This window comes from Microbacterium hydrocarbonoxydans, assembly GCF_023715885.1.
In the GTDB taxonomy this organism is placed as follows: domain Bacteria; phylum Actinomycetota; class Actinomycetes; order Actinomycetales; family Microbacteriaceae; genus Microbacterium; species Microbacterium hydrocarbonoxydans_C.
Map to the genome: position 1 here is coordinate 448304 of NZ_JAMBOY010000003.1, position 56519 is coordinate 504822.

The following is a 56519-nucleotide window of genomic DNA, read 5'->3' on the forward strand; positions in this document are numbered from 1 at the left end:
CGGCATCCCATCCCTCGCTCAACGAGACGTCGTCTTGGGCGAGCCGCGACAGCGGAAGCGCCAGCGCGGGTGCCGCCCAGCGCGCGAGCGCGACGGCATCCGCAGCACTGACGAGGCCGCTGCCGAGCGTCGTCGGGATCGAGAGCGGATGCCTCACCGGATGCGCCAGCTCGGCGATGCCGTCTTCCGTGCGCACCCGCACGCCCACGGGGAATCGGCCCATCGACAGTGCTCCGAGGTCCACGCTGCGGCGCAGCGCCGGGTACGCCGGATTGAGCACGTGGAATCCGCGGTCGAGCCGAAAGCCGTCGACGATGTCGGTGCGCTCGCGTCCGCCGACGGCGTCGCCCGCCTCGATCACGACCACGTCGAGTCCTCGTTCTGCGAGCAGCCCCGCGCAGCGCAGCCCCGCGAGTCCTGCCCCGATCACGACCACGTCATGCATGGCACCAGCGTACGACGGGATGCCGCGGCGCGGGCCCGTGCGCGTACTCTGGGCAGCATGCGCGTACAGGACCAGACGAAGATCTGCGCGTCCTGCGGTCGCGAGATGCGGTGGCGTGCGTCCTGGGCCGAGGTCTGGGACGAGGTCAGGTACTGCTCTGCCGCGTGCCGATCGCGCAAGATCACTCCGCGGGACCGCGAGCTCGAACGCAGCATCCTCAGCCTGCTCGCACAGCGAGCCCCGAAGGCGGCGATCGATCCGTCCGACGCCGCGAACGCCGAGCACACGCTTCGAGAGCCCGCGCGTCGCGCGGCGCGTCGACTCGCCGCCGCCGGACTCGTCGACGTCGTCCAGAACGGCCGCGTCGTCGACGCGGCGTCGGTCCGGGGGTCGTTCCTCGTGCGCCGGCGCCCCTGACGGGGCCCCGTCCTAGCCGCGGTGCGACCGGTAGTACTCCAGGAGCGCCTTCGTCGACGGGTCTTGGGCGGCCACGGCCTCCTCGTCTCCGCCGATCGCGGGGGCGATCTGCATGGCGAGCTGCTTGCCCAGCTCGACGCCCCACTGGTCGAAGGAGTTGATGCCCCAGATCGTGCCCTGCGTGAACGTGATGTGCTCGTACAGCGCGATGAGCTGCCCCAGCACCTGCGGCGTGAGCGCCGGCGCGAAGATCGACGTCGTCGGACGGTTGCCCGCGAAGGTCCGCGCGGCGACGAGTGCGCCCGTGGTGCCCTCCGCTTCGACTTCGTCGGCTGTCTTGCCGAACGCGAGCGCCTTGGTCTGCGCGAGGAAGTTCGCGAGGAACAGCTCGTGCACATCTTGCGCGCCGTCGCTGAGCGGATAGGCGGGGTTCACGAAAGCGATGAAGTCGGCGGGGATGAGCCGAGTGCCCTGGTGGATGAGCTGGTAGAAGGCGTGCTGCCCGTTCGTGCCCGGCTCTCCCCAGAAGACCTCGCCGGTATCGGTGGTGACGGGGGAGCCGTCCCAGCGCACGGACTTGCCGTTCGACTCCATCGTGAGCTGCTGCAGGTAGGCGGGGAAGCGGTTGAGCTGCTGCGCGTAGGGGAGCACGGCGTGCGACTGCGCGCCGTGGAAGTTGTTGTACCAGACGTTCAGAAGCCCCATCAGCACGGGCACGTTGCGCTCGAGCGGCGTCGTGCGGACGTGCTCGTCGACCGCGTGGAAGCCGGCGAGCAGATCCCGGAACACGTCGGGGCCCAGCACGACGGCCAGGGAGAGGCCGATCGCGGAGTCGACGGAGTAGCGGCCGCCCACCCAGTCCCAGAAGCCGAACGCGTTGACCGGATCGATGCCGAAGTCGGCGACCTTGTCGAGAGCCGTCGACACGGCCACGAAGTGGTGCGCCACGGCGTCGGTGCGCGCGTCGTCCGAATCAGCGATGGCACCGGATGCCGCGAGCCCGCTCCACAGCCACTGTCGCGCCAGGCGTGCGTTGGTGAGTGTCTCGAGCGTCGTGAACGTCTTCGACGCCACGATGAACAGCGTCGTCTCCGGGTCGAGGTCGGCGGTCTTCTGCGCCAGGTCCGTCGGGTCGATGTTCGAGACGAACCGCGCCTCGATGCCGGCGTCGGCGTACGGCTTCAGGGCCTCGTAGACCATGACCGGGCCGAGATCCGACCCGCCGATGCCGATGTTGACGACGTGGGTGACCTTCTTGCCCGTGACGCCGAGCCACTCGCCCGCGCGCACGCGCGTGGCGAAGGCGGAGAGCGACTCCAGCACCGACTGCACATCGGCGTCGACGTCCTGTCCGTCGACGAGAAGCGTCGGCTCAGCTTCGGCGGGACGTCGGAGCGCCGTGTGCAGCACGGCACGATCCTCGGAGGTGTTCAGGTGCGCCCCGGAGAGCATCGCGGCGTACCGGTCGGCGACGCCGGTCTCCTCGGCGAGCCGTAGCAGAGCCGCCAGCACCTCATCGGTGACGAGGTTCTTCGACAGGTCGACGTGCAGGTCGGCGAGCGGGAACGAGAGGCGGTCGGCGCGGGTCGGGTCCTCCGCGAACCAGCCGCGGAGATCGGGGGAGAAGGTCTCGCGCAGCGCGCGGAGCTCGGACCAGGCGGACGTGACTGTCGGATCGACGGGAGCGCTCATGGCTCAACGCTACTGCCGTCAGACCAGCAACGGGTTCTCCTCGTTGCCCCATGTCGGATCCCCGCGCAGCGGCTCGGGCGTGAGGTACAGTCCGGCAGGCTGCGCTGCCGTCACGGCGAGGTCATGCATCCAGTGCCGGTTGAGGTCGGGGGCGCGGCTCCCGAAGAACTTGAAGACGAGTGAGCTCGCCGGATGCACCCACACCGTGGTGCGCCCGCCGCCCACGCTCACGTCCTCGCGCCAGCTGAAGGGGAAGGCCTCGCCGCGACGCAGCTTCGCCGTCATCACGAGCTGCAGGTGCGTGAGCGCGCGATCCTCGATCTCGACCCTCGGTCCGCCGTCGTACGTGAATCGTCCCATCGGTGGTTCCTCCTCGATGTCGGACGCCCACGCTCGCACGGTGCAACGCCGCCGCACAGGGGGTGTACACGCGCGGCGCGCGAGAGGATCATGGCAGACGCACTTCATCCGCTTCTCCCGAGCGGCTCCGGCAGAGTTCCCGGCGATGCACGCGGACGGTGCCCCACCGGGGTACGGTTCACTCATGGGAAGACTGCGGTACGACGGCACGTCCGAGCCGATCCACATCGACGACGAGACGCTCGCGGTCCTGAAGGTCATCGTCGGGACGAAACTGCGCAGGCAGGAGAGCTTCATGATGACGTGGCGCCCCGCCGAGGGGGGCGACCCCGGCCGGGTGACCGTGTGGATCCATCCCGCCATCCCGCTGCAGTTCCTCTTCACAGCATCCGAGCCGCAGCACATCGAGAAGCGCCGCGTCGAAGAGGTCATGCAGGCGCTCAATGCCTCGGGCGAGCTGGTCATCGACGACTGGGGGCGCGTCGAAGCGGCGAAGACGCCTTCCTGAACGCCTACTCGGCGGGGAAGCTCTGCGCCTTCAGCGCTGAGGCGAGGTGTGCGGCATTGCGTGCCGCGGTCGCCATGGCCGAGGCGACCTTCTCCGGGGTCTCGGAGAGGTCCTTGTAGTCCACTCCCTGCATCGCCTCGCCGTTCCAGTACACCGACCCCTGCGCGGCGATCGTGTATCCGACGTCGTTGAGACCCTGGAAGAGGATCGCGGCGATGTGGTGCGCGCCGTCCTCGTTGCCGACGACGCCTGCGACCGCGACCTTGTCGAACAGGATCGGCCGGCCGTCGTCGTCCGTCTCGCTGAGTTCGGCGTCCAGACGCTCGAGGACTCGCTGCGCGACGCTCGAGTGCTGACCCATCCAGGTCGGCGTCACGAAGACGAGGATGTCGGCGTCGAGCACCCTGCGGCGGAGCTCGGGCCATTCATCGTCGCCGCCCATGTCGGCCTCGACACCGGGACTCAGCGTGTAGTCCACTGCCCGGACGAGCTGCCCGTCGACGCCGTGCTCGGAGAGAGCGGCGAGGATCTGCGAGGCCAGGAGGTCGGAGCTCGATTCGGAGGGGGAAGGCTTGAGGGTGCAGGAGATGGCGATGGCCGTGGGGTGTGCGCTCATGACAGGAACGAAACCACCGGACTCGTCGGCGGCCAAGGGGGTTTCGGAGTCGCAGGACGTGCGCTAGCGACGTTCCGGATCGGGATGCGGCGGGCGGAGTGCGCTGTCGGCGGTATCCTTGATGACGCCCGCAACGACAGGAGCCCCCGTGATCCTCAGCTTCATCTTCTTCCTGGTCCTCTTCCTCGGAGGGATCTGGCTCCTGGGCCTCGCGCAGGTGCTCCCCGACTTCCAGGGCGTCGTCTTCGCGGCCGGCATCCTCATCATCTGCCTGTCGCTGGCGTTCGTGATGCGCCAGCGCGGGTCGGCCACGCGCCGCGACGACAACTGGTCGGGCAACGCCACCGAGTGATCAGGCTCTGGCGGCGAGTCTCGCCTCCAGGTTCGCCCGCACCGCGGGCCATTCCGGCTCGATGATGGAGTACTCGACGCTGTCGCGCAGGGCGCCGTTGCGGTAGCGGCTCATCGCGCGCATCACGCCGTCCTGCTTCGCACCCAGGCGTTCGATCGCGGCTCGGGACTGGAAGTTCACCCACTGCGTGGTGAGCCCGACGCGGAATACCCCGAGATCCTCGAAGGCGTGGCGCAGCAGCAGCAGTTTGGACTCCGCGTTCGTGCCGGTGCCGTGGGCCGACGGTCGGTTCCAGGTGTAGCCGATGTGCAGTCGCGGGACGTCGGCGACGATGTCGTAGAAGGTCGTGAGGCCGAGGATCCTCCCCGACGCATCGAACGCCGTGAAGGGGATCATCTCTCCGGTCGAGAGCAGCCCGAGGCGACGGTCGATCTCCGCAGCGAGACCGTCGGGTGAGGGAACCGAGGTGTACCACGCGCGCTTCCAGAGATCGCCCTCGGTGAGAGCTTCGAGCAGTCCGTCATGGTGCGACCGCTCGAGCGGGCGCAGTTCGACGAGATCGCCGGTGAGTGTGACAGGTGCGGGCGTGGTGGTGAACGTCATGCCGCCATTCAATCAGCGCTGAGGGCGCCGTCCGTCACGCGGAGACGACGCGGTGCGCCCACTGCCCGCGTCCCAGTCGCGGTTCGACGTAGGTGACGTCGCCCACGCGACGGAGCAGACGCCGGTATGCGAGCACCAGGTCGACGGTGACGCCGAGGTCGAAGGCGATGCTCGCGGCATGCCCGTCGCGGGCCGCTTCCGCCTCGGCGTAGGCGCCGGGGGTGATGAGCAGCCGCGCGGCCCACTCGTCCGCGCGCCGTTCCTGCCTCGCACGCTCGGTCGGGTCGTGCGTGTGCTCATGGCCGAGCATCGCGTGGCCGAGTTCGTGGGCGATCACGCTGCGCGTCGTGCGCGCACTCATTCCCGGGGCGACCCGGATGGTGGCCGAGTGCGGCTCGTATCCGCCGCAGGAGCGCCCGGGGCGCTCGACGAGGTGCAGACCGTGGGTCTCCACGAGGTGCAGGAGCTGATCCACGGGGCTCCTCTCGTCGTGGGCGTCAGTCGTACAGGTCGTCGGTGTCGGCGTCGTGGGTGAGGGGCGAGTCGAACGCGACTTCTGCGTCATTCTGTCGGCGACCGGGGACATCGAGGCGCGAGGGGAACGGGATCACCGCACCGGAGCGGTCGCTCTCGGTGGCCAGGCGCTCTTCAGCGCGCGACAGGATGACATGGGGTGCGACTCCGAGCGCTGCGCCGACGGCATAGACGACGGGAACGGGGATCGCTCGTTTGCCCGTGACGTAGTTGTCGAGCGCGCTGCGCGCGTACCCGATCTTTCGCGCCATCGCTGCAATACTGCTGCCCTTGGCGGCGATCTCAGCGCGCAGCTGGCTCCCCACTGCGGCATTGAACGACTCGGCCGGTGTCTTCACGCGAGTCACGATAGCACCGGCCTGAGGCCAGGATGCCGTCATATCGGTGCGGTGGATATTGTTCGCGCTCCATATGCGGCGATAGTGTCGACGCATGACGACAGAAGTGAGGCGTCTGGTGGCGTCCGCGGTCATCTCCGAACTGGGGAGAACGGGACGAGACTCGGTCTGGCTGGCAGAACGGTCAGGCCTGAGTCACCGGGACGTTGAGGCGTCGCTGGCGGGTGGACGCGATCTCACGGTCGCAGAGCTCGCGGCGATCGCCGACGCGCTCGCGGTGTCACCCGCGCGCCTGGTGCCCGCTCCGCCCTCCGGCTGACCTGCTGCGGAGTCACCCGCGCTGCGGCATGCCGCGCTAGCGTGGACGCATGAAGACCGTACCCTTCGGACAGTCCACCGCTCCCGCCGTCGTCGCCGGGATGATGCGCATCAACGACAAGAGCGACGCCCAGATCCGAGAGTTGTACGAGACCGCGCGCGGCTCCGGCATCGACTTCTTCGACCACGCCGACATCTACGGCGGCAGCATGCACTTCTGCGAGGAACGGTTCGCCTCCGCGCTCGGACTGAGCCCGTCGGAGCGCGACGAGATCGTGCTGCAGACGAAGTGCGGCATCGTGCCGAAGCAGGGCATGTTCGACTTCTCGTACGAGCACATCATCCGGCAGGTCGACGGATCTCTGGCAGCGCTGAGCACCGACCGCATCGACGTCCTGCTGCTGCACCGGCCCGACGCGCTCGTCGAGCCCGAGGAGGTCGCCAGGGCGTTCGACGAGCTCGAGTCATCGGGCAAGGTGCGCGCCTTCGGCGTCTCGAACCATACCCCGAGGCAGATCGACCTGCTGCGCACGGCGGTCTCCCAGCCTCTGGTCGCGAACCAGCTGCAGCTCTCGATCACGCACGCCCCCATCATCGCTCAGCCCATCGCCGCGAACATGGCGGGTGAGGATCAGAGCGTCGTGCGCGACGGCGGCGGCATCGTCGAGTACTGCCGTATCAACGGCATCACGATCCAGGCGTGGTCGCCGTTCCAGGGCGGATTCTTCACGGGCGTGTTCCTGGGCAACCCCGAGTACGCCGAGCTCAACGCCGTCATCGATCGCCTCGCGGCGGCGCACGGCGTCGAGCCGATCGCGATCGCGACGGCGTGGATCACCCGGCATCCGGCGAAGATGCAGGTGGTGCTCGGCACCACGATGCCGCAGCGGGTGCGCGATGCCGCGGCCGGCGCCGACGTCGAGCTGACGCGGGCCGAGTGGTACGAGCTGTTCCGCGCCGCAGGTCACGTGCTTCCCTAGCCCGCGCGCGGCGCGCCCCGGTCGTCTACCCTGAACACATGCCGTTCCTGTTCTCGCTCCTCGTCATCGCGCTGATGGTCGGCGCGCTGGTCGACATCATCCGGCGCGAGGACTCGCAGGTCCGCTTCCTGCCGAAGATGGCGTGGATCATCATCGTCATCCTGCTGCCGCTCATCGGCAGCCTGCTGTGGTTCGCGATCGGTCGGGAGTATTCGGAGGCGGGTCTGCGGATCCCGCGGATGCGGCCCGCTTCCCGGACCGCGCCCACCAGGGTCGATCCGGTGCCGATGCGTCCCGTCGACAACCGGTCGACGGAGGAGCAGATCGCCGACCTCGACCGCGAGATCGAGGAGTGGCGGCTGCGCGCGGAGATCGAGAAGCGCCGTCGCGAGGGCGGCGACGCGACGAACGGCACGGAGAAGTCCGCGAGCTAGCCCCGTTCGGCCGCCAGGTCGAACGACTCCCTGATGGCCGGCTCCAGCGTCGGGTAGGAGAAGGAGAAGCCGGCAGCGTCGAGCTTCTCCGGGACCACCCACCGGCTCTTGAGGATGAGCTCCGTCTCGGTGCGGATGCCGATCGCGCCGAGTTCCAGCATCCACCGCGGCATCGGCGGACCGAACGGGACTCCGAGGACCCGGCGGACCGTCGCCATGAAGGTCGTGTTGTCGACCGGGTTCGGGGCGGCGGCGTTCACCGGGCCGTCGATCGACGGAGTCTCCTCGAGGAAGTCGATGATGCGGGCCACGTCCTCCACGTGCACCCAGCTGAAACGCTGTCGACCGCGGCGGGCTCCGAACTCGTGGCCCGTGCCCGCCGCGCGCCGGGCGCGGCTGATCGGCCAGCGGCCGTCCCACTGGGCGCCGCCCATGCCCAGGCGGGCGAGGTTCTTCAGCGGGCCGAGTACGCCGCCGTGACCGAGCACGATCGCGCTGCGCAGGGCGACGCGCCGCGTGCCGGGCAGATCGTCCGTGAAGAGCGCGCGCTCCCAGGCCTTCGCCACCTCGACGGAGAAGCCGGTGCCGATCTCGCCCGTGGACTCCGTCATCGGGCGGTCCTCCGCGTGCCGGTAGATCGTCGCCGTCGAAGAGTTCACCCAGAGGGCGGGGGGCTCGGCTGCCCTGGCGATCGCGCCCGAGATCGCGGCCGTGGTGTCGAGGCGCGAGCGGAAGATGGCCGCGCGGTTCTCGGGGGTGTACCGGCAGTTCACGCTCTTGCCGGCGAGGCCGATGACCAGGGTCGCGCCGTCGACGGCGGCGTCGATCCCGTCCTGATCGTCCCAGCGGAGGTCCGCACCCGATCGAGAGATGGTCACGACCTCTCGGCCCGCCGCCTCGAAGCGCGGCACGAGATGGCGTCCCATGAACCCGGTGGAGCCGCCGATCACGACGCGGCCGGCGGCGGAGGGTGAGGGTGTCGTCACGGGGTCTCGCTCTCGATCGCGTACTCGAAGAATCCGACGTACTCGTAGACGCGCCCGAGCACCGGGGCGTCGATGGTCATGGAGACGTGGTGCCGCTCGCGCTCCTCGTCCCAGCGCTCGACGAGTCCGATCCGCGGGCTGAGGAACCGGGGGACCGAGAGCCGCAGAGCGCCGAGGCGCAGTCCGACGCGTCGAATCGTCAGGACGACGGCCTCGTCGCGCACGTCGATGTCGAAGGTGGTGACGACGGTGCGGTGCGGACCGATCTCGTTGCGGAGTATCCCGTCAGGGGTGAGCTCCACGACGTCCGGCATCACCCACGTGCGGCCGGGCAGCTCGAACCACCGGGTCGCAAGGGCCCGTCCGTCGGCGGTGCGATTCTCGATGCGGAACGGGACGTCGCGCTCCCACCCCGCGAAGGCGACGCCGAGGGCCTCCGCGATCCGGAACAGGGGCCGCACCCAGGCGATCCGTGATCCGGCGGTCGTGAACACGCCGGTGCCGACGCCGACGTGCCCGTCCGGAATCGTGCGGAAGTACCACGCGGTCTTCGGATGGAGCTCGGAGATCCGGGAGCCCAGAGCACGCTCGTACGGAGATGTCGAAGCGTCCTGCGCGGTCACGCCCTCAGCCTAGCGAGGCCGCGCTGCCAGATGGCGATCGACGCGGGCGGGCGACAGCACCTCGTGCGCGACCATGATCGCGGCACCCAAGACAGCCGCACGGTCGCCCGCCTGGGACTGCACGATCGACAGGTGCTGGGTCGCCAGCGGGATCGAGCGGCGGTAGACCACCTCGCGGACACCGGCCAGAAGATGTTCCCCGGCCCTCGCGATGCTGCCGCCGAGCACGATGATCGACGGATTGAGCAGGTTGACGACGGTCGCGAGCACCTCGCCGACGTCGCGGCCGGCTTGACGGGTGGCTTCGATCGCCACCGGGTCGCCCGCGCGAACGAGATCGATCACGTCGCCCGGGCCCTTCGCGTCGAGGCCGGCCTCCCGCAGCGAGCGGGCGAGCGCCGACCCGCTGGCGAGGGCTTCGAGGTCGCGCTCGTCCTCCCGCTCGCGGTTCGACGCCGCCGATCGCGGTACCTGGACGTGCCCCATGTCTCCTGCCGAGCCCTGCGCACCGCGCTGCAGGGCGCCGCCCGCGATGATGCCCGCCCCGATGCCGGTCGACACCTTGACGAAGACGAGGTCGTCGATGTGAGGCCACGTGGTGGCATGCTCACCGAGGGCGAGGATGTTGACGTCGTTGTCGACCAGTACCGGTACGTCGAAGGTGCGCTGCACGTAGCCCGGGACGTCGAAGCGATCCCAGCCGGGCATGATCGGGGGATTCGTAGGCCGTCCGCTGGAGTGCTCGACGGGGCCGGGGACGCCGATGCCGACGCCGAGCAGGGGAAGGCCCTGTGCGGTGTTCTCCTGCAGCAGCGCAGAGCCACCGGCGAGGATCTCGTCGAGCAGACGCTCGGGCCCGTCGGCGATGTCGACCGCGCGGGTGCGCGACTCGAGGATCACGCCGGCGAGATCGGCCACGGCGACCGTGGCATGGGTGGCGCCGAGATCGACGGCGAGCACGACTCCCGCACGTGCGTTGAAGGCGACACGCGCCGGGGGGCGGCCGCCCGTCGACACTGCCTCCCCGGCCGCCTGCAGCAGTCCCGAGGCGAGCAGTGCGTCGATGCGGAGCGCCACAGTGGACCGCGCGAGTCCGGTGAGCGCGGCGAGTTCGGCCTTTGTTCTGGCCTGGCCGTCCCGAAGGATCTGAAAGATCTCCCCGGCGCCGGGGCTCGTCGCCGACCCGGCCCGCAGCACGTCACTCATTGCGTCAGTAAACCACAGGCTTCATGTCGTTCCTCGGAGAACTTCAGTTTCGTTACAAAGAACTTTTGACAAAGCGCTAGCAAAAGTGGTCCTCGCTGTGTCAGACTCACCGGCATGACAACGGCTGTCACTGACACCGGTCTCGGGACGCTCCGAGCCGGCATCCTCGGCGGGGGGTTCATGGCGCGCGTGCATCGCACCGCCACCCGGGACGCCGGGGGCGAGGTGAGAGCCGTGGCGACCAGGTCGGTCGCCACCGGGCGCGACGCGGCCGACGCGCTGGGCGCATCGCGGGCCGAGCCGGATGCGGCATCCCTCTTCGGCGCGGCAGACATCGACGTGGTGCACGTGTGCACCCCGAACGCGACTCACGTCGACCTCGCGGCGCGCGCGCTCGCCGCGGGCAAGCACGTCGTCTGCGAGAAGCCGCTGGCCACCACGGCGCACGACGCTCGGCGACTCGCGGATGCCGCAGCAGCGGAGAGGCTCGTCGCAGCCGTGCCGTTCGTCTACCGCTATCACCCGATGATCCGCGAGGCCAGAGCGCGCATCGCCGCGGGAGACGCCGGCGAGCTGCTCACCCTCGACTGCTCGTACCTGCAGGACTGGATGCTGCTGCCGACGGACGACGACTGGCGCGCCCGTTCCGACGCGGGAGGAGCCTCGAGGGCATTCGCCGACATCGGATCGCACCTCTGCGACCTCATCGAGTTCGTCACGGGCGAGCGCATCCGGTCCTTGAGCGCGCGCACGCGTCGGGTCTTCGCCGAGCGAGGGGGAGTGGCCGTCGACACCGAGGACATCGCGGCGGTGCTCGTCGAGACGACCTCCGGGGCGCTGGGCACGCTGCTCGTCTCGCAGATGGCACCGGGGCGCAAGAACGCACTGACGCTCGAACTGCACGGCTCGCGTCAGGCCCTCCGCTTCGAGCAGGAGCGGCCGGAGGAGCTGTGGATCGGCGGCAGGGAGGGCTCGATGGTGCTGCTGCGCGACCCCGCCACGGCATCGCCCGACTCCGCGCGGCTCCAGCGCGTCCCCGCGGGACACCCCATGGGCTATCAGGACGCATTCAACGCCTTCATCGCCGACGTCCACGCGGCGATCGGCGGAGCCCGCCCCGAGGGCCTGCCGACCTTCGAGGACGGCTGGCGAGCCGCGGTGCTGACGGAGGCGGTGCTCGCCTCGGCGGCCGACGACGGACGATGGACGGAGATCCCCGAATGACCACGCTCACCACCGATGCGGTGCTCGCCGTCAGCGGCATCCGCAAGTCGTTCTTCGGCGTCGACGTGCTGAAGGGCATCGACTTCGACCTGCGCCCCGGCGAGGTCCACGGCCTGGTCGGCGAGAACGGTGCCGGTAAATCGACGCTCATGAAGATCATCGCCGGCGTGCAGCCCGCCGACGAGGGCATCGTTCGGTACCGGGGCCAGGAGGTGCGGCACACCCACCCCCGGCAGGCCATGGACGAGGGGATCGTCACGGTCTTCCAGGAGTTCACACTGCTGCCCGAGCGCACGGTGGCGCAGAACGTCTACCTCGGCCGGGAGCCGCGCCGCTCCGGATTCGTCGACCGGAAGGCCATGAACGCCCGCACCGACGAGCTGCTCGCCGACCTCGGCGTCTCGTTCATCGACGCGCAGGCGCGCGTGGGCTCGCTCACCGTCGCGGAGCAGCAGATCGTCGAGATCGTGAAGGCGCTGTCGTTCGACGCCCGGGTCATCTCGATGGACGAGCCCACCGCGGCGCTCAGCGACCGCGAGGTCGAGCTGCTGTACGCGATCATCCGGCGTCTCACTGCGCGCGGTGTCGCAGTGATCTACGTCTCGCACCGGTTGAAGGAGATCTTCGACCTCTGCGATCGGATCACCATCCTCAAGGACGGCGCGCTGGTCTCGACGGATGCCGCGGCCGACCTCACGACCGACGAGCTCGTCCGGCGGATGGTCGGCCGGTCGATCCAGTCGTACTTCCCGGACCCGATCGAGGGGACCACGGTCGGCGACGCGCGGCTCGAGCTCGACGGATGCGGGAACTCCTTCGTCGACGGCGTGAATCTCAGGTTGCGCGCGGGTGAAATCGTCGGCATCGCCGGGCTGCAGGGCTCCGGGCGCACCGAGCTCGTCGAGGGCGTCTTCGGTGTCGAGCCGTTCGTCCGGGGGCGCACGCGCGTCGACGGCCGTGAGGTGCGCATCACGAGCGCTCGCGCTGCCGTGCGCGCCGGTCTCGCCCTCGTCTCCGAGGATCGCAAGGCGCAGGGGCTCGCGCTCGGGCAATCCGTGCTCGACAACACGCTCCTGGTGGTCCGCAGTGTCTTCGCCGGTCGGACGGGTGCTGCGCGGCGCGAGGTGCCCGGCATCCTGAGCTCGCTGGAGATCAGCTCCCGGGGCGTCGGTCAGGAGACGCGATTCCTCTCCGGCGGCAACCAGCAGAAGGTCGTGCTCGCGAAATGGCTGCTCACGCGGCCACAGGTCGTTCTCTTCGACGAGCCGACCAGGGGCATCGATGTCGGTGCCAAGCTGGCGGTCTACCGACTCATGCGCGAACTGGCCGCGCAGGGCACGGCGGTGCTGATGGTGTCCAGCGAGCTGCCCGAAGTGATCGGCATGAGCGATCGCATCCTCGTGATGCACGACGGCGAGCTCGTCGCCGAGCTGCCGGCGGGTTCCCCCGAGCACGTGATCCTCGGAGCGGCGACGGGTGCGACTCCGCCCGGCCGAACCGCCCCGACCGACGAGGGAGACGCACGATGAAGCGCCTGCGCATCGACTCGACGATCATCGTCCTCGGCATCCTCATCCTCACCCTGATCGTCGGCGCGATCCTCGTCGCCACCGTCGGGCGCAACTTCCTCAGCCCGGGGAACATCCGCGACATCCTCACCGGCATGAGCGTGCTGGGTCTCGTCGCGATCGGGCAGACGCTCGTGATCCTCGGCGCCTCGCTCGACCTCTCGGTGACGTACGTGATCAGCCTCTCGAGCCTCATCGCCGCGACGACCATGAACGGCAATCCCGCGAACATCCCCGCGGCCGTCGCCGTGACCCTCGTCGTGTGTGCGGGGATCGGCCTCGTCAACGGCCTCATCGTCACGGTGCTGCGCGTGAACGGGTTCATCGCCACGCTCGGGGTGGGCCTGATCCTCCAGGGCATCCTCAACACGAACTTCGAGGGGACCGCCGGCACGGTGCCGTGGGAGTTCCAGCTGATCGGAGCGACCGGGCTCGGACCGATCCCGGTGTCGACCATCATCATGATCCTGCTGGCCGTGCTGGTCTGGTTCCTGCTGGACCGCACGCGCACGGGCGCGCACCTCTTCGCCGTGGGCGGCGACCCCGAGATCGCGCGACTCTCCGGAGTGCGCACCCGACCGCCGCTCATCGCGGCGCACGTGCTGTGCTCGGTGTTCGCCGGCCTCGCAGGGCTGCTGCTCGCCAGCCGCCTCGGCGTCGGCAGTCCCACCGTCGGTCAGCAGGGCGGCTATGCGCTGCTCTCGATCGCCGCGGTCGTCCTCGGCGGCACGCTGCTGCTCGGCGGGCGCGGTTCGATCTGGGGGTCGATCGGCGGCGTCGCGATCCTCGCGGTCGTCGACAACGTGATGAGCGTCATGCAGGTGAACCCCTTCCTCAAGGACGTCGTCCGCGGCGTCGTGATCGTCGCCGCGGTCGCGGTGTACAGCCGCCGTGCGATCGTCAGCCGTCGCCCGAGGTTCGGCTCGGGCGGCACCCGCACCGGAGGAGACGACGCCGCAGCCGCGGCTGCGCCGGAGATGGCGGCGGCCGCCGCGCAGCTCTCCGACCCGCGAGCGACGACGCATCTCGGCACCGCGACGGAAGGAGAGCGGTCGTGAATGTCCTGCGCACCCTGGTGAGCCCCCGCGGCGCCGTCTTCCTGCTTCTCGTGCTGCTTCTGGTGTCGGTCATGATCCTGAACCCGAGCTTCGCCGAACCGGGTCAACTGATGCGTTTCATCCAGCGCGTCGCCCCGATCGGCATCGTCGCGATCGGCCAGTACTTCGTGATCATCGCCGGAGAATTCGACCTCTCGCAGGGGTCGCTGATCACCGCGCAGGTCATCATCGCCGGCAATCTGGTCGGCCAGGACGACTCCCGCACCGTCCCTGTGCTGCTGCTCATGATCGTCGTGGGCGTCGTCGTGGGTCTCGTGAACGGCGTGCTGACGACGCTGCTGAAGGTGCCGTCCTTCATCGTCACCCTCGGCATGATGCTGGCCCTGCTCGGCGGAGTGATGTGGTGGACCGGCGGGGCGGCGACCGGCAATCCCGCCGACAGCTTCCGCGAGATCGGCCGCGGCGGCATCCGCGACGTCCCGGTGCTGGAGTTCGTCCCGTGGGCGGTGTTCATCCTCGCCGGATGGCTCGCCCTGGGCATCTGGATCACCAAGCGCCCGCTCGGCAAGACGCTCATCGCGATCGGCGACAACGCACGAGCGGTCGACTACGCCGGCGCCCGCCGCGCCTGGGTGACCACGCGGGCGTTCGTGATCTCGTCGCTGTCGGCGACCGTCTCGGCGGTGCTCCTCGTCGGATACGCGGGCGTGCACCCCTCGGTCGGCCGCGGCTACGAGTTCGTGGCGATCACCGCCGTCGTGCTCGGCGGAGTCGTGCTCGGGGGCGGGCGGGGCTGGATCGTGGCCGCCGCCACCGGCGCTTTCGCCCTCGAAGCCCTCTTCCTGCTGCTGAACATCGCCGGGGTGCCGTCGACGCTCCGCGACGCCGTCCAGGGCGTCATCATCATCGCGGCCGTCGCCTACTCGGCGGTCGCCTTCCGCGCCCGACGACGGCGCGGACCCCACACTTCTCCCGACCAGGGGAAGGAGACGGAACCCGTGCTCGATGACCCGTCTCGACAGTCCGCATCACCGGCCCTCGCCTCCGGGGGCACCACAGAAACCAGAGGAGAATAGCAATGCGACGATCGATGAAGATCGCCACCGCAGGGGTGGCTCTCTTCGGCCTCATCGCGCTCGCCGGGTGCACCACCGACCCGTCCGTCGCGCCGGCCGAGTCCGACAGTCCAGACGAGTCGGCCGAGACGGCGGAATGGTTCGACCAGGAGCTGTACGACAAGCAGTTCGCCGAGCGCGACGTCGAGCCGCAGGGGCCCGCCGACCAGCCGTACCTGCAGCACATCAACGCCGAGATGGTCGACACGTCGAGCTTCGCGAGCGCCGGTCCGAAGAAGGCCTGCTTCGCGAACGCCTCGATCTCCAACCCCTGGCGGCAGACGGGCTGGATCACGATGAACGAGCAGCTGAAGGCCCTGCAGGAGGCCGGAGCGATCAGCGAGATGGAGACGCGCGACGCGCAGGACTCCGATGACACGCAGATCGCGGACATCGACTACTTCATCTCCGAGGGCGATTGCGACGTGTTCCTCATCTCCCCGAACAGCACGGCCGCGATGACTCCGGCCGTCGAGAGGGCGTGTGAGACGGGCAAGCCCGTCATCGTGTTCGACCGCGGCGTCGAGACCGATTGCCCGGTGACGTTCATCCATCCCATCGGCGGATTCGCGTGGGGCATCGACACCGCGGAGTTCCTCATCGACAATCTCGAGGAGGGCGACAAGGTCGTGGCGCTGCGCATCCTCCCCGGCGTCGACGTTCTCGAGCACCGGTGGGCCGGCGCGCAGAAGCTCTTCGACGAGGCCGGCATCGAGGCGGTCGACTACTTCACGGGCGCCGACCCGGCCGAGATCAAGAGCATCATCAGCGACGAGCTGGCCAAGGGCGATGTGGACGGGATCTGGATGGATGCCGGTGACGGCGCCGTCGCCGCCATCGAGGCCTTCGAGGATGCCGGTGCCGACTACCCGGTCATGACCGGCGAGGATGAGATGAGCTTCCTGCGCAAGTGGAAGGAGACGGGACTCACGGGCCTCGCGCCCGTGTACTCGAACTTCCAATGGCGCACCCCGCTGCTCGCCGCGCAGATGATCTTCGCGGGCCAGGAGGTGCCGAAGGAGTGGGTCCTGCCGCAGAAGCCCATCACCGAGGCGGAGCTCGATGACTACCTCGAGGCGAACGACGGCATGCCCGACGGGCACTACGCCAAGTTCGGCGGCGAGGATCTGCCGGGCTACCCGACGGTCTGGCAGGAACGTCAGATCCCCTGATCCGACCGGACGCGTTTCGTCTCGTCGCTTCGCTCCTCGCTCAACGGCCGGGTTCCGGCTCGGTCGTTGAGCGAGCGGAGCGAGACGAATCGCTCGGCATGATTCGAAGGAGAAGGATGCCGCGCACGATCGCCGTCAACACCTGGGTGTGGACGTCGCCGCTCACCGATGCGACGATCGGACCGCTCGCCCGCAAGGCCCGCGACCTGGGGTACGAGGCCCTGGAGCTTCCGCTCGAGACGGTCGGAGACTGGCACCCCCAGCGCACCCGCGACCTGCTGGACGAGCTCGGCCTCGGCGCGATCGTGGTCGGTGCGATGGGTCCGGGGCGCTCGCTCGTCGCGAAGGCGGGCGATGTCGCGGCGACGCAGGACTATCTGCGCGCTTGCCTCGAGACCGCCCGCACCGTCGGATCGCGCGTCGTCGCCGGGCCCTTCTACGCACCCACCGGTGTCACGTGGCGCATGGACGCCGACGAGCGCGCCGGAGCGATCGCCGAGCTGCGGGGAAGTCTCGCGCCCCTCGCGGCCGAGGCGGCGGAATCCGGCATCACACTGGCCGTCGAGCCCCTGAACCGCTATGAGACCAGCATCCTGAACACGGTGGAGCAGAGCCTCGACGCCCTGTCTCCGCTGCTCGGTGAGGGCGTCGGGCTGGCGCTGGACACATACCACCTGAACATCGAGGAGAAGCGTCCGCCCGACGCCATCCGCACCGCCGGCTCCGCGATCGCACACGTCCAGGTGTGCGGGAGCGACCGGGGCGCCGTCGGCGACGACCACACCGACTGGCCGGAGATCCTGCGCGCGCTCGACGACGCCGGCTACACCGGAGCTCTCGGCCTCGAGAGCTTCACCGGGGAGAACGCGACGATCGCCGTCGCCGCTTCGGTGTGGCGTCCGCTGGCATCGAGCCAGGACGAGCTCGCCGCCCGCAGCATCGCCGCCCTTCGCGCATTGGAGCATGCATGAGCACTCATCCCGTCACGCTGTTCACCGGGCAGTGGGCCGACCTGCCGTTCGAGGAGGTGGCGCGTCTCGCCGCCTCGTGGGGGTATGACGGACTGGAGATCGCGGCGTCCGGCGACCACCTCGATCTGCGCCGCGCCGACGAGGACGACGCCTATGTCGCCTCCCGCCGGGAGATCCTCGACCGGCACGGGCTGCAGGTCTTCGCGATCTCGAACCATCTCGCAGGGCAGGCGGTGTGCGACGCGCCCATCGACTTCCGGCATCGCGCGATCCTCCGCGACTACGTGTGGGGCGACGGCGACGAGGAGGGTGTGCGCGGGCGCGCGGCCGACGACATGAAGCGCGCCGCCCGCGTGGCCCGCAAGCTCGGCGCAGACACGGTCGTCGGGTTCACCGGGTCGTCGATCTGGCCGTACGTGGCGATGTTCCCGCCGGTCGATGCGGCGGTGATCGAGGCCGGCTTCGACGATTTCGCCGCGCGGTGGACCCCGATCCTCGACGTGTTCGACGGTGAGGGGGTGCGCTTCGCGCACGAGGTGCACCCCGGCGAGATCGCCTACGACTACTGGAGCTCGGTGCGCGCCCTCGAGGCGATCGAGCATCGCGAGGCGTTCGGGTTCAACTGGGACCCCTCACACATGATGTGGCAGAACATCGACCCTGTCGGATTCATCGTCGATTTCGCCGACCGGATCTACCACGTCGACTGCAAGGACACCCGTATGCGTCCTCGGAACGGTCGCGCGGGCGTGCTGGGGTCGCACCTGCCCTGGGGCGACCCCCGGCGCGGCTGGGACTTCGTATCGACCGGTCACGGGGATGTCCCGTGGGAGGACGCATTCCGCGCGCTCGACGCGGTCGGATACCCGGGGCCGATCTCGATCGAATGGGAGGACGCAGGGATGGACCGGCTGCACGGGGCGCCCGAGGCGCTCGCGTTCGTCCGGTCGTTGCTGTGGCCGAGGCCCACGGCATCGTTCGACGCCGCGTTCCGCAATCAGTGACGCTCGGGGCCGGCCCCTCGGATCATCGCTCGCGCAGGCGCACGAGCCGCTCGTGTCCCGTCTCCTCCAGCTCGGCGATGTCGTCTCGCGACTTCAGGAAGTCGGAGAAAGACCGGTAGCCCAGAGCCTTCTCGCTGAACGACGGGTCCATGCGGCGCATGTGCGTCTTCACGGCCGAGCTGTGCAGCCACTCGTCCGCGTCCGCCTTGTCGTGGCCGAGGCGCAGGGCCCGCTGCAGCAGCTCCGTCGCCTCGTCCTTCTCGTCGGCCTCGTCCTTCTCGTCGGCCTCGTCCTTCTCATCGACCTTCGCCGGGGCGGCGGCCGACCTCTGCTTCGCGGACTTCGCCGGCTGACGCGACTTCGTCTTCGCAGCCGGTTCGACCGCGGGCTCCGGCACGGTCTCCGGCAGCTCGGGTGCGGCGGGCGACTTCGACGGGCGCACGACGCCGGGAAGGGAATCGTAGGCTTCGAACTCATCGCAGGCTGCGGCGAGCGACTTCGCGGTCGACCCCGCGACCCCGACGCCGATCACATAGCGCCCCAGCCGCTTGCAGCGCTGTGCGAGCGGGACGTAGTCGCTGTCTCCGGCGACGATGACCACGTGCGTGAGATCGGGGAGGCGGAACATGTCTTCCACGGCATCCACCGCGAGGCGGATGTCGGCGCCGTTCTTGGCGTACGCGGCCGCGGGGAAGAGCTGCACGAGGTCGACCGCACGGGCGACGAGCTGCGAGCGGTACTCGGCGTTGACCGGCGACGACCAGTCTGCGTATGCGCGGGTGAGAACGAGGGTGCCGAAAGAGGCCGCGTAGTCGATGATGGCGCCGACCTCGATCATCGCTCGCGCGAGGCGCTCCGCGACATCCGGATCGTCGGGATTCTCGGAGATGCGCTGGCGGTCTTTGCCGTACGCGTTGCGACCGTGCACGCGGTCGTACCAGGAGATGACGATGTTGTCGAAGTCCAGGTAGACCGCCACGCGGGCGTCGGTGGCCTCAGCCATTGGCCGCCCCTTCCCTCGGGTAGCGCACCCCGATCTGCGTGCGGATCTCGTCGAGAGTGCCCATGATCGCGACGCTTTCGGCGACCGGCAGGACGTCGCCCTCGAGGATGCCGTCGCGCACGAGCCGCTCGGCCGCCTGGGCCTGGTACTGCATGCCCCGACCCGCGACGTCGGAGACGTACTCCTCGGTCACCGAGCCGTCGGGGAGGATCACGCGGAAGGTCGTCGGCGTGTACCAGACGTGGTCGATGTCGATCCGGGCCCGGGTGCCCACGATGCTCGCCGTGTTCGGCCCGGCGGCCCGTGACGACGACAGACTCGTCGAGATCGCGCCGCCCTCGTGGGTCATGATGGTGGCGACCTCGGCGTCGGCACCCGTCTCGACGAGCCGCCCGACGGCGGTCACGGTCGTCGGTGCGCCGAGCACGTCCCAGATGAACGAGATCGGGTAGATCCCGAGATCGAGCAACGCTCCACCGCCGAGCTCGAGGTCGTTGAGGCGGTGCGAGGGATCGGTCGGGAGGGACTGCGTGTGGTCGGCGGTGACGGCACGGATCTCGCCGAGCGTGCCGGCCGCGATGATCTCGCGGATGCGCACCATGTGGGGCAGGTACCGGGTCCACATCGCCTCCATGACGAGGAGCCCGCGTTCGGATGCGAGGCGCTGCAGGTCCTCCGCCTCCTGGCTGTTCAGTGTGAACGCCTTCTCGACGAGCACGTGCTTGCCGGCCTCGAGCGCGAGCTTCGCGTTCTCGTGGTGCATCGGGTGCGGCGTCGAGACGTACACGATGTCGATGTCGGGGTCGGCGACGAGGGCCTCGTACGACGGGTGCGCGTGTGCGATGTCGAAGCGGGCGGCGAACGCATCCGCCGATTCCTGCGAACGCGAGCCCACGGCGACGAGATCGAGTCCCGCCGTGCGCAGATCGGATGCGAAGGCGCCGGCGATGCCGCCGGTCGCGAGGATTCCCCAACGAAGTCCAGTCATGTTCTCAGCGTAGACGGTGAGGGTGCTCGCGACTCGAACGAGACGAGGTCGACGTGTGAGCAGAATACTGGACGGGATCCAACAAGTGACTACAGTTCTGCCGTGCAGTCGCAACTGATCCCCACGCCCCGCGCCTTCGTGCAGCCCACCCTCTGGATAGCGATCCTCCTCGTCGTGATCGTTCTCGGCGCCAACTTCCTCCCGCTTCCGCCGCTGCTGTCCGGTACGCCGAGCGCCGACGCCATCGGGGAGGGCTTGGCGCCGACACTGATCGGACTCGTGGTCGTCTGCGCCGCGGTCACCGTGCTCGGATGGTGGCGCCCCGTGTTGACAGATCGTTCCCGTGTCCATCCGTCGTGGGGTGCGGTGCCGGCTGTGTTCGTGGTCGCGTGGTGCGGATTGATCGCGACGGGCGACTACTCGGCGGACGGTACTTTCCTGCTGGCCGCCATCGTGTCGACGGTGATCGTCGTCGTCAACGAGGAACTCATCATGCGCGGTGTGCTCATCACGGGCCTGCGCGGCGTCCGGGTGCCGGAATGGGGAGTCTGGCTTCTGTCATCGCTGGTCTTCGCTCTCGCCCATTACGCGCTGCTCATCGGTCCGGACCCTGCCGGTTTCGAGGACGCGACGGCCTTCGTGCGGTCGGCGTTCTTCCTCGGCACCCTCGCCTACCTCACCCGTCGCGTCACCGGTTCGCTCGCTGCGTGCGTCGTGCTGCACTCGGTGAACAACATCGCGCTCTACGGCATCCACGAGGACCAGTGGGCGCGGGAGTGGTTCGCTGGTGCGGGAGCCCTCTGCTTCTACGCGGCACTCCCCGTCGTCATCGCGTTGCTGATCACGGAAGCGGCCAGAGACCGGCGCCGCCGGGGTGACGGCCACGCTGTGGTCGGAGCCGAGCCCGCGCAACTCTAGGGAATCAGCACGATCTTTCCCGAGGCCCTGCCGGACTCCACGAGCCCGTGGGCGTGTGCGGCCTCGCCGAGCGGAAGCTCCCGGCCGATCTCGATCGTGAAGTCGCCGGAGTCGAGCAGCGCGATCGTGGCCTCGAGGGCCTCGGCACGCCACGACAGCTCCTGTTCGGTGAGCGGCACGGGTGAGCCGCCGGAGAAGGCGCGGATGCCGAAGTCGGCCGCGTCGGGGCCGCGCACGATCGTGGCGATCCGGTCGCGGTCGGAGACCAGCTCGAGAGACGTCTGGATCGCCTCGTCGGTGCCGGCACAGTCGAGGGCGACCGTGACGCCCTGGGGCGCGGCATCTCGAACGCGGTCGAGAAGGCCGTCGCCGTAGGCGACGGGCGTCGCGCCGAGCTCGCGCAGCAGGTCATGCCGGGCGGGGCTGGCGGTTGCGACGACGGTAGCGCCCCAGGCGACCGCGAACTGCACGACCGCCTGTCCGACCGACCCGGAACCGCCGTGCACGAGCAGCACATCGCCCCCGGAGACGCCGAGCGAGCGGAGCGCCTGGTACGCCGTGCCGGCCGGGATGCCGATGCCGGCGCCCTCTGCCGCGGTCACCGAGTCGGGCAGCAGCGCGAGGTGCTCGGCGGGGACCGCGAGGGCGCTCGCGTAGGTGCCCCTGGTGTCGCGGATGGCGACGCGGTCGCCCACCACGAGGCCCTGCACGCCGTCGCCGATGCTCGCGACGATGCCAGCTCCGTCGAAGCCCACGCCGCGGGGCTCGGTGATCGGCGGCGACGGACGCTTCGCACTGCGCAGCTTCGCGTCGATCGGGTTCACGCCCGCCGCCTCGATGCGCACGACCACCTCGCCCGCGAGGGGGAGCGGGTCGGGGACCTCGATCTCATGCAGGACGTCAGGGGAACCGAACTCTGTGTAGACGATCGCGCGGGCCATGCAGCCAGGCTAACGCGGATGCGGTTGCCCCGCCCTGCGGGTCGTCTCGCCTCGCTCGCTCAACGACTGCGGGGTCGGTCGTTGAGCGAGGAGCGCAGCGACGAGACGAAACGCGGTGACCGTCCTCAAGCGCCGATGTCGGCATCCCCGCGTATGGTTCGTGCGCATGGGGACGGTCTACATGTTGAGATGCGCGGATGGCACGCTCTACGTCGGGAGCACGCTCGACCTGGCTCGGCGCCTGGCCGAGCACTCCGACGGCAGGGGCAGCGCCTACACGCGACGGCGGCTGCCGGTCGAGCTCGTGTGGAGTGAGCACTTCGCGCGCATCGACGACGCGTTCCTTTGGGAGAAGCGCATCCAGGGCTGGAGTCACGCCAAGCGGCTCGCAGTCGTCGAGGGCGGCCTGGATGCCGTCCGCGGGTGGAGCGCGCGAGCGCGGAAGGATCGTTCCGTGGAGGGATGACGCGTTTCGTCTCGCTTCGCTCGCTCAACGACCCGAGAGGGTCCTCCGCTCGCTCAACGACCCGAGAGGGTCCTCCGCTCGCTCGACGACCCGGGAGGGTCCTCCGCTCGCTCGACGAGCCGGGAGGGTCCTCCGCTCGCTCAAGGACCCGGGAGGGTTCTTCGCTCGCTCGACGACCCCGGAGGGTCCTCCGCACGCTCGACGACCCGGGAGGGTTCTTCGCTCGCTCAACGATCCGGGAGGGTCCTCCGCTCGCTCACTGCGCCTACGCTCACCGGGCGGCGAGGGCCTTCATGATGCGCTGCGGGGAGACCGGCTGAGCCGTGCCGAGGCGCTGCGCGAACACGCTGACGCGGTACTCCTCGAGCAGCCAGCGCGTCTCGACGAGCGCGGCCGGCGCGCCCGACGCCACCGGGATCGTGCCGCCGGCATCCTCGTACGCCTTCGCCATCCGCTCGAATTCGCTCATGCGCGAGCGATCCTTGCCCGGTTCGGTCCCGAGCGTCTTCAGTCGGTCGAGCATCCCGTCGAGATAGCGCGGATAGTGCGCGAGGCGGTCGACGCCCGTGGCCGACACGAATCCGGGGTGCAGCAGTCCGGAGAGCTGGGTGCGGATGTCGTTCAGCGGGCCGAGCAGGGCGAGCGAGTTCTGCGACTTGATGCCGCGTTCGACCTCCCGCGCCTTCGTGAGGATGCGGGAGACGAGCGATACGCACGCGAAGAGCTCGTCGACGAGCGCTGCCGACACGAGCTCTCGCACCCGCGTGAACTCCGCCTCGGTGCGAATGACCCCGCCCGCGGCTTCGGTCGCCGCGTCGATCAGCCGCTGAACGACGGCGGCACGGCAGTCCTCGATCAGCGCGGCCGCCGACGGATACGGTGAGGCCGCGAGCGCCAGCTTCTCGGCGCTCGTGAGGTGCTCCTGCACGTACGAGCCGGGGGACGGGACGCCCAGCAGCATGAGCCGCAGCACGCCGGCCCTGGTCGCGGCGGTCGCCGCATCCGCGGTCGCCTCGACGCGCACGGCGACGGACTTCCCTCGGTCGACGATCGCCGGGTATCCGCGCACGACGCCTCCGGCGACGCGCGTGTCCAGAACGTCGGGGAGGTCGCCGAACGACCAGGCGGTCAATCCGTCCTGCTCGATCGACGCGGGCGCGGCCGCCGGCTGCGGACCCGAGTCCGGGCCGGGCCGACGGGGCGGCGAGGCGATCGAGCGGGCGACGCTGCTGCGGGCGCGGTCCGAGAGCTTCTCCTGCAGCACACGCAGGTCGCGGTCGGCCCCCACGACGCGTCCGCGCTCGTCGACCGCGCGGAAGTTCATGCGCAGGTGGGCAGGCACCCGGTCGTCCTCGAAGTCGGCGGCGGACACCAGCTGGTTGGCGAGGGGCTGAACGAGCTTCGCCAGCGCCTCCTTGAGAGCGCGCGGAGGGAGACCGGCGTGCGACTCCGGTCCCTGGCCGGCGAGCTCGGCGCCGAACTTCTCCGCCCAGTCAGCCGCAGGCACGACGTGGCGGCGGATGGCCTTCGGCAGCGCGCGCAGGAGCCCGGTGACGAGCTCGGCGCGGAGCCCGGGCACCTGCCAGTCGAAGCCTCGGTCCTCGATCTGCGCCAGCAGCGGCAGCGGGATCACGACGCTCACACCGTCATCCGCCGCCCCCGGCTCGAACCGGTAGGCGAGACCGAGCACCTGGTCGCCCTGTGTCCATCGCGTCGGGAACTCGCTGCGGTCGGCCCGGCTGTCATCGTCGAGAAGGTCGGCCTCGCGCATCACGAGGAGCTTCGGCGTGGAGGTCAGCGCTTCGCGCCACCACTTCTCGAACGACCGGACGTCGAACACCTCGGCCGGGACGCGTTCGTCGTAGAACCGGAAGACCGCCTCGTCTCCCGCGAGGATGTCGCGTCGCCGTTCGCGCTCCTCCAGCTTCTCGAGGCGCTTGCGCAGTTCGGCGTTGCTGCGCCAGAACGCGCTCACGCGCTTGTCGATCCGGCCGGGATCCCACTCGCCCTCGACGAGGGCGTGACGAACGAACAGCTCACGCGACGCGGCACGGTCGATGCGGGCGAACTGCACGCGGCGCCGCGGGATGATCTCCACGCCGAAGAGCGTGACCTTCTCGTAAGCGACGGCGGCCCCGGCATCCTTCGACCAGTGCGGCTCGGTAACCTGCCGCTTCGCGAGGTCGCCCGCAAGGGCCTCGGCCCAGGCGGGGTCGATCGCAGCCACCGTGCGGGCGTAGGTGCGCGACGTCTCGACGACCTCCGCGGCCATCACGGCCTGCGGGCTCTTCTTGCGCAGCGCCGAGCCGGGGAAGATCGAGAAGCGGATGCCGCGGGCCCCCCGATACTCCGCCTGGCGTCGCCTGGCGTCTTTCGGCGGGGTCTTGCTCTGTCCACGGCCACCGGTGCTGCGCTCGTCCAGAATGCCGATCTGCGACAGCAGGCCGGAGAGGAGCGCGCGGTGGACGGCGTCGGCATCACTGACCGCGCCCTGCTGAGACTCCTTGACGCGCACCAGGGTCCGCAGCTGGCGGTGCACGTCGAACCACTCCCGCACACGGACGTAGTTCAGGTGCTCGGAGCGGCAGAGACGCCGGAAGGCGCTCGACCCCAATTCGCGCTGCTGCTCGCGGAGATGGTTCCACAGGTTCAGGATCGAGAGGAAGTCGCTCGTCGGGTCCGCGAAGCGGGCGTGCATACGGTCGGCCTCGTCGCGCACGCTCTGCGGTGCGTCCTGAGACGGGCGCTCCCGGACGTCCTGGATAGACATGCCCGCGACGATCGCGAGCACGTCTCGCGTCACGGTCTCGGAGGTGCGGGAGCGCTGCGCCTCGATGAGCATGCGGGCGAAGCGGGGGTCGATCGGTATCCGGGCGATGTCGCGGCCGATGGGGGTGAGCCGTGGCTCGTCGCGCGCGACATCGACCGCACCCAGCTCGGTGAGGAGGTCGAACGCGGCCTTCACACCGCGCGAGTCCGGCGGCGTGAGGAACGGGAAGGCGGTGATGTCGCCGAAACCGAGCGACAGCATCTGGAGGATGACCGACGCGAGCGAGGTGCGCAGGATCTCGGGTTCCGTGAACTCGGGCCGACGCGCGAAGTCCTCCTCGCTGTAGAGGCGGATCGCGATGCCGTCGCTCGTGCGACCGGCGCGACCGGAGCGCTGGTTGGCCGAGGCTTGCGAGATGGCCTCGATGGGGAGGCGCTGCACCTTCGACCGGGCGCTGTAGCGGGAGATACGCGCGGTGCCGGTGTCGATGACGTAGCGGATGCCGGGGACCGTGAGGCTCGTCTCGGCGACGTTGGTCGCGAGCACCACCCGACGCCGCACACCGGCCACACGGCTGCGCTCGAACACCCGGTGCTGCTCGGCCGCCGACAACCGGCCGTAAAGCGGGAGCACCTCGGTCGGCGAGCGGTCGTTCGCATAGGCGCCCCGCACGGCGTCGGCCGCGTCACGGATCTCCGCCTCGCCGGGGAGGAACACCAGGACGTCGCCGGGCGATTCGCGATCCAGCTCGCGCAGCGCTGCCACGATCGCGGAGACCTCGTCGACCTCCTGGGCAGCGTCGGGATTGGCATCCTCATCGAGCTGGGCGCGGTAGCGGATCTCCACCGGATAGGTGCGGCCGGAGACCTCGACGATCGGGGCCGGCGTGCCGTCGGCGGCCGCGAAGTGCCGCGCGAAGCTCTCGGGGTCGATCGTGGCCGACGTGATCACGACCTTGAGATCCGGGCGCTCGGGCAGGATGCGCGCGAGGTAGCCGAGCAGGAAGTCGACGTTGAGGGAGCGCTCGTGCGCCTCGTCGATGATGATCGTGTCGTAGCGCCGCAGCAGCCGGTCGCGATTGATCTCGTTGAGGAGGATGCCGTCGGTCATGAGCGCGATGCGCGTCTCGTCCGAGACCTGGTCGGTGAACCGCACCTTGTATCCGACGAGACCGCCGAGCTCGACCTGCATCTCCTCGGCGACGCGCTCCGCGATCGTGCGCGCGGCGAGTCGCCGGGGCTGGGTGTGCGCGATCCGCTCGCGGCCGAGCTCCAGGCAGATCTTCGGCAGCTGCGTCGTCTTGCCCGAGCCGGTGGCGCCGGCCACGATCACGACCTGGTGATCGCGGATGGCGTCGGCGATCTCACCCCGGGCGGCGCTGACGGGCAGCTCGGCGGGGTACGAGATCACGGGGGAGGACATAGCCCTCCATCGTATGACGATATGCGGGCGCGCTCGCCCGCCCGGCGCACGGCGGAGCGAGGGTTGCGCGACTTACGATTCATGCGTGACCACCTCGTCTCCTCCCGTGCCTGCGCCAGGGCCGACCACGCTGCCCGTGACGCACTGGTTCCGCACCTTCGGGCGTCCTCCTCGCATCCTGGGGCTCGACGTCGCCCGCGCGCTCGCCATCCTCGGCATGGCCGGGGCGCACATCGGCGAGACGCCCGCGTTCGACCTCCTCGATCCGTCGACCTGGCTCGACCTCGTGCACGGTCGTTCGTCCATCCTCTTCGCGGTGCTCGCCGGGGTCTCCATCGCCCTGATGACGGGTCGCCGCGAGCTCCCCGACCCGGCGCGCGTGCCGAGCCTGAGACTGCAGCTCGTGGGGCGGGGCGCGGTCATCTTCCTGATCGGGCTCGCCCTCGAGCTGCTGGGCACCCCGATCGCCGTGATCCTCACCCTCTACGGACTGCTCTACGTGGCTGTCATCCCCTTTCTGCGCTGGCGGCCGCGGACGCTGCTCCTCGCGGCCGGTGTGCTGGCACTCATCGGCCCTGCGGTGCTGGCGCTCATCGCCGCGCTCGCCCTGTTCCCGTACGGCGCGGGGATCGGACTCGTGCTGTACGGCTCCTACCCGATCACCGTGTGGCTCGCCTTCGTCTTCGCGGGAATGGCGCTCGGGCGCCTCGGGATCGAGCGGACCCACGCCGCGGCGGTGGCGCTCGGCGCCGGCGTCGGGCTGATGATCCTCGGCTACGGCCTGGGTCTGGTCGGAGCCGTCTCCGGCATCGCCACACGCGCGACGGGGGAGGGCTCGACGATGGGATCCGGCTCCGGATGGGGTGCGTACCCCGAGGCCGTCGCCGCCGCTGACCCGCTCGGTGCGGTGCTCTCCGCGATGTTCGGGGTCGACGCGCACTCCGGCGGGACGGCCGAGATCCTGGGGTCTGGCGGTTTCGCCGTCACGGTGATCGCTCTGTGCATCCTGCTCAGCGGGCCGCTTCGCTGGATCCTCCTTCCGCTCGGGGCGCTCGGCTCCATGCCGCTGTCGGCATACACCGCTCACGTCGTCTCGGTCGCACTGATCGGCGGTCCGGGCGGATTCTTCACGAACAACCTCTTCTGGGCCGGGACCGCGATCGCGCTGCTCCTCGTGGCCACGCTGTGGTCGATCCTCATGGGCCGGGGGCCGCTCGAGCGCCTCGTCGGTCGAGCCGCGATCGCGATGGCCTCGCCGCCCCGCGAGAACGGCGGCCGGGCAGCATCCGTGCCGTGACCACCTCGCATGTCGTTGTGTGTCGCTCCTCGCGACAGCGGCCCCGCGCGTGGGTAGCGTCGTCGGCATGACAGCCCCCTACCGTGTCGTCGCCGTGTCCGGCTCCCTGCACGAGCCGAGCAAGACCACGGCTCTCGTGCGTGCGATCGCCGACGCCGTCGCCGAGCGCGCAGAGGTCGAGGTCGAGCTCATCGAGCTCACCGCGATCGGTCCGTCGCTCGCGGGAGCGCTGCGTCGCGATCAGCTCCCCGCCGAGGTGGAGGAGAAGCTGAAGGCCATCGAGGCGTCCGACCTGCTGATCGTCGGCAGCCCGGTGTACCGCGCTTCGTTCACCGGCCTCTTCAAGCATCTGTTCGACTTCGTGGGGCAGTACGCGCTCGTCGGAAAGCCGGTGCTGCTGGCCGCCACCGGCGGCGGCGAACGGCACGCGCTCATCATCGAGCACCAACTGCGCCCTCTCTTCGCATTCTTCCAGGCGCTCACCCTGCCGCTCGGCGTCTACGCCAGCGACACCGACTTCGACGGCTACACGATCGCCTCCGACGTGCTCCGCTCGCGCATCGATCTCGCCGCCGACCGCGCGCTGCCGCTCGTCGGATACGCGGCCTCCCGTCCCGCGGAGACGCTGCTCGTCTCCTGAGCGCCACGCGTGACGCGGCCCGCAACAGCCGTGCGACGCGTAGCGTGGAGCGCATGACGAACCGGCTCGCCGACACGCTCAGTCCGTACCTCCGCGCGCACGCCGACAATCCCGTCGACTGGTATCCGTGGGGCGAGGAGGCGTTCGCCGAGGCCGAGCGCCGCGACGTTCCGCTGCTCATCTCGATCGGATACTCCACCTGTCACTGGTGCCACGTGATGGCCAGGGAGTCGTTCGCCGATCCAGCGACGGCGGCGCTGATGAACGAAGGCTTCGTCGCGGTCAAGGTCGACCGGGAAGAGCACTCCGAGGTCGACGGCGCGTACATGGCGGCCGCCTCGGCGTTCACGCAGAACCTGGGCTGGCCGCTCACGGTCTTCACGACGCCACGCGGCCGCACCTTCTATGCGGGTACGTACTGGCCACCCGAGTCGCGCGGCGGGATGCCGGCGTTCCGCGACGTGCTCGCCGCGGTGCAGGAGGCGTGGACCCAGCGACGCGAGCAGGCGGAGGAATCGGCGGATGCGGTGACCGACGCGCTGCGGCGGGCCGCGGCATCCGCTCCCTCCGATCTGCCGGATGGGGCGGCGATCACGGCGGCCGCCCGCGCAATCGCCGCCCGCGAGGACTCCGAGTTCGGCGGCTTCGGCGGCGCACCGAAGTTCCCCGTGGCGACGACGCTGTCGTTCCTGCAGGCGCCGCTCGTCGAGCAGGAGGCACCGGATGCCGCGGCGGCAGCGGTCCGCGCGCTCGCCGCGATGGCGGCATCCGCTCTACGCGACGAGGACGGCGGGTTCTTCCGCTACGCGACGCAGCGCGACTGGTCTGTGCCGCACTACGAGCGGATGCTGACCGACAACGCACAGCTTCTCGACGTCGCTCTCGCGGCGGGCGACGAGGCCACGGCGCGCGGTGTCGCCTCGTTCCTGCTGGCGACACTGCGTCGTGAGGGCGGCGGCTTCGGCGCTGCTCAGGACTCGGAATCGTGGATAGACGGCGCGCGCAGCGAGGGCGGCTTCTACCTGCGTCCCATCGCGGAACGCAGCGGACTCGAGCCTCCCGCGGTCGATGGCAAAGTCATCACCGGGTGGAACGGTCTGGCCGTCGCTGCGCTCGCCCGCGCCGGGGCGGCGCTGAGCGAGCCGGAATGGATCTCCGGCGCGCGAGATGCGGCCGCGTTCGTGCTGCGCGTCAATCGGGACTCGACGGGGATGCTCGTGCGGGCATCGCTCGACGGATCGGCGTCGCCCGCCCGAGCGACCACCGCCGATGTCGCGCTGCTCGCCGACGGCCTGCTCGCACTCGCCGTCGCCACGGGCGAGGCGCGCTGGGCCGTCGAGGCGCAGGGCCTCCTCGACCTCGCCGTGGCCGGGCTCGAGGGTGACCCGCTGCTCGCCGCGCGCGGCATCGCGACGGCGCCCGACCAGACCGACGGCGACCTGCCCTCGGCATCCGCCGCCCTCGCCCATGCCGCGCTGACCGCCTGGCGGCTGGGAGCCGGCGACCGTTATCGGGCTGTCGCAGAGGATGCCGTCCGCGCGCACGCGGCGGCGGCCATCGGCCAGCCGTTCGCGCACGGCAGCCTGCTCCGCGTGGCCGCCGACCTGCTCGTGGGGCCGCGGCAGATCGTCGTCGTCACCGCGGACGCCGACGGCGAGCTCGCCGCAGCCGCGCGCGGTGCCGACGCCGACGTCGTGGCGATCGTCACCTCGACACAGGCCAGGGCGTTCGCAGAAGCCGGTTTCGAACTCTTCGAGGGCAAGGCCGATGCATCCGGCCAGGCCTTCGACTGCCGATCGTTCGTGTGCCGCCTGCCCGTCACCGATCCTGCCGACCTGTCGAGAACGCGCTGAGTTCAGACCCAGCCGGGCAACCAGTTGTGCAGCAGCCAGAACTCGTACGGCACGCTCACGCCGGTCCACACGGGGTAGTAGAACGCCGAGACGAGCACGACGACGGCCAGGAAGATCAGCACGGTGCGTTCACCGGCCTGGCGCCTGTGCAGCGGATCCTCTCGTCGACCGGCGATCTGCTGCAGCACGACGGCGAGGGCGATGACGAGAAAGGGTGCCATCGCGACGGTGTAGAACTGGAAGATCGTGCGCTCGGGGAACATCAACCACGGCACGTAGGTCGCAGCGAGTCCGACGAGCGGGAACGTGAGCGCGGGTGCGCCGACCGGACGTCGGGTGATCCACGCCCGCACGAGGCGGTAGAGCAGGTAGACAGCCGCGGCGACGCTCGCGTACCAGATCAGCGGGTTGGGGATCGTCGAGATCACCGCGATGCAGTGGTCGACCCCGCACGGTCCGGGGTCGCTGCCCACCCACACAGCGGTCGGGCGGAGCAGGAACGGCCATTCCCACGCGGGGCTCGCGTACGGATGCCCACGGGTGAGGCCGACGTGGAAGTCGAGGATCGCCCTGTGGTAGTTCCAGAGGGCGATCAGCGGGTTCGGGTCGCTCTGCCTGGCGTATCCACCCGCGGTGACGAGCCAGCCGGTCCAGCTCACGAGATAGGTCGCGGCGGCCGGCACGACGAGCAGCACGAACGAGATCGGACCCTGCGTGAACGCGGCGGCCGTCGGCCACAGCACCACTCCTGCGCGGCGACGGGCGAGCGCGTCGGTGACGACGACGTACAGCCCGAAGGCCGCGAGCGCGTAGAGGCCCGACCACTTGACCGCGCACGCTGCGCCCAGCGCGACCCCGGCGGCGACGAGCCAGGGCCGACGCCACAGCACGCGCCCCCACATCGGGTCGGGTCCGTCGGGGTCGGGGCGCTCGAGGATCGGGATCGTGCGGTCCCGGTCGTACAGGATGAACAGCGCGCCCAGCATCAGGAAGAACGTGAGCGGACCGTCGAGCAGCGCGGTGCGGCTCATGACGATGCTGAGTCCGTCGATCGCGAGCAGGCCGCCGGCGACGGTGGCGACGACGATCGAGCCGGTCAGACGCCGCGCGACGAGGTAGACGAGCAGCACTGTCGCGGTGCCGAGCAGCGCGGTGGCGAGACGCCATCCGACCGTGTTGTCCGGGCCGCCCAGCGCCATCCCGAGTGCGATGAGCCACTTGCCCAGCGGCGGGTGGACGACGAACGACCCCGCGTCCGACAGGGGGAGCTCCTGCAGGGTGATGAACGCCTCGTTCGCGTTCTCGCCCCAGGTGCCCTCGTAGCCGAGCGACCACAGCGACCACGCGTCCTTGACGTAATACGTCTCGTCGAACGCCAGCTGGTGCGGGTGCCCGAGGTTGACCAGACGCAGCACCGCGGCCAGGGCGGTGACGACGAGAGGGGCGAACCAGCGCAGCATCCGTCCCCAGTCGGGATCGAGCAGGATGCGGTCGCGCAGCCGTCCGTAGCGCGTCAGCCGCTCCTCGGGCGGAGGCAGCAGCGGGACGGGCTCGATCACCGCTCCAGCCTAGACAACGGCCGGTCTCGCCGCCGCGTCTAGGCTGGGCGGGTGATCATCCTCGCCGCGACGCCGATCGGAAACCTCGGGGATGCCTCCCGCCGCCTCGTCGAGGTGCTGGAGAACGCCGAGGTCGTGGTGGCGGAGGACACCCGCACGACCGGGCGTCTGCTGCAGGCGCTGAAGATCGAGAATCGCCCGCGACTCATCGCTCTGCACGACCACAACGAGAAGCAGAAGTCCGCCGAGCTCGCGGTCCTCGCCCAGGAGCACGACATCGTCGTCGTCAGCGACGCGGGCATGCCTGCCATCAGCGACCCCGGCTACGGTCTGGTCGCCGAGGCGATCGCGCACGGCGTGACGGTCACGGCGATCCCCGGACCCAGTGCGGTGCTCATGGCCTTGGCGATCTCGGGCCTGCCGACCGACAGGTTCACGTTCGAGGGCTTCCTGCCGCGCAAACCGGGGGAGCGGCGCTCGACGCTCTCGGCGCTCGCCGCGGAGCCCCGCACGATGGTGTTCTTCGAGTCGCCGTCGCGCCTGGCATCCTCCCTCGCCGACATGGGCGCCGCGTTCGGCGCCGACCGCCGCGTCGCGGTGTGCCGGGAGCTCACGAAGCTCTACGAGGAAGTGCGCCGCGGCACGGCATCCGAGCTCGCGGAGTGGGCGGCCGGGGGAGTGAAGGGCGAGATCGTCGTGGTGGTCGAGGGTGCGGCGCGCCGGTCCGTATCCGCCGACGACGCTCTCGGACAGGTGCAGGAGTTGGTGGCCTCCGGCATTCGCCTCAAAGACGCCTGCGCCGAGGTCGCCGCGGCCACGGGGCTGTCGTCTCGTGATCTCTACCAGTCCGCGCTCGCCGCGCGACGCCCGTGACGGAGAACGGCCACCCGGTCGCCGCAGCCTACGACGAGCGGGCCGCGGAGTACGAGGCGGTCGGGGGACGGCTCTCGCAGATGCACCCTCGAGACGTCGCGACGATCCGGGCGTGGCGCGACAGCACGGACGGCGCGCTGCTGGATGCCGGATGCGGACCCGGACACTGGACTGCGTTCCTCGCCGAAGGAGCACGGGATGTCCGGGGCATCGACCTCTCGCGGGAGTTCTTCGCGTCGGCGCGGCGGACCTACCCCGGCATCCCCTTCGAGGCCGGCTCGTTCCATGAGCTGTCGATTCCGGATGCGGCGGTCGGCGGCATCCTCGCCTGGTACTCCCTGATCCACACCCCGCCTGCGCAGGTGCCGGCCGTGCTGCGCGAGTTCGCGCGCGCTCCGACCCGGTGGTTCCCTGCTCGTCGGATTCTTCGACGGGGAGCCGGGGGAGCCGTTCTCGCACGCCGTGACGACGGCGTATTACTGGTCGACAGAGGCGCTCGGCATCCCGCTCGCGGACGCGGGCTTCGAGGTCGTGAACTCCGAGCGGCGTGAGCGGGCACCCGGCGAGATGAGCGCACGAGCGCACGGGGCGTTGATCGCCCGACGCTCCTGACGCCCGAGCATTCGGCGGAGTCCGGGCGGGTTAGCCTGGTGCTCACCCGAGCGGGAAGGAGCGAGCGTGAGCAGGAAGGCGACGGTCTACGACGTGGCAGAACGCGCTGCCGTGTCGATCGCGACCGTCTCCCGTGTGCTGCGGCAGCCGGATGCCGTGCGCCCGGCGACCCGCGAACGCGTGCTCGACGCGGTGACCGCCCTCGGTTACGTGCCGAGCGGCAGCGCGCGGGGTCTCGCCGAGCGTCGCACCGGTGTGCTCGGGCTGTACTTCCCGGGGTTCGACGCCGCGGAGGATGCGCCGCCGCTCGACGTGCTGGGGGATCGGAGCCGCCCGTCGTTCACGGTTGCCGAGGAGTCGACCGAACCCGTGCCGGCTCCTACGATGCTGTTCCTCGACGAGGTGCTGCGCGGTGCCGAGCTCGAGGCATGGAAGCAGGGGTTCGTGCTCATGATCGGCGTCGGTCGCGACGATCCGACGCGCGAGACCGTGCGCGACATCGCCGGCCGAGTCGACGGGCTCATGGTGCTCGCGCAGAGCGTGCCGGACCAGGTGCTCGCGCGGCTCACACAGCGGATCCCGGTCGTGGTCCTGTCGGGGCCGTCGCGCGGTGACGACTACGACCACGTGACCGTCGACAACGCCGAGGCGATGGCCGAGCTCACCCGGCTCGTGCTCGCGGAAGCGGCCCCCGGGCGGCTGGCGTTCCTCGCCGGACCCGAGGACTCGCCGGACGGCGCGCAGCGCTGGGAGGGCTTCACCGCCGCGCTCGCCCGGGCGGGGATCGCCGTCGACGAGGTGATGGTGCTGCGCGGGGACTTCACCCGGGCATCGGGGAGGAACGCAGGCGAGCAACTGGTCGCCGCGGGGGCGCCGTCCGCGCTGATCGCGGCGAACGATCAGATGGCGCTGGGGGCGATCGACGCGTTTCGCTCGGCGGGTCTGCGCGTGCCGGATGACGTGCGCGTGACAGGCTTCGACGGCATCGAGGCCGCCGCGCTCGCGCGCCCCGCGCTCACGACCGTGCGGCAGCCCATGATCGATCTCGGCCGTGCCGCGGTGCAGCTGCTCGCGCGTCGCCTCGAACGCCCTGACTCCGTCCCGGTGACGGTGCGGCTGCCGCTGCAGATCCTGCTGCGCGAGAGCTCGCACCCGCGCGCCTGAGCACCCCGCCGACGGCGTCAGGGGTTGCATCCGCAAAATGTATGCGCTTACAATCGCTCATGCGGCTTCGGCCGCAGGGCGTCCCGACCCGCGGGACTCCTTCATGACAGAGACGACATGAGGTGGCAGTGTGGCGAAGACGCACATGCTCCGGCGCTGGCGCAGAGCGGCGATCGTTGGGCTGGCGGCGGCGGCCGTGGTGCTCAGCGGCTGCAGCATCCAGATCAGCTCGCAGCCCGACCCGTCGATCGGCGATGACACGATGCTCATCAACGCCGACAAGGGCAACCCGTTCTTCACGCGGAACTTCAACCCGTACCTGACGAACACTCGCACGGCATCGCGCTGGATCTACGAGCCGCTGATCCTCGTGAACCCGCTCGACAACACACTCAACCCGTGGCTGGCCGAATCGTGGTCGCAGCCCGACGCGCGCACCGTCGTCATGACCATCCGCGACGACGTCGAGTGGAGCGACGGCGAGGAGCTCACGCCGGAGGACGTCGCATTCACGTTCCAGCTGCTCGAGGACAACCCGTCGCTCGACATCAAGGGCGCCTGGCAGCACCTCGAGAGCGTGGAGGTCTCCGGCGACGACGTCATCATGCACCTGCAGGGAGATGACGCGCCGTCGCTGTCGATCCTCGGCCTCACCATGATCGTGCCGGAGCACATCTGGTCCGACGTGAAGGACCCCGGCACGTTCCGCAACGAGGAGCCGGTCGGCACCGGACCGTTCGTGCTCGGCAACTACAACGACCAGCAGTACTCGATGGACAAGAACCCCGATTACTGGCAGGCCGACAAGATCCAGATCGAGCACATCATCCTGCCCGCGACGAACACGCAGCTCGACACGGTCACGCGCGGGTACGACTGGTCGTACTCGTTCATCTCCGACGTCGAGGGCACCTGGGGCGCAGCGAGCGAGCACAACACGTGGTGGTTCCCGCCGGGCGGTGTGATCGCGCTGCTCCCGAACCTCGAGGTCGCGCCGTTCGACGATGTCAACGTACGCCGCGGCATCGCGCTCGCCCTCGACCGCGACGAGATCGCCGAGACGGCTTCCGAGGGGTACATGCAGCCGGCCGGGCAGACCGGCCTCATCCTCCCCAACCAGGAGGAGTACCTCGACCCGTCCATCCCCGACGGGGGCATGATCACGCAGGACAAGGATGCCGCGCTGGCGGCCTTCGCCGAGTCGGGCTACACGCTCGACGGCGACCGCCTCGTGGGGCCCGACGGCGAGCAGCTGGAGTTCGCGCTCACCACCGCGAACGGCTACTCCGACTGGACCCGCGCCGCGCAGACCGTGCAGCGCCAGCTCGCCGACGTGGGCGTGAAGGTCACCCTGAAACTGCCGCAGCCCGCCGGATACCAGAGCGCCATCAGCAACGGCGACTTCGAGATGGCGATCGGCGGCATGGGCGGCGGTGACCCGTACCAGGCCTTCAACAACCTGCTCTCCAGCGAGTTCTACGTGCCGTCCGGCGAGCAGACCGCGAACAACTTCGAGCGCTATCGCTCCGACGAGGCCGACGCCCTGCTGGCCGAGTACCGCGAGACGATCGACCCCGCCCGCCAGACCGAGATCGTGCACGAGCTGCAGGGGATCGTCTACGACGAGCTCCCGGTGATCGGCATGTACTACGGCGGCATCTGGGGGCTGTTCAACGACGCGAAGTTCACCGGCTGGCCGAGCGCTGAGGACCCGTACATGATCCCGCAGAACTACGACTCGGCACCGCTGCTGATCTTCACGAAGCTCGAGCGCGTGAAGGGAGACGACAAGTGAAGTACGTCCTCCAGAAGCTCGGCCTGTTCGTGCTCACGCTGTGGGCCGCGGTCACCCTGAACTTCTTCCTCCCTCGGATGATGCCGGGTTCGCCGGCGGATGCCGCGATCGCGAAGCTCTCGCAGAACGGGCCCGTGTCGGATGCGACGCGGCGTGCCATCGAGGCCCAGCTCGGCGTGCCGACGGGATCGCTGTGGGATCAGTACGTGGCCTATCTCGGCCAGGTCGTCCGCCTCGACTTCGGCGTCTCGTACACGTTCTACCCGCAGAGCGTGTCGAGCATGGTCTCGACCGCGCTGCCGTACACGATCGGCCTCGTCGGGATCGTCACGGTCCTCGCATTCGTGGTCGGCACGCTGATCGGAGTGACGGCTGCGTGGCGGCGTGGCACCTGGCTCGACACGCTGCCGACTCTGACCGGTTCGTTCCTCAGCACATTCCCCTATTTCTGGACGGCCTTGCTGCTGCTCTTCTTCCTCGGTTACGTCCTGCACTGGTTCCCCACGACCGGCGCCTACGCGGCGACGACGACGCCGGGGTTCACGGGAGACTTCCTCGCCGACCTGCTGCGACACGCGGTGCTGCCTGCCCTGACGATCCTGTTGACGTCGCTCGGCGGCTGGATCATCGGCATGCGCAACGCCATGATCAACACCCTCGGCGAGGACTACGTGACCTTCGCGGAGGCCAACGGCCTGCGCGGTCGCACGATCGCCCTCCGCTACGCCGCCCGCAACGCGATCCTGCCGAACCTCACCGGCTTCGGCCTCACGCTCGGCGGCGTGGTCGGCGGATCGATCCTCGTGGAGCAGGTCTTCCAATACCCCGGTATCGGGTACCTGCTCTTCAACGCCGTGATCGGGCAGGACTACCCGCTCATGCAGGCGCTCTTCCTGATGATCACCGTGAGCGTGCTCATCGCCAACTTCCTCGTGGACATCCTCTACGGGGCACTCGACCCGAGGACTCGCCGATGACCTCCACCATGAACGTCAAGGTGCCCACAGACCGGATCGCGGCACCCAGCCCCTGGCGCGCCTTCGCCAGGATGGTCGGCACGCTGTGGTCCAACGGCAAGGCGAGGCTCGGCCTCATCATCCTCGGCCTGTTCGTGCTGGTCGCGGTGTTCGCGCCCCTGCTGGCGCCGTACGGAGCGAAGGAGAACGGCTTCGAGCGCAACGCCGACGCGTCGCCCGCGCACTGGCTCGGCACGACGGCCGCCGGCGAGGACGTGTTGAGCCAGCTCATCTACGGCTCGCAGGTCAGTCTGCTGGTCGGGCTCGCCGCCGGCATCCTCTCCACTGTCGTGGCCGTGCTGATCGGACTCAGCTGGGGCTATATCCGTGGCTTCGCGGGCGAGGTGATCGGGTTCATCGTGAACCTCTTCCTCGTCATCCCCGGCCTGCCGCTCATGATCGTGATCGCGGCGTACCTGCAGAACGGCGGCATCCTCATGATCATCGCGGTGATCGTGATCACCGGATGGGCATGGGGCGCGCGAGTGCTCCGCAGCCAGACCCAGTCGCTCCGCGGCAACGACTTCGTCGCCTCGGCGCAGTTCTCGGGCGACAGCCCGGCGCGCATCGTGTTCCGGGAGATCCTGCCGAACATGACGTCGATCATCGCCGGCACCCTGTTCGGTGCGGCGACCGCGGCGATCCTCGCCGAGGCGGGGCTCGAGTTCCTCGGACTCGGCGACTCCAGCATCGTCAGCTGGGGCACGATGCTCTACTGGGCGCAGAACTCCAACTCGCTGCTCACCGGGCAGTGGCTGCTGCTGTTCGCCCCCGGTCTCTGCATCGCGCTGCTGGCGCTGAGCCTCACACTCATCAACTTCGGCGTGGACGGCATCTCGAATCCGCGCCTCCGCGAAGGGAAGGGCCGATGAGCGCCATGATCGAGAACGACGTGCTGCTGCAGGTCGAATCCCTCTCCGTCGAGTACGCCTCGCCGGGTGTCGCCCCCGTGGCCGCGGTGGACGACGTGTCGTTCACCCTCCGCCGAGGCGAGTTCGTCGGGCTCGTCGGGGAGTCCGGGTCGGGCAAATCGACCCTCGGCTTCGCGCTCACCCGCCTGCAGAAGCCGCCGGCTCGCATCAGCGGCGGACGCATCCTCTTCGGCGGACGCGACATCCGGGAGTTGGACGCCGAGGAGCTGCGCCGTCAGCGCCAGGGCGGATTCGCGATGGTGCTCCAGTCGGGCATGAACGCCCTGAACCCGGTACGCAGGATCGGCGATCACTTCCGCGACATCTTCGCAGCCCACGGTCACGTCGCCGGAGACGACCGCGAGGCCAGGGCGCGCGAGCTGGTCGGCAAGGTCGGTCTCGACCCGAGCGTGCTCGCGAGCTACCCCGGTGAGCTCTCCGGCGGCATGCGGCAGCGCACCTCGATCGCGCTCGCCCTGTCGCTCGAACCGCAGCTCATGGTCTTCGACGAGCCGACCACCGCGCTCGACGTCCTCGTGCAGCACGCGGTCATGGACACGATCAAGGACCTGCAGCGCAGTGAGGGCTTCACGGCGATCCTCATCAGCCACGACCTCGGCATCGTGCTCGAGGCGACAGACCGCGTCATGGTGATGCACGAGGGCCGCATCGTCGAGGACGCGCCGAGCCTCGACATCCTGCACCGTCCGCAGGACGAGTACACGCGGATGCTCCTCAGCCACTACGCCGATCCTCGCGCCGAGTCGATCTCGATCCCCGGCTTCGTCGATCTGGGCACGCGTCGCCGCGAGGGTCGCGCGCGCGCCGATGTGACCGAGACGGTGCCGACGGTCTCGCAGCGCGACACGCGTCGGGCGGATGCGGCGATCGTGCTGCAGGGCGTGTCGAAGGTCTATCCGGCGCGCCGACGCGGCGAGAAGCCCGTCACCGCCGTCGACGACGTGTCGTTCCGCCTGGAGCCGGGCGAGGCGCTCGCGCTCGTCGGCGCGTCGGGGTCGGGCAAGTCGACGATCGCCAAGCTCATCACCGGCGTCGAGAAGCCCACCGACGGGTCGGTGCGTTTCGGCGACGTCGACGTCGCATCGCTGCGCCGCAGGGGTCTGCGCGACCTGCGCAAGGACGTGCAGATGGTGTTCCAGGATCCGTACGCGGCGCTCAACCCGCTGCACACGGTGGAGTACACACTCAGCAGGCCGGTGCGCAACTACACGGCCCTGCGCGGAACCGAGGCACGGGCGCGCGTGCTCGAACTGCTCGAGACGGTCGGTCTCACCCCGGTCGAGCAGTTCGCTGCCAAGCTCCCGCACCAGCTGTCCGGTGGTCAGCGGCAGCGCGTGGTCATCGCCCGCGCGCTGGCCAGCGACCCTCAGGTGCTCATCGCCGATGAGCCGGTCTCGATGCTCGACGTGTCGCTGCGGGCCGGCGTGCTCGCGCTGCTGGAAGACCTGCGCGAGCGGTGGGGCATCAGCATGCTCTACATCACGCACGACCTGCTCAGCGCACGACTCGTGACCGAGAACATCCTCGTGCTCAACGGCGGCCGCGTCGTCGAGCGCGGCGAGACGGCTCAGGTGCTGCAGCATCCGGAGGATCCGTACACGGTCCAGCTGCTCGACGCGGTGCCCAACCCCGCGCGCGCCGAACGCTGAACACAACCACTCGCACTACCGAGTCATCCGCACTACCGAAAGGAGCACTCGTGCTCGCATTCCCTGACGGCTTTCTCTGGGGCGCTGCCACCGCAGCCCATCAGGTGGAGGGGAACAACACGACCAGCAACTGGTGGGTCATGGAGCACGCTCCCGGATCGCCCATGGTGGAGCCGTCCGGCGACGCCGCTGACCACTTCCACCGGTACCCGGAGGACATGCGCCTGCTCGCCGAGGCCGGGCTCAACTCCTACCGGTTCTCGGTGGAGTGGGCCCGGATCGAGCCCGAGCGCGGCTTCGTCTCGCGCGCCATGCTCGACCACTACCGACGGATGATCGACACTGCGCGCGACAACGGACTCGACCCGACCGTGACACTCATGCACTTCACGGTGCCGCAGTGGTTCCAGAAGGACGGCTTCTGGCGGGCGTCCGACGCCGTCGACCTGTTCGGGCGATACGTCGAGACGGTGCTCCCGATCCTCGACGACGTCACGTACGTCTGCACGATCAACGAGCCGAACATCGCGGCCATGCTCGCCGGGGGAGAGGATGCCGCGAACCTCGTCGCCTACGGCCTCCCCAACCCCGACCTCGCGGTCGCCGACACGCTGCTCGACGCGCACCACCGGGCCTCGGAGATCTTGCACTCCCGGTCCGGCGTCCAGGCGGGCTGGACGATCGCCACGCAGGCGTTCCACTCCACGGGAGAACCGGGCGCCGACGAGATGCTCGCCGAGTACGGCGACCCCCGCGACCACTGGTACCTGGAGCAGTCCGCCGGCGACGACTTCGTCGGCGTGCAGGCCTACACCCGCACCTTCATCGGCCCGGAGGGTCCGCGCCCCGTCGCGGCCGACGTCGAGACCACGCTCACCGGATGGGAGTTCTTCCCGGCGGCGCTCGAGCTCGGAGTCCGCAGCGCCTGGGAGCGCAGCGGCGGGGTGCCCGTGCTCGTGACCGAGAACGGCATCGCCACGGCCGACGACACTCGACGCGTCGCCTACACCCAGGGCGCGCTGGAGGGGCTGCACCGTGCGATCTCCGCCGGCATCGACGTGCGCGGCTACCAGCACTGGAGCGCGCTCGACAACTACGAGTGGGCGAGCGGCTACGCCCCGACCTTCGGCCTGATCGGCTTCGACCACGAGACGTTCGCCCGTTCTCCGAAGCCGTCGCTCGCCTGGCTCGGGGAGGTCGCTCGTCGCAACGCGCTCTGACCGCCCTCCGCACGGCGCTCTGACCGCCAGCCGTCCGAGGGCCGCTCGGCCCTCGGACGGCTGCGCCGGGGTTACGCTCGCTTCATGAGCCACGCCTTGACCTCGCGCCGTGGCAGCCGTCTGCGCGCGGCGGCCGCGGGTCTCAGCGCCGCGGTGGTCGCCGTCGGCGCCGGCGAGCTCGTCGCGGCTGTCGTCGAACCTGCAGCGAGTCCGGTGGCCGTGATCGGCAGCGGCCTGATCGACCTCGCGCCCAGCTGGGCGAAGGATGCCGCGATCGCCCTGTTCGGCACGGGCGACAAGATCGCGCTGATCACCGGCATCGCCATCGTCCTGGCTGGCGTCGCCGCCCTCGCCGGCATCCTCGAGGCGCGCCGCGCGGGGCTCGGCGCCGTCGTGCTCGGGGCGCTCGGCGCGCTCGCCCTCGTCGTCGCGATGATCCGTCCGGGTGCCGGGCCGTTCGCCTGGCTCCCCGGATTGATCGCCGCCGTCGTCGCCGTCGTGGCGCTGCGGCTGCTCATGCGCACGGTCCAGCCCATCCCGTACGTCCGCACCGAGCCGGAGGAGCGCCGCCGCTTCCTGCTCTGGAGCGCCGGCGTCGCGGCCACGGGCGTCGCCGCGCTCATCATCGGGGGCGTCGCACGTGGGGCGACGCGCTCGATCGAGGCGGTGCGCTCGGCGCTCCGCCTCCCGCAGCCCATCCGTCCCGTTCCACCCGTGGCGGCGGCTGCCGACCTCGGCATCCGGGGTCTCGCTCGGATCGTGACCCCGAACGCCGAGTTCTACCGGATCGACACCGCGCTCGTCGTGCCCCGCCTCGACCCGGCGGACTGGCGCCTGCGCATCCACGGGATGGTGGAGCGCGAGGTCGAGATCGGCTGGGACGAACTGCTCTCGCTGCCCATGCGGGAGTCGCACGTGACACTCGCGTGCGTGTCGAACCCGGTTGGCGGCGACCTCATCGGCAACGCGCTCTGGCTCGGTCATCCGGTGCGCGAGCTTCTCGCGCGTGCCGGAGTAGACCCGGATGCCGACATGGTGCTGTCCCGATCCGTCGACGGCTTCACGGCATCCTCGCCGATCGAGGCCCTCACCGACGACCGCGATGCGCTTCTCGCCATCGGCATGAACGGCGATCCGCTGCCGATCGAGCACGGCTTCCCCGCGCGGCTCGTGGTGCCGGGGCTCTACGGATACGTCTCGGCGACGAAATGGGTGACCGAGCTCGAGGTCACGCGCTTCGATCGAGCGACGGCGTATTGGACGACGCGGGGATGGTCGGCCCGCGGCCCGATCAAACTGCAGTCGCGCATCGACGTGCCGCGGGGTGGCGCCGTCGCGCCGGGCGACACGGTGATCGCGGGAATGGCGTGGCAGCAGCACGTCGGCGTCGAGGGCGTCGAGGTGCGCGTCGATGACGGGCCGTGGCGCCCCGCCGCGCTCGCGACGGCGATCTCGGCCGACACGTGGGTGCAGTGGAGCATCCCGTGGACCGCCGAGGCAGGGTCGCACACGATCGAATGCCGCGCGGTGGGCGCCGACGGCGAGTCGCAGACCTCCGAGCCCGCCGCCCCGGCACCGGACGGCGCTCAGGGCTGGCACCGCGTGCAGGTCACCGTGGGCTGAGGCCCGTGACCGCGGCGTAACCGCGCCCGGCATCCCGCCTAGAATTGCTCCATGCCCGCAGGCGAATCCTTCTACATCACGACGCCCATTTACTACCCGTCCGACGTGCCCCACATCGGCCACGGGTACACCTCGGTGGCGGTCGACGCGCTCGCGCGTTGGCACCGTCAGGGCGGCGATGACACGTGGATGCTGACGGGCACCGACGAGCACGGTCAGAAGATGCTCCGTGCGGCGGCCGCGAACGGCGTCACGCCGCAGGAATGGGTCGACAAGCTCGTCACCGAGGCCTGGTTCCCGCTGCTCGAGACGCTCGACGTCGCGAACGACGACTTCATCCGCACGACGCAGGAGCGTCATGAGGAGCGCGTGAAGAAGTTCGTGCAGGCGATCTACGACCGCGGCTACATCTACGCGGGAGAGTACGAGGCTCTGTACTGCGTGGGTTGCGAGGAGTTCAAGCCGGAGTCCGAGATCCTCGACGGCACCGGTCCCTTCGAGGGGCTGAAGGTGTGCGCGATCCACTCGAAGCCGCTCGAGCTGCTGCAGGAGAAGAACTACTTCTTCAAGCTCAGCGAGTTCCAGGACCGCCTCCTCGAGCTCTACAAGACGCGGCCCGACTTCATCCGCCCGGAGTCCGCGCGCAACGAGGTCGTCTCGTTCGTGCGTCAGGGGCTCAAGGATCTGTCGATCTCGCGGTCGGCGTTCGACTGGGGCATCGAGGTGCCGTGGGACCCGTCCCACGTCATCTACGTGTGGGTGGACGCGCTGCTGAACTACGCGACCGCGGTCGGCTACGGCGACGACCCCGAGACCTTCGACCGCCGCTGGCCGGCGTATCACGTGGTCGGCAAGGACATCCTGCGCTTCCACGCCGTCATCTGGCCCGCCATGCTGATGGCTGCCGGGCTCGACGTGCCCAAGGGCGTGTTCGCGCACGGCTGGCTGCTCGTCGGCGGCGAGAAGATGTCGAAGTCGAAGCTCACGGGCATCGCGCCGACCGAGATCACCGACGTCTTCGGTTCCGACGCGTACCGGTTCTACTTCCTCTCGGCGATCGCCTTCGGTCAGGACGGCTCGTTCTCGTGGGAGGACCTCGCCGCGCGCTATCAGGCCGAGTTGGCGAACGGGTTCGGTAACCTCGCCTCGCGCACGACCGCGATGATCGAGAAGTACTTCGAGGGCGTCGTGCCGCCGCCCGCGGAGTATCTCGAGCAGGACCTCGTGATCCAGCGTCTGGTCGCACGGGCGACCACGGACGCGGATGCCGCGATCGAGCAGTTCCGCATCGACGAGGCGATCCGCGCGATCTGGACGGTCGTCGACGCCCTCAACGGCTACATCACCGCGAACGAGCCCTGGGCGCTGGCCAAGCAGGCCGCCGGTGGGGACGACGCTCAGCGCGAGCGCCTCGGGACCGTGCTGTACACGTGTGCCGAGGGTCTGCGCGCGCTGGCTGTGCTTCTGTCGCCGGTGATGCCTCAGTCGACCGAGAAGCTGTGGATCGCGCTGGGCGCGGCCGAGAGCCTGGGCCGTCTGCAGGACCAGCCGATCCGCGAGGCAGGGGCCTGGGGCGCGCTGAAGCCGGGGACGAGCGTCAACGGCCTCGCGCCGCTGTTCCCGCGCGTCGAGCAGGCCTGACGGAGAAGTCCTCGTGCCCGATACCTACGTGCAGCGGCGTGACGGCGACGGGCGCAAAGACCTGCGATACCCCGCGGCTCCCGAGCCCCTCGCCGTCCCCGTGTACGACAATCACGCGCACCTCGAGATCCTCGACGGCGACGAACCGCTGTCGCTGACCGAGCAGCTCGACCGGGCCGAGTCCGTCGGCATCGCCGGCGTCGTCCAGGCGTCGGGTGATATCGAGTCGTCGCGCTGGGCAGTGGAGGCCGCGGCCTCCGATCCTCGCGTGCTCGCCGCGGTGGCGATCCATCCGAACGACGCGCCGACGTACGCCGAGGAGGGGAGGCTCGACGAGGCCCTCGCGGTCATCGACGAGCTCGCGGCGCACCCGCGCACGCGCGCGATCGGCGAGACCGGTCTTGACTTCTTCCGCACCGAGCCCGGGCGTCGCGAACCGCAGTTCGCCTCGTTCGAGGCGCACATCGCTCTCGCGAAGAAGCACGGCATCGCGATGCAGATCCACGACCGCGATGCGCACGACGAGGTTCTCGAGACGCTGGCGCGGGCGGGCGCGCCCGAGAAGACGGTCTTCCACTGCTTCTCCGGCGACGCGGCGATGGCGACCGTCTGCGCGGATGCCGGCTACCACTTGTCGTTCGCCGGCAACGTGACGTTCAAGAACGCCCAGAACCTGCGTGACGCCCTCGCGGTCACGCCGCTGGACCGCATCCTCGTCGAGACCGATGCGCCGTTCCTCACGCCGACCCCCCTCCGTGGGCGTCCGAACGCGCCCTACCTGGTTCCGATCACCGTCCGCTTCATGGCGGCGGAACTCGGCCTCGATGTCGACGAGCTGTGCGCCCAGCTCGCCGCCAACACGCTTCGGGTCTACGGCTCGTTCGAGGCCTGAGCCTTCGCGCTGACGATCTGCGAGATCGGACGCCACACGAGCAGCAGCGTGATCGCTGCGCCGGCGAAGGCGAACCACCAGGGCGCGGTGAGGCCCCACACCTGCGCGATCACGCCGCCGAGCGCCTGCCCGATCACCATTCCGGCGAAGACGCCGACCATGTTCACCGAGGCCACCCGGCCCTGGAGCTCCGCGGGCACGAGACGCTGACGCACCGTCGTCGAGATGGTCGCCCACACGAACGCGTACGCGCCGAACACGAACATGATCACGAGTGCGACCCAGCCGGTGGTCGTGAGCGCGAAGGCCAGGTGCATCAGCACCTCGAGGGAGAGCACCACCCGCATGAGGGTGGCGAAGGACACATGCCGCTCGAGCCACCCGAAGCTCAGGGTGGCGAGGATCCCCCCGGCGGCGGATGCCGTGGTGAGCGCGCCGTAGCCGACCGCGCCCATGTGGAGATGCTCGGTGGCGTACAGCACGAGCACGCCCCAGGGCGCCGCCCAGGTCACGTTGAACACGAGAATGATCAGGACCAGGGTGCGCACCGGGGGATTGCGCCAGAGCCAGCGCAGACCCTCGGCGATGTCGGTGTGCACGCGGGGTCTCGGCGTGCTGTCCGCGTCGTCCGGGGCGCGGGAAGGAACGGGCGTGTGCGCCATGCGCGAGACGAGCACGATCGCGAGCGTCACGCACAGCACTTCGAGCAGGAAGGGCCAGGCCGTCCCCGCCGCGAAGAGGAACGCTCCGAGCGGGGGCCCGGCGAACTGGTTCGCGACGAGATACCCCGCCTGCAGTCGGGCGTTGCCGAGACCGAGGTCGGCGCGGTCGACGATCATCGGCAGGAGAGTGCTGCCCGCGGTGTCGACGAAGACCTCGGCGGTTCCGTAGAGGAAGGCCACGGCGAGGACGATGCCGATGTTCGCGGTGTCGGTGATCAGGAAGACGCAGAGGGCGGCGAGCACCGCGGCGCGCGCCGCGTTCGCGACCATGACGAGTCGGCGGCGGTCGAACCGGTCGGCGATCGCCCCCGCGTGCAGGCCGAAGATCAGCCACGGAAGAAACTGGAGGATCGCTCCGGACGCGACGAGCAGCGGAGACGAGGTCAGCGAGGCGATCAGCAACGGAGCGGCGGCCAGCGCGACCCCGTCGCCGACGTTGCTCGTCCACGACGAGGCGAGCAGCCACCGGAAGTCGCGGCCCATGCGCCGGGGAGCGACCAGTTCACCGAGGGAGGGCATCCCTGAACACTAGTGCGGACCGGCGACATCGGCGGGGTGGGGGAGAATGGACCAATGACCGTCACCCTGCTCGGCGCCACCGAGATCCGTCGCCTCGCCGCCGAGCTCGACGTCACCCCGACGAAGAAGCTCGGCCAGAACTTCGTCGTCGACGCCAACACGGTCCGCAAGATCGTGCAGGCCGCGCGGGTGGATGCGGGGGAGCGCGTCGTCGAGATCGGACCCGGGCTCGGCTCTCTCACGCTTGCGATCCTCGAAACCGGGGCGGCAGTCACGGCGGTGGAGATCGACCATCGCCTCGCGGCACGGCTGCCGCAGACAGCGGTCGACCACGGCGTCGAGTCCGATCGCCTCACGGTGGTGGATGCCGACGCCATGCGCGTCACGGAGCTTCCCGGCGAGCCGACGGTGCTCGTCGCGAACCTGCCCTACAACGTCTCGGTGCCGGTGCTGCTGCACTTCCTCGAGACGTTCCCGTACCTGCAGCGCGGTGTCGTGATGGTACAGGCCGAGGTCGCCGAGCGCCTCGCCGCGAAGCCGGGGTCGAAGATCTACGGGTCGCCCAGCGTGAAGGCGGCCTGGTACGGCGAGTGGAGGCTCGCCGGCACCGTGTCGCGTCAGGTGTTCTGGCCTGTACCGAACGTCGACAGTCTGCTCGTCGCTTTCGATCGCTCCGAGGGCGAGCGCGGCTCCGAGGAGGAGCGTCGTCGCACCTTCCAGATCGTGGATGCCGCATTCAACCAGCGCCGCAAGATGCTGCGGCAGGCGCTGTCAGGGATCTTCGGCAGCTCGGCCGCCGCCTCCGAGGCGCTCGTCGCGGCCGGTGTCGCACCGACGGCCCGCGGCGAGGACCTCACGGTCGACGACTATCAGCGTGTTGCGCAGCAGGTCGTCGAGGTCGGCGCGCCGGCCGCCACGGACTAATCTGGCACCGTGACCGACTCTCCTCGCTTCCGCCCGAACGTCCCAGAGCTCCACCGCCCGTACGCCGCCGACGAAGGCCGCTATGGGCAGTTCGAGTACCGTCAGGTCGGGTCCTCCGGACTGTACCTGCCCCCGATCTCGCTGGGGCTGTGGTGGAACTTCGGCGACAACATCCCCCTCGACAACCAGCGCGCGCTGCTGCGCCACGCGTTCGACCGCGGCATCACGCACTTCGACCTGGCCAACAACTACGGACCGCCCTACGGCTCGGCCGAGAAGAACTTCGGTCGCATCTTCGCAGAGGACTTCCGCCCGTACCGCGACGAGCTCATCATCTCGTCGAAGGCCGGCTGGGACATGTGGCCCGGACCGTACGGCGACTTCGCGAGCCGCAAGTACATCCTCGCCAGCGCCGAGCAGTCGCTGACCCGCATGGGCCTCGACTACGTCGACATCTTCTACTCGCACCGCGTCGACCCCGTGACGCCCATCGCCGAGACGATCGGCGCGCTCGACACCCTGGTCCGACAGGGCAAGGCGCTGTACGTGGGCATCTCGTCGTACAGCGCCGAGCGCACGGCCGAGGCGGTCGCGGTCGCGAAGGATCTGGGCACGCCGCTCGTCATCCACCAGCCCGCGTACTCGATCCTCAACCGATGGGTGGAGGACGGCCTGACCGAGACTCTCGAGCAGTCCGGGCTCGGCGCCATCGCCTTCACGCCGCTCGCTCAGGGACTCCTCACCGACAAGTACCTCGGCGACGGCACGGCCGACCGGGCCCAGAAGCGCGGTTCGCTGCCCGACGCGCCGCTCGGCGATGAAGCGCTGCAGATCCTGCGCTCGCTGAACGAGATCGCCCGCGACCGCGGCCAGTCCCTCGCCCAGCTCGCGCTGCAGTGGACGCTGCGCAGTCCCGTCGTCGCCTCGGCGCTGATCGGAGCCTCGCGCCCCGAGCAGCTCGACGAGAACATCGCGGCCGTGAACGGTCCCGCCTTCACCGACGAGGAGCTGTCGCGCATCGACGAGCTCTCCGGTTCGATCGACGTCGACCTCTGGGCGACCTCCACCGAGCTCTGACGGCCCGTCATGACGTTCGCCGCCCCCGCCGAGTCCGTGCACGTGCGTGCACCGGGAAAGATCAACGTCTATCTCGGCGTGGGCGGCCGTCATGACGACGGATACCACGCGCTGGCGACGGTGTTCCAGGCCGTGTCGCTCTACGAGGACGTCATCGCACGCCACGCCGACGACTTCTCGCTCACGGTGTCGGGCGTCGACGACCCCGACTCCGTGCCGCTGGACGACCGCAACCTCGCGATGCGTGCGGCCAAGCTCCTTGCGGCAGCGGCCGACTACCACGGCGGCGTGGCTCTCGAGATCCGCAAGAGCGTCCCCGTCGCCGGCGGCATGGGGGGCGGGTCGGCGGATGCCGCGGCGGCCCTCGTCGCCTGTGACGCCCTCTGGGGCACCGGCTTCTCGACGAGCCGGCTGCACGAGCTCGCAGCCCGCCTGGGCGCGGACGTGCCGTTCGCGCTGCACGGCGGCACCGCGGTCGGCACCGGCCGCGGGGATCAGCTGAATCCCGCTCTGGCGCGCGGCCGTTTCGACTGGGTGCTCGTGCCGAGCGATCAGGGCCTCTCGACTCCGCTGGTCTACGCACGGCTCGACGCGCTCCGCGAGGAGGAGGGTGCGCTCGCCGACGATCCGCCGCTGTCCCTGGACGTGCCGATCCCGGTGCTCCAGGCGCTCCGCTCCGGTGACCCCGAGCTGCTCTCCGAGAGCATCTACAACGACCTCCAGGAGGCCGCGCTGCACGAGCGGCCCGAGTTGGAGACGACCATCCTCCGCGGCATCCATGCCGGCGCCCTGCAGGGGATCGTGTCGGGCTCCGGTCCGACCGTCGCGCTGCTGTGCGCGAACGCGGATGCCGCGAGGGCCGTGCAGGCGTCGCTCGACGAGCACGGCATCGAGTCGCTGCACGTGCACGGCCCCGTCGCCGGCGCGCGCATCATCGGCTGAGCGTCGACCCGTCCGGCGCGCTCCGGGCGACGGACGGTGCGTCGTCGAAGTGCGTTCCCGCGCTCGCGGATACATAATGGTGTGACGATGTGACCGTGCACATGCGAGGAGGCCTGCGGTGTCGACTGCCTCCGAGCGCGCCAGGACGCCCAGCATCCGCGACGTCGCGCGTCTCGCCGGAGTCTCGCATCAGACGGTGTCCCGAGTGCTCAACGATCACCCCAGCATCCGCCCGGAGACCAAGGCGAAGGTGCTCGACGCGATCTCCGTACTCGACTATCGGCCGAATCTCGCCGCGCGCGCGCTGGTCACGAGCAAGTCGAACATGCTCGGCATCCTCTCGGCGACGGTGGGGGAGTTCGGTCCGACGTCGTCGATCGTCGGCATCGAGGATGCCGCGCGCGAGGAGGGGTACTCGGTCTCGACGCTGAACCTGTCCGCGACCTCGCCCGAGGCCATCGGCAGCGCGCTGCGCCAGCTCGCGCGCGAGCAGGTCGACGGGATCGTCGTGCTCGCGCCGCAGGTCCGGGTCTTCCATGTGCTGAGAGCCATGGCGAGCGATACGCCCTTCGTCTCCTTGCAGACCGCGTCGGGGTCGGACGGAGTGAGCCTGTCGGCCGATCAGGTCGCCGGTGCTCGCACCGCCACGGAGCATCTCATCGCGCTGGGACACAGCGACATCATCCACCTCGCCGGCCCGCAGGACTGGATCGAGGCGGAGTCGCGGATGCGCGGGTACCTGGAGGCGCTGCGGGAGGCGGACCTGCCGACGTTCCCGCCGATTCGCGGGGACTGGACCGCCGACTTCGGTTACTTCGCGGGGCAGGAGCTCGCCCGTCGCCGGGATTTCACGGCCGTCTTCGTCGCGAACGACCAGATGGCCATCGGTCTCATGCACGGGTTCCGCGACGCGGGGATCCGCGTGCCGGAGGACGTGAGCGTGGTGGGCTTCGACGATATTCCCGTCTCGGCACACGTCGCACCGACGCTGACGACCGTGCATCAGGACTTCCCGGAGCTCGGCCGCCGGGCGGTGCGGCTTCTGCTCGCGCAGATCCGCGGCGAGGATCCGCCCGAGTTCGGGTCGCTGCAGACGACGCTGCGCACCCGGGAATCCGCCGCGGCTCGATAAGCGAACAATTCGCGTCGCGGTCTTGACACCGTCTCGGCGAGCGTAGACTATGTACCAATGTGAACGGTCACATCGACAGTGGCCGCACGTAGCGAGGAAGATCCGTGAGCACCACAGCAACGTTGCCGGTCGTGTCTGGCCCCATCCTGGAGATGCGCAGCATCACCAAGGAGTTCCCGGGGGTCAAGGCGCTGTCTGACGTCTCCATCACCGTCCGCGCCGGAGAGATCCACGCGATCTGCGGCGAGAACGGCGCAGGCAAGTCCACCCTCATGAAGGTGCTGTCGGGTGTGTACCCGTACGGCTCCTACGACGGCGAGATCCTGCTGTACGGCGAGGAGCAGCGGTTCCGCGACATCGCGGCGAGCGAGCAGGCGGGCATCGCGATCATCCACCAGGAGCTGGCGCTCATCCCGGAGCTGTCGATCACCGAGAACATCTTCCTCGGCAACGAGATCCGCCGCTTCGGCCGCATCGACTGGCAGGCCCAGCGGCAGCGCGCCACCGAGCTGCTCGCGCGCGTCGGCCTCAAAGAGGACCCGGATGTCGCGATCAAGACCCTCGGTGTCGGCAAGCAGCAGCTCATCGAGATCGCGAAGGCGCTCAACAAGGACGTCAAGCTGCTCATCCTCGACGAGCCGACGGCCGCGCTCAACGAGAACGACTCGCAGCACCTGCTCGACCTGATCCTCGGCCTCAAGGCCAAGGGGATCGCGTCGATCATGATCAGCCACAAGCTGAACGAGATCGAGCAGATCGCCGACGAGATCACGATCATCCGCGACGGCCGCACGGTCGAGACGCTCGACATCTCGCGCGGCGAGATCAACGAGGACCGCATCATCCGCGGCATGGTCGGCCGCTCGCTCGAGAGCCGGTACCCCGACCGCACGCCCGAGATCGGCGAGGTGTTCTTCGAGGTCAAGGACTGGTGGGTCCAGCACCCGTCGGTCGCCGAGCGCATGGTCGTCAAGGGGTCGAGCATCAACGTGCGCCGCGGCGAGGTCGTCGGTATCGCCGGGCTCATGGGTGCCGGCCGCACCGAGTTCATGATGAGTCTGTTCGGTCGCTCGTACGGCAACTTCCAGTCGGGAACGATCATCAAGGACGGCAAGGAGGTCGTCATCCCCGACGTCGCCTCCGCGATCAAGCACGGACTCGCGTATGTGAGCGAGGACCGCAAGGTGCTCGGCCTCAACCTGCTCGACACGATCAAGCGCTCCGTCGTCGCCGCCAAGCTGTCGAAGATCACGCATCGCGGTGTCGTCGACGAGCGCGAGGAGTACACCGTCGCGGAGCGCTACCGCAAGGCGCTGCGCATCAAGACCCCCTCTGTCGAGGAGGGCGTGGGCAAGCTGTCGGGTGGCAACCAGCAGAAGGTCGTCCTCGCGAAGTGGATGTTCACCGACCCCGACCTGCTGATCCTCGACGAGCCGACGCGCGGCATCGATGTCGGAGCCAAGTACGAGATCTACGCGATCATCAACGAACTCGCCTCGCAGGGCAAGGGCGTCATCGTGATCTCGAGCGAGCTGCCCGAGCTCCTCGGCATCTCCGACCGCATCTACACCGTCTTCGAAGGTCGGGTCACCGACTGCATCCCGGCCGCCCAGGCAACACCCGAGGCTCTCATGCGCAGCATGACCTCCGCGACTCAGAAAGCATCCGCATGACCACCGACCTCACGACAACGAAGCGTGGCTTCCATTTCGGCGACATCCGCAAGATGTTCGGGAGCAACGGCACTTCCTCGCTGCGCCAGTTCGGCATCCTCGGCAGCCTGATCGTCATCATCGTCCTCTTCGAGATCTTCACGCTGCTGCGGAACGGCCCGAACGGTGCGACGCTGACGCCGGGCAACGTGATCAACGTCATCAACCAGTACTCGTTCATCCTGATCCTCGCGATCGGCATGGTGATGGTCATCATCATGGGCCACATCGACCTGTCGGTCGGTTCGGTGGCCGCGTTCACGGGCATCATCGTGGCGAAGTCGATGGCCGAGTGGAACCTCCCCTGGCCGGCCGCGATCCTGCTCGGCCTCGCCGTCGGAGCTCTGGTCGGCGCCTGGCAAGGGTTCTGGGTGGCGTACGTCGGCGTCCCCGCGTTCATCGTGACCCTCGCGGGCATGCTGTTCTTCCGCGGAGCGCAGCAGTGGATCGGTGACGCGCAGACCATCCCGGTGCCCAAGGGCTTCCAGTACATCGGAACCGGCTACCTGCCGGAGATCGCGCTGCCGCTGCCCTTCAACGTGCCCACGATGATCCTCGCGCTCATCGGCGTCGCCTGGCTCATCTTCTGGGAGATCCGCACCCGTCGCATCCAGCACAAGATGGGCTCCGACTCGGCGCCCGTCTGGGTCAGCACGGTCAAGGTCGTGCTGCTCTCGATCGTCGTGCTCGCCGCGGGCTGGATGTTCGCGACCGGTCGCCCCGGCACGAGCTTCCCCGTTCCCGGCATCATCCTGCTGGCCCTCGTCATCATCTACTCGTTCGTCACCCGCAACACGGTCTTCGGCCGTCACATCTACGCGGTCGGCGGCAACCGTCAGGCCGCGCGCCTGTCGGGTGTGAAGGACCGCTGGGTCGACTTCTTCGTCATGATGAACATGTCGGTCATGGCCGCTCTCGCCGGCATGATCTTCGTGGCCCGCTCGCAGGCCTCCGGCCCGAACGACGGCACCGGCTGGGAGCTCGACGCGATCGCATCGGTCTTCATCGGCGGTGCGGCCGTCGCCGGCGGTATCGGCACCGTGATCGGCTCGATCATCGGTGGTCTCGTCATGGCCTTCCTCAACAACGGCCTCGCGCTGCTCGGCCAGGGCGCCGACGTCGTCTCGATGATCAAGGGCCTCGTGCTCCTGCTCGCGGTCGGCATCGACGTCTGGAACAAGCAGCAGGGCCGCCCCTCGATCATCGGCTTCATGACCCGTCGCTGGGGCCGCAAGGACGACCCCGAGGCGTCGCCGGTGTTCGAGCCCAACAAGACTTACCAGGCCCCACCCGTCGAGAAGACGCGGGGCGAGTAAGCGAATCCTCGCGCAGTGCTCGCGCGCTGGATCCGTCACATCACACAGAAAGAGATCACATGAAGAAGATCATCGTCACAGCGACAGCGCTCGTCGCGACGGCTGCCTTCGCCCTGACCGGCTGCTCGGCCGAGCGTGGCGGCGACACCGGCTCGGGTTCGGGCGACGAGGCCACGAAGGGCTTCGCGGCCGACGCCACGATCGGCGTCGCGCTTCCCGACAAGACCAGTGAGAACTGGGTCCTCGCGGGCCAGCTCTTCACCGACGGTCTGGAGAAGGTCGGCTTCAAGGCCGACGTGCAGTACGCCCCGGCCAGCAACACGGTCGCGGAGCAGCAGAACCAGATCCAGGCCATGGTCACCAACGGCGCCAAGGTCATCATCATCGGCGCGAAGGACGGCAAGCAGCTGGCCACGCAGGTGCAGGCGGCCAAGGATGCCGGTGCCTACGTGATCGCGTACGACCGCCTCATCGAGAACACCGAGGCCGTCGACTACTACGTCGCCTTCGACAACTTCAAGGTCGGCCAGCTGCAGGGTCAGGCCCTGCTGGACGGTCTCGAGGCGCGTGCGGGCCACGAGGCTCCGTACAACATCGAGCTGTTCTCGGGATCGCCGGATGACGCGAACTCCGCGGTCTTCTTCGACGGCGCCATGGAGGTCCTGCAGCCGAAGATCGATGACGGCACGCTGAAGGTCGTCTCTGGTCAGACCGAGATCGCCCAGACGGCGACCGAGGGCTGGCTCGCCGAGAACGCTCAGAACCGCATGGACACGCTGCTCACCGGCTCGTACAGCGGTGACACCGTGATCGACGGCGTCCTCTCCCCGAACGACACCCTCGCGCGCGCCATCATCACCTCGGTGCAGCAGGCCGGCAAGCCGGTTCCGGTCGTCACCGGTCAGGACTCCGAGGTCGAGTCGGTGAAGTCGATCATGGAGGGCGTGCAGTACTCCACCATCAACAAGGACACCACGCTCCTCGTGCAGCAGGCCATCAAGATGGTCGAGCAGCTGCAGAAGGGCGAGGAGGTCGACGTGAACGACACCGAGTCCTACGACAACGGTGTGAAGGTCGTCGACTCGTACCTGCTCGACCCGGTCATCGTCACCAAGGACAACGCGGCCGAGGCGTACGCCAACGTCCCGAGCCTCCTCGAGATCGTGAAGTCGTACCAGTAAGTACAAGGCGCAACAGCAAGCGATATCGCTCCGGCGAATGCGCTTCGCCAGAACCGCCCGGGTCGTCAGACCCGGGCGGTTCTGCATGTTCTGGGCGCAACCGGTCGCGCAGACAAGAGCTGTCGCTCAGGTCAGAACGGCGCGCCGGCGGCGATGGCGGTGTCGCGGAACACGACCGTGTTCGGTGCGGGTGGGGTGTCGAGGTACGTCAGACCGGTCGGACTCGTCCAGCGCAGCACTCCGCCAGATAGTTGCTCGACGTGCCAGGGGGAGTGGTGCTTCAACACGTGATGTCGGCGACAGAAGTGCGCGAGGTTCGTGGCGCAGGTCGCGCCGCCCGTCGCCGCGTCATCGTTGTGATCGAGGTCGCACTTGCGCGCGACGATCCGGCATCCGGGAAAGCGGCACCGCTGATCGCGCGCTCGCAGGTGTCGTCGCAGGTGTCGGCTCGGTCGGTAGCGGTCGACCGCCAGCATCCGTCCGCTCACGGGGTCGGTGAGCACCCGGTTCCATCCTGACGCTCCGCCGGCGAGCACGCGTGCCGTCTCGGGATCCACCGGCATCACACCGTCCAGCTCGGCGGGAGGCCCTACCGGAACCGCCGCTGCCGTATCTCCCGCGTCCGCGACTCCTGCGACGTCGGTCGCATCGCTGCGGATGAGTGTGAGCACGGGCACCGAGATCTCGACCCGGGCCTGAATCGCGCCCAGCATCCCGTCGGTCGTGTCATGCCCGGCTGGCACGCCGGTGAGCACGAGGTCCGTCAAGAGGTCGGCGCGGATCTGGTCGACCGTTCGCTCGTCGGCGGCATGCTCTCGCTCGTCGGCGGCATGCTCTCGCCCGTCTCGGCGCGCGTCGCCCGCGGCTGCGCGGTTCTCGTCGCGCAGCGCGTGTGCTGCCTGCGAAAGTCGATCGAACATACCGTGCACGAGCACCGCCGGGGCATGCACGTGCAGGTCGGCCATCCCGTCTTCGCCATCCGTGATCCACACCCGACGAGTTTCCCGAGCGTCGCGGTGCCGTTCGTCGATCGAGCGCGCGAGCAACTTCTCCGCCTCACGTCGGGCGAGCGGCCGGAGCCGGTTCGGCGACTCCTCCTCGGCGAGGGGAATCATCACGGCGGCGTAGGCCGCGCGATCCGCCTCGTCGAGGTGCGAACCCGCATCGACGATCACCCGGGAGTGCGCGGCGCTGAT

General features: G+C 69.5%; 54 protein-coding genes (2 of these 54 running past the window's edge). 36 read left to right on the forward strand and 18 right to left on the reverse strand.

Annotated elements, in window-relative coordinates; translation table 11 throughout:
- A protein-coding gene (locus M3195_RS10560; protein ID WP_251587265.1) for an NAD(P)/FAD-dependent oxidoreductase crosses the window boundary here: on the reverse strand, positions 1–445 show its beginning. Its footprint begins 824 nt before the window's first position; only the first 445 of its 1269 coding nucleotides appear in the window; its start codon is at positions 443–445; the stop codon falls past the left edge of the window.
- A gap of 57 nt (positions 446–502) precedes the next feature.
- On the opposite strand from M3195_RS10560, the gene M3195_RS10565 reads away from it, so the two are divergent.
- Entirely contained in the window at positions 503–862 is a 360-nt protein-coding gene (locus M3195_RS10565; RefSeq protein WP_251587266.1) for a DUF2256 and DUF3253 domain-containing protein, read from the forward strand.
- 12 nt (positions 863–874) lie between these two features.
- On the opposite strand, the gene pgi is transcribed toward M3195_RS10565, so the two are convergent.
- On the reverse strand, positions 875–2554 hold the full coding sequence (gene pgi / locus M3195_RS10570; protein ID WP_251587267.1) for a glucose-6-phosphate isomerase: 1680 nt from the start codon (positions 2552–2554) through the stop codon (positions 875–877).
- 18 nt (positions 2555–2572) lie between these two features.
- The gene (locus M3195_RS10575; protein ID WP_251587268.1) at positions 2573–2914 is read right to left on the reverse strand and encodes a DUF7882 family protein; all 342 of its coding nucleotides are present in this window, start codon (positions 2912–2914) and stop codon (positions 2573–2575) included.
- A 184-nt stretch (positions 2915–3098) separates the two neighbouring features.
- On the opposite strand from M3195_RS10575, the gene M3195_RS10580 reads away from it, so the two are divergent.
- Complete coding sequence (locus tag M3195_RS10580) at positions 3099–3422, forward strand: DUF7882 family protein (protein ID WP_251587269.1); 324 nt, start codon at positions 3099–3101, stop codon at positions 3420–3422.
- Between the two features lie 4 nt (positions 3423–3426).
- Here M3195_RS10580 and M3195_RS10585 read toward each other — a convergent pair whose 3' ends face one another.
- The gene (locus tag M3195_RS10585) at positions 3427–4038 is read right to left on the reverse strand and encodes a flavodoxin family protein (RefSeq protein ID WP_251587271.1); all 612 of its coding nucleotides are present in this window, start codon (positions 4036–4038) and stop codon (positions 3427–3429) included.
- Between the two features lie 148 nt (positions 4039–4186).
- On the opposite strand from M3195_RS10585, the gene M3195_RS10590 reads away from it, so the two are divergent.
- Positions 4187–4390 carry a hypothetical protein gene (locus tag M3195_RS10590; RefSeq protein WP_251587273.1) on the forward strand — a complete coding sequence of 68 codons (204 nt, stop codon included), beginning with the start codon at positions 4187–4189 and terminating at the stop codon, positions 4388–4390.
- On the opposite strand, the gene M3195_RS10595 is transcribed toward M3195_RS10590, so the two are convergent.
- Genes M3195_RS10595 through M3195_RS10605 form a run of 3 tightly spaced genes read right to left on the reverse strand, consistent with a single transcriptional unit; the run spans position 4391 to position 5865 of the window.
- Positions 4391–4993, reverse strand: coding sequence for a GNAT family N-acetyltransferase (locus M3195_RS10595; protein ID WP_251587274.1), 603 nt, complete (start codon positions 4991–4993; stop codon positions 4391–4393).
- Between the two features lie 34 nt (positions 4994–5027).
- Positions 5028–5468: an ImmA/IrrE family metallo-endopeptidase gene (locus M3195_RS10600; protein ID WP_251587275.1), complete on the reverse strand. Its 441-nt coding sequence runs from the start codon at positions 5466–5468 to the stop codon at positions 5028–5030.
- A gap of 22 nt (positions 5469–5490) precedes the next feature.
- A complete protein-coding gene (locus M3195_RS10605) occupies positions 5491–5865 on the reverse strand; it encodes a helix-turn-helix domain-containing protein (protein ID WP_251587276.1) in 375 nt (124 codons plus the stop codon).
- A gap of 94 nt (positions 5866–5959) precedes the next feature.
- Between M3195_RS10605 and M3195_RS10610 the strand changes: the two genes are divergently transcribed.
- From M3195_RS10610 to M3195_RS10620, 3 genes are read left to right on the forward strand one after another with little or no spacing between them, the layout of a single operon-like run.
- A complete protein-coding gene (locus M3195_RS10610) occupies positions 5960–6184 on the forward strand; it encodes a helix-turn-helix domain-containing protein (RefSeq protein ID WP_251587277.1) in 225 nt (74 codons plus the stop codon).
- Between the two features lie 49 nt (positions 6185–6233).
- The gene (locus M3195_RS10615; protein WP_251587278.1) at positions 6234–7163 is read left to right on the forward strand and encodes an aldo/keto reductase; all 930 of its coding nucleotides are present in this window, start codon (positions 6234–6236) and stop codon (positions 7161–7163) included.
- 38 nt (positions 7164–7201) lie between these two features.
- Positions 7202–7597 carry a PLDc N-terminal domain-containing protein gene (locus tag M3195_RS10620; RefSeq protein WP_251587280.1) on the forward strand — a complete coding sequence of 132 codons (396 nt, stop codon included), beginning with the start codon at positions 7202–7204 and terminating at the stop codon, positions 7595–7597.
- Here M3195_RS10620 and M3195_RS10625 read toward each other — a convergent pair.
- From M3195_RS10625 to M3195_RS10635, 3 genes are read right to left on the reverse strand one after another with little or no spacing between them, the layout of a single operon-like run.
- Positions 7594–8583: an epimerase gene (locus M3195_RS10625; RefSeq protein ID WP_308211581.1), complete on the reverse strand. Its 990-nt coding sequence runs from the start codon at positions 8581–8583 to the stop codon at positions 7594–7596. The two genes, M3195_RS10620 and M3195_RS10625, sit on opposite strands and share 4 nt — an antisense overlap.
- Complete coding sequence (locus M3195_RS10630) at positions 8580–9206, reverse strand: DUF4166 domain-containing protein (protein ID WP_251587281.1); 627 nt, start codon at positions 9204–9206, stop codon at positions 8580–8582. Before M3195_RS10630 ends, M3195_RS10625 begins: the two co-directional genes overlap by 4 nt.
- A 9-nt stretch (positions 9207–9215) precedes the next feature.
- A complete protein-coding gene (locus M3195_RS10635; RefSeq protein ID WP_251587282.1) occupies positions 9216–10412 on the reverse strand; it encodes an ROK family transcriptional regulator in 1197 nt (398 codons plus the stop codon).
- Between the two features lie 114 nt (positions 10413–10526).
- On the opposite strand from M3195_RS10635, the gene M3195_RS10640 reads away from it, so the two are divergent.
- From M3195_RS10640 to M3195_RS10670, 7 genes are all read left to right on the forward strand, one after another.
- On the forward strand, positions 10527–11636 hold the full coding sequence (locus M3195_RS10640) for a Gfo/Idh/MocA family protein (protein WP_251587283.1): 1110 nt from the start codon (positions 10527–10529) through the stop codon (positions 11634–11636).
- On the forward strand, positions 11633–13165 hold the full coding sequence (locus M3195_RS10645) for a sugar ABC transporter ATP-binding protein (protein WP_251587284.1): 1533 nt from the start codon (positions 11633–11635) through the stop codon (positions 13163–13165). Before M3195_RS10640 ends, M3195_RS10645 begins: the two co-directional genes overlap by 4 nt.
- On the forward strand, positions 13162–14262 hold the full coding sequence (locus M3195_RS10650; RefSeq protein WP_251587285.1) for an ABC transporter permease: 1101 nt from the start codon (positions 13162–13164) through the stop codon (positions 14260–14262). Before M3195_RS10645 ends, M3195_RS10650 begins: the two co-directional genes overlap by 4 nt.
- Complete coding sequence (locus tag M3195_RS10655) at positions 14259–15338, forward strand: ABC transporter permease (RefSeq protein ID WP_251587286.1); 1080 nt, start codon at positions 14259–14261, stop codon at positions 15336–15338. Before M3195_RS10650 ends, M3195_RS10655 begins: the two co-directional genes overlap by 4 nt.
- A gap of 14 nt (positions 15339–15352) precedes the next feature.
- Positions 15353–16549 (forward strand): substrate-binding domain-containing protein, encoded by a 1197-nt coding sequence (locus M3195_RS10660; protein WP_374209319.1) that lies wholly within the window; start codon positions 15353–15355, stop codon positions 16547–16549.
- Between the two features lie 116 nt (positions 16550–16665).
- A complete protein-coding gene (locus tag M3195_RS10665) occupies positions 16666–17520 on the forward strand; it encodes a sugar phosphate isomerase/epimerase family protein (protein ID WP_251587289.1) in 855 nt (284 codons plus the stop codon).
- Entirely contained in the window at positions 17517–18524 is a 1008-nt protein-coding gene (locus tag M3195_RS10670) for a sugar phosphate isomerase/epimerase family protein (RefSeq protein WP_251587290.1), read from the forward strand. Before M3195_RS10665 ends, M3195_RS10670 begins: the two co-directional genes overlap by 4 nt.
- Positions 18525–18546: 22 nt before the next feature.
- Here the strand turns inward: M3195_RS10670 and M3195_RS10675 are convergent, their stop codons facing one another.
- Positions 18547–19527 (reverse strand): NYN domain-containing protein, encoded by a 981-nt coding sequence (locus M3195_RS10675; RefSeq protein WP_251587291.1) that lies wholly within the window; start codon positions 19525–19527, stop codon positions 18547–18549.
- Positions 19520–20515, reverse strand: coding sequence for a Gfo/Idh/MocA family protein (locus M3195_RS10680; RefSeq protein ID WP_251587292.1), 996 nt, complete (start codon positions 20513–20515; stop codon positions 19520–19522). The genes M3195_RS10675 and M3195_RS10680 overlap by 8 nt, the downstream gene beginning before the upstream one ends.
- 102 nt (positions 20516–20617) lie before the next feature.
- On the opposite strand from M3195_RS10680, the gene M3195_RS17110 reads away from it, so the two are divergent.
- Positions 20618–21433, forward strand: a complete 816-nt coding sequence (locus M3195_RS17110; protein WP_251587293.1) for a CPBP family intramembrane glutamic endopeptidase — start codon at positions 20618–20620, stop codon at positions 21431–21433.
- Here the strand turns inward: M3195_RS17110 and M3195_RS10690 are convergent.
- Positions 21430–22374: an NADP-dependent oxidoreductase gene (locus M3195_RS10690; protein ID WP_251587295.1), complete on the reverse strand. Its 945-nt coding sequence runs from the start codon at positions 22372–22374 to the stop codon at positions 21430–21432. The genes M3195_RS17110 and M3195_RS10690 overlap by 4 nt on opposite strands.
- A gap of 166 nt (positions 22375–22540) precedes the next feature.
- Here M3195_RS10690 and M3195_RS10695 point away from each other — a divergent pair, with 166 nt between their 5' ends.
- Positions 22541–22840, forward strand: coding sequence for a GIY-YIG nuclease family protein (locus M3195_RS10695; RefSeq protein ID WP_251587297.1), 300 nt, complete (start codon positions 22541–22543; stop codon positions 22838–22840).
- Positions 22841–23111: 271 nt separating this feature from the next.
- On the opposite strand, the gene hrpA is transcribed toward M3195_RS10695, so the two are convergent.
- The gene (gene hrpA / locus M3195_RS10700) at positions 23112–27032 is read right to left on the reverse strand and encodes an ATP-dependent RNA helicase HrpA (protein ID WP_251587300.1); all 3921 of its coding nucleotides are present in this window, start codon (positions 27030–27032) and stop codon (positions 23112–23114) included.
- Positions 27033–27117: 85 nt separating this feature from the next.
- Here hrpA and M3195_RS10705 point away from each other — a divergent pair, with 85 nt between their 5' ends.
- From M3195_RS10705 to M3195_RS10715, 3 genes are all read left to right on the forward strand, one after another.
- Entirely contained in the window at positions 27118–28329 is a 1212-nt protein-coding gene (locus tag M3195_RS10705) for a heparan-alpha-glucosaminide N-acetyltransferase domain-containing protein (protein ID WP_251587302.1), read from the forward strand.
- A gap of 67 nt (positions 28330–28396) precedes the next feature.
- A complete protein-coding gene (msuE, locus tag M3195_RS10710) occupies positions 28397–28969 on the forward strand; it encodes an FMN reductase (protein WP_096713769.1) in 573 nt (190 codons plus the stop codon).
- Positions 28970–29022: 53 nt separating this feature from the next.
- Entirely contained in the window at positions 29023–30822 is a 1800-nt protein-coding gene (locus M3195_RS10715) for a thioredoxin domain-containing protein (protein WP_251587304.1), read from the forward strand.
- Positions 30823–30824: 2 nt separating this feature from the next.
- Here the strand turns inward: M3195_RS10715 and M3195_RS10720 are convergent, their stop codons facing one another.
- The gene (locus M3195_RS10720) at positions 30825–32381 is read right to left on the reverse strand and encodes a dolichyl-phosphate-mannose--protein mannosyltransferase (RefSeq protein ID WP_251587306.1); all 1557 of its coding nucleotides are present in this window, start codon (positions 32379–32381) and stop codon (positions 30825–30827) included.
- Positions 32382–32432: 51 nt separating this feature from the next.
- Here M3195_RS10720 and rsmI point away from each other — a divergent pair, with 51 nt between their 5' ends.
- The 11 genes from rsmI to M3195_RS10775 all read left to right on the forward strand — a co-directional run bounded on the left by rsmI (position 32433) and on the right by M3195_RS10775 (position 45798).
- Complete coding sequence (rsmI, locus tag M3195_RS10725; RefSeq protein WP_251587308.1) at positions 32433–33254, forward strand: 16S rRNA (cytidine(1402)-2'-O)-methyltransferase; 822 nt, start codon at positions 32433–32435, stop codon at positions 33252–33254.
- Positions 33251–33805 (forward strand): class I SAM-dependent methyltransferase, encoded by a 555-nt coding sequence (locus M3195_RS10730; protein ID WP_251587310.1) that lies wholly within the window; start codon positions 33251–33253, stop codon positions 33803–33805. The genes rsmI and M3195_RS10730 overlap by 4 nt, the downstream gene beginning before the upstream one ends.
- Before the next feature lie 127 nt (positions 33806–33932).
- Positions 33933–35030: a LacI family DNA-binding transcriptional regulator gene (locus tag M3195_RS10735; protein ID WP_251587312.1), complete on the forward strand. Its 1098-nt coding sequence runs from the start codon at positions 33933–33935 to the stop codon at positions 35028–35030.
- 130 nt (positions 35031–35160) lie between these two features.
- Positions 35161–36825: an ABC transporter substrate-binding protein gene (locus M3195_RS10740; protein ID WP_251587313.1), complete on the forward strand. Its 1665-nt coding sequence runs from the start codon at positions 35161–35163 to the stop codon at positions 36823–36825.
- Positions 36822–37802, forward strand: a complete 981-nt coding sequence (locus tag M3195_RS10745; RefSeq protein WP_251587315.1) for an ABC transporter permease — start codon at positions 36822–36824, stop codon at positions 37800–37802. Before M3195_RS10740 ends, M3195_RS10745 begins: the two co-directional genes overlap by 4 nt.
- Entirely contained in the window at positions 37799–38713 is a 915-nt protein-coding gene (locus M3195_RS10750; RefSeq protein ID WP_251587317.1) for an ABC transporter permease, read from the forward strand. The genes M3195_RS10745 and M3195_RS10750 overlap by 4 nt, the downstream gene beginning before the upstream one ends.
- Positions 38714–38718: 5 nt before the next feature.
- Positions 38719–40422 carry an ABC transporter ATP-binding protein gene (locus M3195_RS10755; protein WP_374209323.1) on the forward strand — a complete coding sequence of 568 codons (1704 nt, stop codon included), beginning with the start codon at positions 38719–38721 and terminating at the stop codon, positions 40420–40422.
- 50 nt (positions 40423–40472) lie between these two features.
- Positions 40473–41642 (forward strand): glycoside hydrolase family 1 protein, encoded by a 1170-nt coding sequence (locus tag M3195_RS10760; protein WP_251587320.1) that lies wholly within the window; start codon positions 40473–40475, stop codon positions 41640–41642.
- A gap of 84 nt (positions 41643–41726) precedes the next feature.
- A complete protein-coding gene (locus tag M3195_RS10765; RefSeq protein ID WP_251587321.1) occupies positions 41727–43265 on the forward strand; it encodes a molybdopterin-dependent oxidoreductase in 1539 nt (512 codons plus the stop codon).
- A gap of 51 nt (positions 43266–43316) precedes the next feature.
- Positions 43317–44906 (forward strand): methionine--tRNA ligase, encoded by a 1590-nt coding sequence (gene metG / locus M3195_RS10770; protein ID WP_251587324.1) that lies wholly within the window; start codon positions 43317–43319, stop codon positions 44904–44906.
- A 13-nt stretch (positions 44907–44919) separates the two neighbouring features.
- The gene (locus M3195_RS10775) at positions 44920–45798 is read left to right on the forward strand and encodes a TatD family hydrolase (RefSeq protein WP_251587326.1); all 879 of its coding nucleotides are present in this window, start codon (positions 44920–44922) and stop codon (positions 45796–45798) included.
- On the opposite strand, the gene M3195_RS10780 is transcribed toward M3195_RS10775, so the two are convergent.
- Entirely contained in the window at positions 45777–47039 is a 1263-nt protein-coding gene (locus tag M3195_RS10780) for an MFS transporter (RefSeq protein ID WP_251587328.1), read from the reverse strand. The genes M3195_RS10775 and M3195_RS10780 overlap by 22 nt on opposite strands.
- A gap of 54 nt (positions 47040–47093) precedes the next feature.
- Between M3195_RS10780 and rsmA the strand changes: the two genes are divergently transcribed.
- The 7 genes from rsmA to M3195_RS10815 all read left to right on the forward strand — a co-directional run bounded on the left by rsmA (position 47094) and on the right by M3195_RS10815 (position 55323).
- Positions 47094–47963, forward strand: coding sequence for a 16S rRNA (adenine(1518)-N(6)/adenine(1519)-N(6))-dimethyltransferase RsmA (gene rsmA / locus M3195_RS10785; protein WP_251587332.1), 870 nt, complete (start codon positions 47094–47096; stop codon positions 47961–47963).
- Positions 47964–47972: 9 nt separating this feature from the next.
- Positions 47973–49040, forward strand: coding sequence for an L-glyceraldehyde 3-phosphate reductase (gene mgrA / locus M3195_RS10790; protein ID WP_251587333.1), 1068 nt, complete (start codon positions 47973–47975; stop codon positions 49038–49040).
- A gap of 9 nt (positions 49041–49049) precedes the next feature.
- Positions 49050–49982, forward strand: a complete 933-nt coding sequence (locus M3195_RS10795) for a 4-(cytidine 5'-diphospho)-2-C-methyl-D-erythritol kinase (RefSeq protein WP_251587334.1) — start codon at positions 49050–49052, stop codon at positions 49980–49982.
- A gap of 118 nt (positions 49983–50100) precedes the next feature.
- Positions 50101–51114: a LacI family DNA-binding transcriptional regulator gene (locus M3195_RS10800; RefSeq protein WP_251587335.1), complete on the forward strand. Its 1014-nt coding sequence runs from the start codon at positions 50101–50103 to the stop codon at positions 51112–51114.
- A 152-nt stretch (positions 51115–51266) separates the two neighbouring features.
- Entirely contained in the window at positions 51267–52787 is a 1521-nt protein-coding gene (mmsA, locus tag M3195_RS10805) for a multiple monosaccharide ABC transporter ATP-binding protein (protein WP_285885850.1), read from the forward strand.
- Positions 52784–54142 (forward strand): multiple monosaccharide ABC transporter permease, encoded by a 1359-nt coding sequence (mmsB, locus tag M3195_RS10810; protein ID WP_096713751.1) that lies wholly within the window; start codon positions 52784–52786, stop codon positions 54140–54142. The genes mmsA and mmsB overlap by 4 nt, the downstream gene beginning before the upstream one ends.
- A 59-nt stretch (positions 54143–54201) precedes the next feature.
- Positions 54202–55323 carry a substrate-binding domain-containing protein gene (locus tag M3195_RS10815; RefSeq protein ID WP_251587336.1) on the forward strand — a complete coding sequence of 374 codons (1122 nt, stop codon included), beginning with the start codon at positions 54202–54204 and terminating at the stop codon, positions 55321–55323.
- Between the two features lie 131 nt (positions 55324–55454).
- Here M3195_RS10815 and M3195_RS10820 read toward each other — a convergent pair whose 3' ends face one another.
- Both M3195_RS10820 and M3195_RS10825 read right to left on the reverse strand, forming a co-directional pair.
- The gene (locus M3195_RS10820) at positions 55455–56498 is read right to left on the reverse strand and encodes an HNH endonuclease signature motif containing protein (protein WP_251587337.1); all 1044 of its coding nucleotides are present in this window, start codon (positions 56496–56498) and stop codon (positions 55455–55457) included.
- A protein-coding gene (locus M3195_RS10825; RefSeq protein WP_251587338.1) for a hypothetical protein crosses the window boundary here: on the reverse strand, positions 56495–56519 show its final stretch. The gene runs 320 nt beyond the window's last position; 25 of the gene's 345 nt are visible here — the last part of the coding sequence; the start codon falls outside the window, past its right edge; the stop codon is at positions 56495–56497. Before M3195_RS10825 ends, M3195_RS10820 begins: the two co-directional genes overlap by 4 nt.

What these genes read in the sequence shown, in the direction of transcription:
- M3195_RS10580 (WP_251587269.1), top strand. Translation starts at nt 3,099, where the DNA reads ATGGGAAGACTGCGGTACGACGGCACGTCCGAGCCGATCCACATCGAC.
- M3195_RS10565 (WP_251587266.1), top strand. Translation starts at nt 503, where the DNA reads ATGCGCGTACAGGACCAGACGAAGATCTGCGCGTCCTGCGGTCGCGAG.
- M3195_RS10645 (WP_251587284.1), top strand. Translation starts at nt 11,633, where the DNA reads ATGACCACGCTCACCACCGATGCGGTGCTCGCCGTCAGCGGCATCCGC.
- M3195_RS10595 (WP_251587274.1), bottom strand. Translation starts at nt 4,993, where the DNA reads ATGACGTTCACCACCACGCCCGCACCTGTCACACTCACCGGCGATCTC.
- M3195_RS10635 (WP_251587282.1), bottom strand. Translation starts at nt 10,412, where the DNA reads ATGAGTGACGTGCTGCGGGCCGGGTCGGCGACGAGCCCCGGCGCCGGG.
- rsmA (WP_251587332.1), top strand. Translation starts at nt 47,094, where the DNA reads ATGACCGTCACCCTGCTCGGCGCCACCGAGATCCGTCGCCTCGCCGCC.
- M3195_RS10690 (WP_251587295.1), bottom strand. Translation starts at nt 22,374, where the DNA reads ATGGCCCGCGCGATCGTCTACACAGAGTTCGGTTCCCCTGACGTCCTG.
- M3195_RS10680 (WP_251587292.1), bottom strand. Translation starts at nt 20,515, where the DNA reads ATGACTGGACTTCGTTGGGGAATCCTCGCGACCGGCGGCATCGCCGGC.
- M3195_RS10650 (WP_251587285.1), top strand. Translation starts at nt 13,162, where the DNA reads ATGAAGCGCCTGCGCATCGACTCGACGATCATCGTCCTCGGCATCCTC.
- M3195_RS10755 (WP_374209323.1), top strand. Translation starts at nt 38,719, where the DNA reads ATGATCGAGAACGACGTGCTGCTGCAGGTCGAATCCCTCTCCGTCGAG.
- M3195_RS10640 (WP_251587283.1), top strand. Translation starts at nt 10,527, where the DNA reads ATGACAACGGCTGTCACTGACACCGGTCTCGGGACGCTCCGAGCCGGC.
- M3195_RS10815 (WP_251587336.1), top strand. Translation starts at nt 54,202, where the DNA reads ATGAAGAAGATCATCGTCACAGCGACAGCGCTCGTCGCGACGGCTGCC.
- mmsA (WP_285885850.1), top strand. Translation starts at nt 51,267, where the DNA reads ATGCGCAGCATCACCAAGGAGTTCCCGGGGGTCAAGGCGCTGTCTGAC.
- M3195_RS10765 (WP_251587321.1), top strand. Translation starts at nt 41,727, where the DNA reads ATGAGCCACGCCTTGACCTCGCGCCGTGGCAGCCGTCTGCGCGCGGCG.
- M3195_RS10575 (WP_251587268.1), bottom strand. Translation starts at nt 2,914, where the DNA reads ATGGGACGATTCACGTACGACGGCGGACCGAGGGTCGAGATCGAGGAT.
- M3195_RS10750 (WP_251587317.1), top strand. Translation starts at nt 37,799, where the DNA reads ATGACCTCCACCATGAACGTCAAGGTGCCCACAGACCGGATCGCGGCA.
- M3195_RS10665 (WP_251587289.1), top strand. Translation starts at nt 16,666, where the DNA reads ATGCCGCGCACGATCGCCGTCAACACCTGGGTGTGGACGTCGCCGCTC.
- M3195_RS10620 (WP_251587280.1), top strand. Translation starts at nt 7,202, where the DNA reads ATGCCGTTCCTGTTCTCGCTCCTCGTCATCGCGCTGATGGTCGGCGCG.
- M3195_RS10675 (WP_251587291.1), bottom strand. Translation starts at nt 19,527, where the DNA reads ATGGCTGAGGCCACCGACGCCCGCGTGGCGGTCTACCTGGACTTCGAC.
- M3195_RS10715 (WP_251587304.1), top strand. Translation starts at nt 29,023, where the DNA reads ATGACGAACCGGCTCGCCGACACGCTCAGTCCGTACCTCCGCGCGCAC.
- M3195_RS10585 (WP_251587271.1), bottom strand. Translation starts at nt 4,038, where the DNA reads ATGAGCGCACACCCCACGGCCATCGCCATCTCCTGCACCCTCAAGCCT.
- M3195_RS10695 (WP_251587297.1), top strand. Translation starts at nt 22,541, where the DNA reads ATGGGGACGGTCTACATGTTGAGATGCGCGGATGGCACGCTCTACGTC.
- M3195_RS10795 (WP_251587334.1), top strand. Translation starts at nt 49,050, where the DNA reads ATGACGTTCGCCGCCCCCGCCGAGTCCGTGCACGTGCGTGCACCGGGA.
- mmsB (WP_096713751.1), top strand. Translation starts at nt 52,784, where the DNA reads ATGACCACCGACCTCACGACAACGAAGCGTGGCTTCCATTTCGGCGAC.
- msuE (WP_096713769.1), top strand. Translation starts at nt 28,397, where the DNA reads ATGACAGCCCCCTACCGTGTCGTCGCCGTGTCCGGCTCCCTGCACGAG.
- M3195_RS10780 (WP_251587328.1), bottom strand. Translation starts at nt 47,039, where the DNA reads ATGCCCTCCCTCGGTGAACTGGTCGCTCCCCGGCGCATGGGCCGCGAC.
- pgi (WP_251587267.1), bottom strand. Translation starts at nt 2,554, where the DNA reads ATGAGCGCTCCCGTCGATCCGACAGTCACGTCCGCCTGGTCCGAGCTC.
- metG (WP_251587324.1), top strand. Translation starts at nt 43,317, where the DNA reads ATGCCCGCAGGCGAATCCTTCTACATCACGACGCCCATTTACTACCCG.
- hrpA (WP_251587300.1), bottom strand. Translation starts at nt 27,032, where the DNA reads ATGTCCTCCCCCGTGATCTCGTACCCCGCCGAGCTGCCCGTCAGCGCC.
- M3195_RS10660 (WP_374209319.1), top strand. Translation starts at nt 15,353, where the DNA reads ATGAAGATCGCCACCGCAGGGGTGGCTCTCTTCGGCCTCATCGCGCTC.
- M3195_RS10610 (WP_251587277.1), top strand. Translation starts at nt 5,960, where the DNA reads ATGACGACAGAAGTGAGGCGTCTGGTGGCGTCCGCGGTCATCTCCGAA.
- M3195_RS10615 (WP_251587278.1), top strand. Translation starts at nt 6,234, where the DNA reads ATGAAGACCGTACCCTTCGGACAGTCCACCGCTCCCGCCGTCGTCGCC.
- M3195_RS10670 (WP_251587290.1), top strand. Translation starts at nt 17,517, where the DNA reads ATGAGCACTCATCCCGTCACGCTGTTCACCGGGCAGTGGGCCGACCTG.